At 71.8% G+C, this 57,288-nt stretch carries 47 protein-coding genes, 1 pseudogene and 1 riboswitch (1 of these 49 running past the window's edge); of the genes and pseudogenes, 24 read left to right on the top strand and 24 right to left on the bottom strand.

The features are described from left to right. Positions 1–1,239, bottom strand: the 5' portion of a protein-coding gene (locus ACGFZS_RS46675) for a SpoIIE family protein phosphatase (protein ID WP_393800294.1). It extends 1,518 nt beyond the left edge of the window; 1,239 of the gene's 2,757 nt are visible here — the first part of the coding sequence; its start codon is at positions 1,237–1,239; the stop codon falls past the left edge of the window. Between the two features lie 398 nt (positions 1,240–1,637). Between ACGFZS_RS46675 and ACGFZS_RS46670 the strand changes: the two genes are divergently transcribed. The 9 genes from ACGFZS_RS46670 to ACGFZS_RS46630 all read left to right on the top strand — a co-directional run bounded on the left by ACGFZS_RS46670 (position 1,638) and on the right by ACGFZS_RS46630 (position 16,080). After that, entirely contained in the window at positions 1,638–7,097 is a 5,460-nt protein-coding gene (locus ACGFZS_RS46670) for a HAMP domain-containing protein (protein WP_393800293.1), read from the top strand. A gap of 274 nt (positions 7,098–7,371) precedes the next feature. Continuing rightward, positions 7,372–8,055, top strand: a complete 684-nt coding sequence (locus ACGFZS_RS46665) for a response regulator (RefSeq protein WP_355721381.1) — start codon at positions 7,372–7,374, stop codon at positions 8,053–8,055. A gap of 124 nt (positions 8,056–8,179) precedes the next feature. After that, complete coding sequence (locus tag ACGFZS_RS46660; RefSeq protein WP_393800292.1) at positions 8,180–10,936, top strand: DNA translocase FtsK; 2,757 nt, start codon at positions 8,180–8,182, stop codon at positions 10,934–10,936. Between the two features lie 276 nt (positions 10,937–11,212). Beyond that, a complete protein-coding gene (locus tag ACGFZS_RS46655) occupies positions 11,213–12,055 on the top strand; it encodes a RodZ domain-containing protein (protein ID WP_393800291.1) in 843 nt (280 codons plus the stop codon). A gap of 92 nt (positions 12,056–12,147) precedes the next feature. Further along, positions 12,148–13,620, top strand: a complete 1,473-nt coding sequence (gene rimO, locus ACGFZS_RS46650; RefSeq protein WP_355721373.1) for a 30S ribosomal protein S12 methylthiotransferase RimO — start codon at positions 12,148–12,150, stop codon at positions 13,618–13,620. Beyond that, positions 13,617–14,375: a CDP-diacylglycerol--glycerol-3-phosphate 3-phosphatidyltransferase gene (pgsA, locus tag ACGFZS_RS46645; RefSeq protein ID WP_393545482.1), complete on the top strand. Its 759-nt coding sequence runs from the start codon at positions 13,617–13,619 to the stop codon at positions 14,373–14,375. Before rimO ends, pgsA begins: the two co-directional genes overlap by 4 nt. Beyond that, positions 14,372–14,917: a CinA family protein gene (locus tag ACGFZS_RS46640; protein WP_365686420.1), complete on the top strand. Its 546-nt coding sequence runs from the start codon at positions 14,372–14,374 to the stop codon at positions 14,915–14,917. Before pgsA ends, ACGFZS_RS46640 begins: the two co-directional genes overlap by 4 nt. 109 nt (positions 14,918–15,026) lie before the next feature. Further along, positions 15,027–15,401 carry a helix-turn-helix transcriptional regulator gene (locus ACGFZS_RS46635; protein WP_132894382.1) on the top strand — a complete coding sequence of 125 codons (375 nt, stop codon included), beginning with the start codon at positions 15,027–15,029 and terminating at the stop codon, positions 15,399–15,401. Positions 15,402–15,609: 208 nt separating this feature from the next. Further along, complete coding sequence (locus ACGFZS_RS46630) at positions 15,610–16,080, top strand: DNA starvation/stationary phase protection protein (RefSeq protein ID WP_365686417.1); 471 nt, start codon at positions 15,610–15,612, stop codon at positions 16,078–16,080. A gap of 330 nt (positions 16,081–16,410) precedes the next feature. Here the strand turns inward: ACGFZS_RS46630 and ACGFZS_RS46625 are convergent, their stop codons facing one another. The 3 genes from ACGFZS_RS46625 to ACGFZS_RS46615 are packed head-to-tail and all read right to left on the bottom strand — an operon-like array spanning position 16,411 to position 23,075. Beyond that, on the bottom strand, positions 16,411–17,175 hold the full coding sequence (locus tag ACGFZS_RS46625) for an SDR family NAD(P)-dependent oxidoreductase (protein ID WP_393800290.1): 765 nt from the start codon (positions 17,173–17,175) through the stop codon (positions 16,411–16,413). Positions 17,176–17,207: 32 nt separating this feature from the next. Continuing rightward, the gene (locus ACGFZS_RS46620) at positions 17,208–18,044 is read right to left on the bottom strand and encodes an Fpg/Nei family DNA glycosylase (protein ID WP_393800289.1); all 837 of its coding nucleotides are present in this window, start codon (positions 18,042–18,044) and stop codon (positions 17,208–17,210) included. A 48-nt stretch (positions 18,045–18,092) separates the two neighbouring features. Then, positions 18,093–23,075, bottom strand: a complete 4,983-nt coding sequence (locus tag ACGFZS_RS46615; protein WP_393800288.1) for an ATP-dependent helicase — start codon at positions 23,073–23,075, stop codon at positions 18,093–18,095. A gap of 278 nt (positions 23,076–23,353) precedes the next feature. Between ACGFZS_RS46615 and ACGFZS_RS46610 the strand changes: the two genes are divergently transcribed. The 3 genes from ACGFZS_RS46610 to ACGFZS_RS46600 are packed head-to-tail and all read left to right on the top strand — an operon-like array spanning position 23,354 to position 25,402. Then, the gene (locus ACGFZS_RS46610; protein ID WP_393800287.1) at positions 23,354–24,205 is read left to right on the top strand and encodes an AraC family transcriptional regulator; all 852 of its coding nucleotides are present in this window, start codon (positions 23,354–23,356) and stop codon (positions 24,203–24,205) included. 10 nt (positions 24,206–24,215) lie between these two features. After that, entirely contained in the window at positions 24,216–25,097 is an 882-nt protein-coding gene (locus tag ACGFZS_RS46605) for an AzlC family ABC transporter permease (RefSeq protein WP_393800286.1), read from the top strand. Further along, the gene (locus ACGFZS_RS46600; protein ID WP_393667253.1) at positions 25,094–25,402 is read left to right on the top strand and encodes an AzlD domain-containing protein; all 309 of its coding nucleotides are present in this window, start codon (positions 25,094–25,096) and stop codon (positions 25,400–25,402) included. The genes ACGFZS_RS46605 and ACGFZS_RS46600 overlap by 4 nt, the downstream gene beginning before the upstream one ends. A gap of 8 nt (positions 25,403–25,410) precedes the next feature. Here ACGFZS_RS46600 and ACGFZS_RS46595 read toward each other — a convergent pair whose 3' ends face one another. Then, positions 25,411–26,355 carry a hypothetical protein gene (locus ACGFZS_RS46595; RefSeq protein WP_393800285.1) on the bottom strand — a complete coding sequence of 315 codons (945 nt, stop codon included), beginning with the start codon at positions 26,353–26,355 and terminating at the stop codon, positions 25,411–25,413. 80 nt (positions 26,356–26,435) lie between these two features. On the opposite strand from ACGFZS_RS46595, the gene ACGFZS_RS46590 reads away from it, so the two are divergent. Further along, positions 26,436–26,630 carry a DUF3046 domain-containing protein gene (locus ACGFZS_RS46590; protein ID WP_393800284.1) on the top strand — a complete coding sequence of 65 codons (195 nt, stop codon included), beginning with the start codon at positions 26,436–26,438 and terminating at the stop codon, positions 26,628–26,630. Between the two features lie 60 nt (positions 26,631–26,690). Continuing rightward, positions 26,691–27,944 (top strand): AI-2E family transporter, encoded by a 1,254-nt coding sequence (locus ACGFZS_RS46585; RefSeq protein WP_393800283.1) that lies wholly within the window; start codon positions 26,691–26,693, stop codon positions 27,942–27,944. A gap of 12 nt (positions 27,945–27,956) precedes the next feature. Here ACGFZS_RS46585 and ACGFZS_RS46580 read toward each other — a convergent pair whose 3' ends face one another. The 4 genes from ACGFZS_RS46580 to ACGFZS_RS46565 all read right to left on the bottom strand — a co-directional run bounded on the left by ACGFZS_RS46580 (position 27,957) and on the right by ACGFZS_RS46565 (position 31,383). Beyond that, positions 27,957–28,748, bottom strand: coding sequence for a hypothetical protein (locus ACGFZS_RS46580; RefSeq protein WP_393800282.1), 792 nt, complete (start codon positions 28,746–28,748; stop codon positions 27,957–27,959). Between the two features lie 89 nt (positions 28,749–28,837). Continuing rightward, positions 28,838–29,998 carry an oxygenase MpaB family protein gene (locus tag ACGFZS_RS46575; protein WP_393800281.1) on the bottom strand — a complete coding sequence of 387 codons (1,161 nt, stop codon included), beginning with the start codon at positions 29,996–29,998 and terminating at the stop codon, positions 28,838–28,840. Between the two features lie 64 nt (positions 29,999–30,062). Next, positions 30,063–31,115 carry a polyprenyl synthetase family protein gene (locus ACGFZS_RS46570; RefSeq protein ID WP_393800280.1) on the bottom strand — a complete coding sequence of 351 codons (1,053 nt, stop codon included), beginning with the start codon at positions 31,113–31,115 and terminating at the stop codon, positions 30,063–30,065. Next, entirely contained in the window at positions 31,108–31,383 is a 276-nt protein-coding gene (locus ACGFZS_RS46565) for a polyprenyl synthetase (protein WP_365686392.1), read from the bottom strand. Before ACGFZS_RS46565 ends, ACGFZS_RS46570 begins: the two co-directional genes overlap by 8 nt. A gap of 449 nt (positions 31,384–31,832) precedes the next feature. Here ACGFZS_RS46565 and recA point away from each other — a divergent pair, with 449 nt between their 5' ends. The 3 genes from recA (at position 31,833) to ACGFZS_RS46550 (ending at position 36,535) form a co-directional block, all read left to right on the top strand. After that, the gene (gene recA, locus ACGFZS_RS46560; protein ID WP_393800279.1) at positions 31,833–32,963 is read left to right on the top strand and encodes a recombinase RecA; all 1,131 of its coding nucleotides are present in this window, start codon (positions 31,833–31,835) and stop codon (positions 32,961–32,963) included. A 4-nt stretch (positions 32,964–32,967) separates the two neighbouring features. Next, a complete protein-coding gene (gene recX, locus ACGFZS_RS46555) occupies positions 32,968–33,897 on the top strand; it encodes a recombination regulator RecX (RefSeq protein ID WP_393800278.1) in 930 nt (309 codons plus the stop codon). A gap of 109 nt (positions 33,898–34,006) precedes the next feature. Next, positions 34,007–36,535: an ABC transporter permease gene (locus ACGFZS_RS46550; protein ID WP_393800299.1), complete on the top strand. Its 2,529-nt coding sequence runs from the start codon at positions 34,007–34,009 to the stop codon at positions 36,533–36,535. 44 nt (positions 36,536–36,579) lie between these two features. On the opposite strand, the gene ACGFZS_RS46545 is transcribed toward ACGFZS_RS46550, so the two are convergent. Continuing rightward, entirely contained in the window at positions 36,580–36,969 is a 390-nt protein-coding gene (locus ACGFZS_RS46545; RefSeq protein ID WP_359223999.1) for a VOC family protein, read from the bottom strand. 100 nt (positions 36,970–37,069) lie between these two features. On the opposite strand from ACGFZS_RS46545, the gene ACGFZS_RS46540 reads away from it, so the two are divergent. Then, positions 37,070–37,855 carry a TetR/AcrR family transcriptional regulator gene (locus tag ACGFZS_RS46540; RefSeq protein WP_393800277.1) on the top strand — a complete coding sequence of 262 codons (786 nt, stop codon included), beginning with the start codon at positions 37,070–37,072 and terminating at the stop codon, positions 37,853–37,855. Between the two features lie 75 nt (positions 37,856–37,930). Here ACGFZS_RS46540 and ACGFZS_RS46535 read toward each other — a convergent pair whose 3' ends face one another. The 8 genes from ACGFZS_RS46535 to ACGFZS_RS46500 form a co-directional block, all read right to left on the bottom strand. After that, on the bottom strand, positions 37,931–38,341 hold the full coding sequence (locus ACGFZS_RS46535; protein WP_393667269.1) for a rhodanese-like domain-containing protein: 411 nt from the start codon (positions 38,339–38,341) through the stop codon (positions 37,931–37,933). Beyond that, positions 38,338–38,889 carry a cysteine dioxygenase gene (locus ACGFZS_RS46530; RefSeq protein WP_393800276.1) on the bottom strand — a complete coding sequence of 184 codons (552 nt, stop codon included), beginning with the start codon at positions 38,887–38,889 and terminating at the stop codon, positions 38,338–38,340. The genes ACGFZS_RS46535 and ACGFZS_RS46530 overlap by 4 nt, the downstream gene beginning before the upstream one ends. Before the next feature lie 64 nt (positions 38,890–38,953). Then, a complete protein-coding gene (locus ACGFZS_RS46525) occupies positions 38,954–39,025 on the bottom strand; it encodes a putative leader peptide (RefSeq protein WP_311737274.1) in 72 nt (23 codons plus the stop codon). Between the two features lie 104 nt (positions 39,026–39,129). Beyond that, positions 39,130–40,776 carry an FAD-dependent monooxygenase gene (locus ACGFZS_RS46520; RefSeq protein WP_393800298.1) on the bottom strand — a complete coding sequence of 549 codons (1,647 nt, stop codon included), beginning with the start codon at positions 40,774–40,776 and terminating at the stop codon, positions 39,130–39,132. Between the two features lie 439 nt (positions 40,777–41,215). After that, the gene (locus tag ACGFZS_RS46515) at positions 41,216–42,124 is read right to left on the bottom strand and encodes an amino acid ABC transporter permease (protein ID WP_393800275.1); all 909 of its coding nucleotides are present in this window, start codon (positions 42,122–42,124) and stop codon (positions 41,216–41,218) included. After that, positions 42,121–42,786 carry an amino acid ABC transporter permease gene (locus ACGFZS_RS46510; RefSeq protein ID WP_355721304.1) on the bottom strand — a complete coding sequence of 222 codons (666 nt, stop codon included), beginning with the start codon at positions 42,784–42,786 and terminating at the stop codon, positions 42,121–42,123. Before ACGFZS_RS46510 ends, ACGFZS_RS46515 begins: the two co-directional genes overlap by 4 nt. Positions 42,787–42,861: 75 nt before the next feature. Next, positions 42,862–43,698 carry a glutamate ABC transporter substrate-binding protein gene (locus tag ACGFZS_RS46505; RefSeq protein ID WP_359224011.1) on the bottom strand — a complete coding sequence of 279 codons (837 nt, stop codon included), beginning with the start codon at positions 43,696–43,698 and terminating at the stop codon, positions 42,862–42,864. 47 nt (positions 43,699–43,745) lie between these two features. Next, entirely contained in the window at positions 43,746–44,522 is a 777-nt protein-coding gene (locus ACGFZS_RS46500; RefSeq protein ID WP_393800274.1) for an amino acid ABC transporter ATP-binding protein, read from the bottom strand. Positions 44,523–44,791: 269 nt separating this feature from the next. On the opposite strand from ACGFZS_RS46500, the gene ACGFZS_RS46495 reads away from it, so the two are divergent. Together ACGFZS_RS46495 and ACGFZS_RS46490 are read left to right on the top strand one after the other, a co-directional pair. Beyond that, entirely contained in the window at positions 44,792–45,478 is a 687-nt protein-coding gene (locus ACGFZS_RS46495) for a response regulator transcription factor (RefSeq protein ID WP_365686371.1), read from the top strand. A gap of 9 nt (positions 45,479–45,487) precedes the next feature. Next, the gene (locus tag ACGFZS_RS46490; RefSeq protein ID WP_393800273.1) at positions 45,488–46,930 is read left to right on the top strand and encodes an ATP-binding protein; all 1,443 of its coding nucleotides are present in this window, start codon (positions 45,488–45,490) and stop codon (positions 46,928–46,930) included. Positions 46,931–46,955: 25 nt separating this feature from the next. Here ACGFZS_RS46490 and ACGFZS_RS46485 read toward each other — a convergent pair whose 3' ends face one another. Next, positions 46,956–47,954 (bottom strand): TAXI family TRAP transporter solute-binding subunit, encoded by a 999-nt coding sequence (locus ACGFZS_RS46485; protein ID WP_393800272.1) that lies wholly within the window; start codon positions 47,952–47,954, stop codon positions 46,956–46,958. 90 nt (positions 47,955–48,044) lie between these two features. Here ACGFZS_RS46485 and ACGFZS_RS46480 point away from each other — a divergent pair, with 90 nt between their 5' ends. Next, positions 48,045–48,455, top strand: a complete 411-nt coding sequence (locus ACGFZS_RS46480; protein WP_393667294.1) for a MazG nucleotide pyrophosphohydrolase domain-containing protein — start codon at positions 48,045–48,047, stop codon at positions 48,453–48,455. Positions 48,456–48,462: 7 nt separating this feature from the next. On the opposite strand, the gene ACGFZS_RS46475 is transcribed toward ACGFZS_RS46480, so the two are convergent. The 4 genes from ACGFZS_RS46475 to ACGFZS_RS46460 form a co-directional block, all read right to left on the bottom strand. Beyond that, positions 48,463–49,905: a hypothetical protein gene (locus tag ACGFZS_RS46475; RefSeq protein ID WP_393800271.1), complete on the bottom strand. Its 1,443-nt coding sequence runs from the start codon at positions 49,903–49,905 to the stop codon at positions 48,463–48,465. A 207-nt stretch (positions 49,906–50,112) separates the two neighbouring features. Beyond that, a complete protein-coding gene (locus tag ACGFZS_RS46470; protein ID WP_393800270.1) occupies positions 50,113–50,472 on the bottom strand; it encodes a DUF6204 family protein in 360 nt (119 codons plus the stop codon). 108 nt (positions 50,473–50,580) lie between these two features. Continuing rightward, positions 50,581–51,132, bottom strand: a complete 552-nt coding sequence (locus ACGFZS_RS46465; RefSeq protein ID WP_393800269.1) for a histidine phosphatase family protein — start codon at positions 51,130–51,132, stop codon at positions 50,581–50,583. A gap of 159 nt (positions 51,133–51,291) precedes the next feature. After that, positions 51,292–51,358, bottom strand: a riboswitch (cobalamin riboswitch). Positions 51,359–51,397: 39 nt separating this feature from the next. Further along, on the bottom strand, positions 51,398–52,180 hold the full coding sequence (locus ACGFZS_RS46460) for an IclR family transcriptional regulator (protein WP_393800297.1): 783 nt from the start codon (positions 52,178–52,180) through the stop codon (positions 51,398–51,400). Positions 52,181–52,254: 74 nt separating this feature from the next. On the opposite strand from ACGFZS_RS46460, the gene mhpD reads away from it, so the two are divergent. From mhpD to ACGFZS_RS46445, 3 genes and pseudogenes are all read left to right on the top strand, one after another. Beyond that, positions 52,255–53,055: a 2-keto-4-pentenoate hydratase gene (mhpD, locus tag ACGFZS_RS46455; protein ID WP_393800268.1), complete on the top strand. Its 801-nt coding sequence runs from the start codon at positions 52,255–52,257 to the stop codon at positions 53,053–53,055. A 101-nt stretch (positions 53,056–53,156) separates the two neighbouring features. Then, positions 53,157–53,609: pseudogene (locus tag ACGFZS_RS46450) on the top strand (4-hydroxy-2-oxovalerate aldolase); the annotation flags it as partial. A gap of 37 nt (positions 53,610–53,646) precedes the next feature. After that, the gene (locus ACGFZS_RS46445; protein WP_393800267.1) at positions 53,647–54,480 is read left to right on the top strand and encodes an isocitrate lyase/phosphoenolpyruvate mutase family protein; all 834 of its coding nucleotides are present in this window, start codon (positions 53,647–53,649) and stop codon (positions 54,478–54,480) included. Positions 54,481–54,565: 85 nt separating this feature from the next. Here ACGFZS_RS46445 and ACGFZS_RS46440 read toward each other — a convergent pair whose 3' ends face one another. Beyond that, positions 54,566–56,998: a carbohydrate binding domain-containing protein gene (locus tag ACGFZS_RS46440; protein ID WP_393800266.1), complete on the bottom strand. Its 2,433-nt coding sequence runs from the start codon at positions 56,996–56,998 to the stop codon at positions 54,566–54,568. Positions 56,999–57,288: the final 290 nt, after the last annotated feature.

Below are 57,288 nucleotides of genomic sequence, written 5' to 3'. Positions count from 1 at the left end.
GGCCGTCAGATCGTCGTGTACGGCCGGCATACGGGCCGAGCCGTAGCGGCCGGGGCCGGCTTCCACGGGGACGCGTGCGAAGCGCTGACGGGCGGACGGGAGGCCCGTGGAGGCGCGGACCTCCAACTCGGTCTCGTCGTCGGTGGCGAGGAGCAGGAAGGCGGAGTCGCCGTCGAGCATGTCGCGGGCGCGTTCCACGGTGCGCTGGAGGAGGCCGTCGAGGTCGTCCGGGGCCGGGGAGCCGATGAACACCTCGAAGGGGTCGGTGCTCTGGCCGTCCGAGGTGCCGACGCCGTCGGCGGAGGGGACGCGCAACGGGGTCTGCAGGACGGCGCGTTCGTGGTCGCGGACCAGCAGGCAGACGGTGGAGGGCTCGCCGCCGGTGTCACGGACCCTCAGGTGCGAGGCGTAGACGGAGGTGACGCGGCCGTCGGCGCCGCGGATGCCGTAACTGCCCTCCCAGCGGGAGAGCTGGAGGGCCTCGGCGATGCCGGTGCCGGTGCCGGGGGTGTGCGGCCAGGCGGCGAGGTCGGTGAGCGGCTTGCCGGTGACCTCGGCGGCGGCGTGGCCGAAGAGTTCCTCGGCGTCCTCGTTCCAGGCCGAGACCGAGCCCTTTCGGTCGATCTGGACGACCGCGACCCGGACCCTGCCGTCGGCGAGGGGCAGGAGGTCGGCAGGGAGGGACGGTCCCGCCGCGCGGGTGCCCACCGGGCGCTCGGGGAGATCGAGCTGGAACCAGACGTTCTTGTGGGTGGGCGTGTACTCGACACCCCAGCGGGCGGCGAGGGCCGCGCACAGCTGGAGTCCGCGGCCGCCCTCGCGGTCGGGGCTGCCCATGTTGATCGCGGAGCCCTGGAGCGGGACCTCGCGTTCCGGGTAGCGGTCGGCGACCTCGATGCGTACGCCGTCGTCCGTGCGCAGGCACAGGACGTCGGCGTGGGTGCCCGCGTGCACCACGGCGTTGGTCACCAGTTCGCTGGTGAGGACCACGGCGTCGTCGACGACGTCGGCGAAGCCCCAGCCCTGGAGCGTGTCGCGGACGAAGGAGCGGGCGGTCGCGACCGATCGCCCGACGGGCTCGAAGGTGGAGGCCGCGCGCGCGGTGATCACAGAACTCCTCGACCGGGTCTCGACATGCGGGCTTCCCTGGCCGGTCGGCTCGTGCCGCTGTTGCGGCATGCGCTCGCCCGTGGGCCGTGGCTCCGGGTTGTGTCCCCCGGGGATCACTCCGGTGGTCATGGTCTGCGGCCGCCCCTCCGAATGCCCGCTCGTTCTCGTGCCACCGCCCAGGCCGGACGGACCGGTACGGCTGGACAGCCGCATGCAAGGTTACTTACCTTCGCCGTCCGAGCGGATGCCGGTCGCCAGTGTTTACGCCCCCAGGGTGTGCGGACGATGTGCGAAGCTGCCGAACTGTTATGGCCTGGTTCGGACAGGGTGAAACACTGGGCAAGCTTCTGGTGAAGGTCCGGTCAGCCTGAGTGCGTTCCGTGTACGGCGGGCAGCAGCCCCTGGTGTGGCCGGATCTCATCTGGCAGAAATACCCAGCAGTAACTGGTACGCCGAAGTAAGCGGTACGCCGAGTATGGCGGTATCCGAGCACAGCAGTAACGGTCGACCCCTGCGGGAGGGACACAGTGGAGTCTGGCGCAGCGACGCGGGGCACTAAGGCGCGCGCGAAAGGCGGACCCTCCCTGAGCAGGCGGCGGGGTGGCGGCGGGACCACGGAGGTGGACTCGGCGGCCCTGGACCGGCTGCTGGTGGCCCTGGTGGCGATGCGGGACGGCAACTTCCGTAAGCGGCTCACGGTGTCGGGCGACGGCGTGATGTCGGAGATCGCGGCGGTCTTCAACGAGGTGGCCGACCGTAATCTCCACCTCACGGGTGAGTTGTCCCGGGTGCGGCGTGTCGTCGGACGTGAGGGAAAACTCACGGAACGGCTGGAAACGGGTGCCTGTGAAGGCTCTTGGGCGGCCGCCGTCGACAACTCCAATGCCCTGGTGGACGATCTCGTCCGGCCGGTCTCTGAGGTGGGCCGGGTCCTGACGGCGGTGGCGGAGGGTGATCTGTCGCCGCGGATGGAGCTGCGGACGCAGTCGGCGGACGGGGCCGGGCATCCGTTGCGCGGTGAGTTCCTGAAGGTCGGGCGGACCGTCAACAACCTGGTCGACCAGTTGTCGACGTTCACCGACGAGGTCACGCGTGTGGCCAGCGAGGTGGGCACCGAGGGCAAGCTGGGCGGTCAGGCCCGGGTGCGCGGTATGTCCGGTTCATGGCGGGATCTCACCGACTCCGTCAACACGATGGCGAACAGGCTGACGGCGCAGGTGCGGGACATCGCGCTGGTGACGACGGCGGTCGCCAAGGGTGACCTGTCGCGGAAGGTCACCGTCCAGGTCGCCGGCGAGATGCTGGAGCTGAAGGAAACCGTCAACACGATGGTGGACCAGCTGTCCGCGTTCTCCTCCGAGGTGACCCGGGTCGCCCGTGAGGTGGGTACGGACGGCATCCTGGGCGGTCAGGCGCATGTCCCGGGGGTGGCGGGTACGTGGAAGGAGCTCACGGACTCCGTCAACACGATGGCCGGCAACCTGACGGCGCAGGTGCGCGGGATCTCGGAGGTGACCACCGCGGTCGCCAACGGTGACCTGTCGCGCAAGGTGACCGTCCCGGCGCGGGGTGAGGTCGCGCAGCTCGCCGAGACGATCAACCAGATGACCGAGACGCTGCGGATCTTCGCGGACGAGGTCACCCGGGTGGCCAACGAGGTCGGTGCCGCCGGGCAGCTGGGCGGTCAGGCGAACGTGCCGGGTGTGGCGGGTACGTGGAAGGACCTGACGGACTCCGTCAACACGGTGTTCCGGAATCTGACGATTCAGGTGCGGGACATCGCCCAGGTGACGACGTCGGTGGCCAACGGTGACCTCTCGCAGAAGGTCACGGTCGACGTGGCCGGCGAGATGCTGGAGCTGAAGAACACCGTCAACGGCATGGTTGATCAACTGTCGTCGTTCGGTGCGGAGGTCACCCGGGTGGCCCGGGAGATCGGCGTCGAGGGTGAGCTGGGCGGCCAGGCGCAGGTGCCCGGAGCCGCGGGAACGTGGAAGGACTTGACGGACTCCGTCAACACCGCATTCCGCAACCTCACCGGCCAGGTGCGCAATATCGCCCAGGTGACGACGGCGGTGGCCAACGGCGACCTCTCGCAGAAGGTCACGGTCGACGTCTCCGGCGAGATGCTGAAGCTGAAGAACACCGTGAACACGATGGTGGACCAGCTCTCCAGCTTCGCCGACCAGGTGACGCGGATGGCCAGGGACGTGGGCACCGAGGGGCGGCTGGGCGGTCAGGCCCGGGTGGACGGCGTCTCGGGCACCTGGAAGGAGCTCACGGACTCCGTCAACTTCATGGCCGGCAACCTGACCTCGCAGGTGCGGCAGATCGCCCAGGTGACGACGGCGGTGGCGCGGGGCGACCTGTCCCAGAAGATCGACGTCGACGCGCGCGGCGAGATCCTGGAACTGAAGAACACGATCAACACGATGGTCGATCAACTCTCCGCCTTCGCCGACCAGGTCACCAAGGTGGCCCGTGAGGTGGGCACGGAGGGCCGCCTCGGCGGTCAGGCGCAGGTCCCCGGTGTGGCCGGTGTGTGGCGGGACCTGACGGATTCCGTGAACGGCATGGCCGGCAACCTGACGGCCCAGGTGCGCAACATCGCGCAGGTGGCGACCGCGGTGGCCCGCGGTGACCTCTCCCAGAAGATCACCGTGGACGCGCGCGGGGAGATCCAGGAGCTGAAGAACACCCTGAACACGATGGTGGATCAGCTGTCGTCGTTCGCCCAGGAGGTCACGCGCGTCGCGCGCGAGGTGGGCACCGAGGGCATCCTCGGCGGCCAGGCCGAGGTGCAGGGGGTGGCGGGCACCTGGAAGGACCTCACCCAGTCCGTGAACTTCATGGCGAACAACCTGACGATCCAGGTGCGCAACATCGCCGAGGTCACGACGGCCGTCGCCAAGGGCGATCTGTCGAAGAAGATCACTGTTGACGCGAAGGGCGAGATCCTCGAACTCGTCACGACGGTCAACACGATGGTCGACCAGCTGTCCAGCTTCGCCGAGCAGGTGACCCGGGTGGCCCGTGAGGTGGGTACCGAGGGCATCCTGGGCGGTCAGGCGCACGTTCCGGGTATCACGGGTATCTGGAAGGACCTCAGCAACAACGTGAACCTGATGGCCAACAACCTGACCACACAGGTGCGGAACATCTCCCAGGTCTCGGCGGCGGTCGCCAACGGCGACCTGACCCGGCAGGTCACCATCGAGGCGAGCGGTGAGGTGGCCCAGCTCGCCGACACGATCAACACGATGGTGAAGACGCTGAGTTCGTTCGCGGACCAGGTCACCAAGGTGGCCCGTGAGGTGGGTACGGACGGCATCCTGGGCGGTCAGGCGCATGTGCCGGGTGTGGCGGGCACGTGGAAGGACCTCACCGAGTCGGTGAACGGGATGGCGTCGAACCTGACCGGCCAGGTGCGCAACATCGCGATGGTCACCACGGCCATCGCCAAGGGCGACCTGACCAAGAAGATCGACATTGACGCCCGTGGTGAGATCCTCGAACTCAAGACGACGATCAACACCATGGTTGATCAGCTGTCCAGTTTCGCCGAGGAGGTCACGCGTGTGGCCCGCGAGGTGGGCACCGAGGGGCAGCTGGGCGGTCAGGCACGCGTGCGGGACGTCGACGGCACCTGGCGGGACTTGACCGAGTCCGTGAACGAGATGGCCGGGAACCTGACCCGGCAGGTGCGTGCCATCGCGCGCGTGGCGACCGCGGTGACCCGTGGCGACCTGAACCTGAAGATCGACGTGGACGCGTCCGGCGAGATCAAGGAACTCCAGGACTACACCAACAAGATGATCGCCAACCTGCGCGACACCACCGTCGCCAACCAGGAGCAGGACTGGCTGAAGGGCAACCTGGCGCGGATCTCCGCGCTGATGCAGGGCCGTCGCGACCTGGCGGACGTGGCCTCGCTGATCATGAGCGAGCTGACGCCCGTGGTCTCGGCGCAGCACGGCGCGTTCTTCCTGGGGATGCCGCTGGTCGACGGCAAGGACGCGAGCACCGAGAACGAGGACGCGTACGAGCTGCGCATGCTGGGGTCGTACGGCTACTCGATGGGCTCCATGCCGACGTCGTTCCGGCCCGGTGAGGCGCTGATCGGCACGGCCGCCAAGGAGAAGCGGACGATCCTCGTGGAGAAGGCGCCCTCCGGTTATCTGAAGATCTCCTCGGGGCTCGGCGAGGCCCCGCCGGCGCAGGTGATCGTGCTTCCGGTGCTGTTCGAGGGCAAGGTGCTCGGTGTGATCGAGCTGGCGTCCTTCACGCCGTTCACGCAGATCCAGAAGGACTTCCTGAACCAGATCGCCGAGATGATCGCGACCAGCGTCAACACCATCTCCGTCAACACCAAGACCGAGGTGCTGCTGAAGCAGTCGCAGGAGCTGACCGAACAGCTGCAGGAGCGGTCGGCCGAGCTGGAGAACCGGCAGAAGGCCCTCCAGGCGTCCAACGCCGAACTGGAGGAGAAGGCCGAGCTGCTGGCCCAGCAGAACCGCGACATCGAGGTGAAGAACACCGAGATCGAGGAGGCCCGGCAGGTCCTGGAGGAGCGCGCCGAGCAACTCGCCGTCTCCATGCGCTACAAGAGCGAGTTCCTCGCCAACATGTCGCACGAGCTGCGCACCCCGCTCAACTCGCTGCTGATCCTGGCCAAGCTGCTCGCGGACAACGCGGAGGGCAATCTCTCGCCCAAGCAGGTCGAGTTCGCCGAGACCATCCACGGGGCCGGTTCCGACCTGCTGCAGCTGATCAACGACATCCTGGACCTGTCGAAGGTCGAGGCGGGCAAGATGGACGTCTCCCCGACGCGTATCGCGCTGGTCCAGCTCGTGGACTACGTGGAGGCCACCTTCCGGCCGCTGACCGCGGAGAAGGGCCTGGACCTGTCCGTACGGGTCTCGCCGGAGCTGCCCGCCACCCTGCACACCGACGAACAGCGGCTTCTCCAGGTGCTGCGCAACCTGCTCTCCAACGCGGTGAAGTTCACCGACTCCGGGTCGGTGGAGCTGGTGATCCGGCCGGCGAGCGGCGATGTGCCGGTGGGGATCAGGGAGCAGCTTCTGGAGGCCGGTTCGCTCAGTGATCCGGACGCGCCGCTGATCGCGTTCTCGGTGACCGACACCGGCATCGGGATCGCGGCCAGCAAGATGCGGGTGATCTTCGAGGCGTTCAAGCAGGCCGACGGCACGACCAGCCGCAAGTACGGCGGTACGGGTCTCGGACTGTCGATCTCGCGGGAGATCGCGCAGCTGCTGGGCGGCGAGATCCACGCGCAGAGCGAACCGGGCCGCGGCTCGACGTTCACGCTGTATCTGCCGCTGCACCCCAGCGAGCTGCCGCCGCAGGGCTACCAGCAGTCCGTGCCCGCGCTGGAGGCCGGGGACCTGGTCGCCTCCCAGAACCACTCCATGGAGCTGTCCGGCGCGGAGATCGAGACGCCGGCCGAGGTGAAGTCGTACCAGGAGACCCAGAACGGTGCCGCCGCGCTCTTCCGGCGCCGGCGGCGGGGCGTCCCGCAGCTGACCGAGGCGTGGCCGGTCCTCGCCGAGCAGGAGTCGCGGGCGCCGCAGCCGCGCCGGGGCGTGCGGTTCGCCGGGGAGAAGGTGCTGATCGTCGACGACGACATCCGTAACGTCTTCGCGCTCACCAGCGTCCTGGAGCAGCACGGTCTGTCGGTGCTGTACGCCGAGAACGGCCGGGAGGGCATCGAGGTGCTTGAACAGCACGACGATGTCGCGGTCGTCCTGATGGACATCATGATGCCGGAGATGGACGGCTATGCGACGACCACGGCGATCCGCCGGATGCCGCAGTTCGCCGGACTGCCGATCATCGCGCTGACCGCCAAGGCGATGAAGGGCGACCGGGAGAAGGCGATCGAGTCGGGCGCGTCCGACTATGTCACCAAGCCGGTCGATCCCGATCACCTGCTGGCGGTGATGGAGCAGTGGATGCGCGAGGAGTGACCGGAGCGACCAGGTGTGATGTGAACGTTACGGGAACCTTCCGTGTGCACGGGGAGTTGCTGACTCAGGGTGGCCGGACCCGTGTAGAAGTACGGGATTGGGGGAACCTTCTGGTCTCCGGCTGCGTTTCTGCTACGTGCACAGTGACATCGCGGTGACAGGGTGTGGCGACAGGCGGGGTGCGGCTACCATGACCGGCACAAGGACGGGCGGCGAAAGGGAGTCGTCCCCTGGGGCGGCGCCCGGTGCACATCCGGGGCGAGGAGGGCGGGCCATGGTGCAGAAGGCCAAGATCCTCCTGGTCGATGACCGGCCGGAGAATCTGCTGGCGCTGGAGGCGATCCTCTCTGCGTTGGATCAGACACTGGTGCGGGCATCGTCCGGGGAGGAAGCGCTCAAGGCACTGCTCACGGACGACTTCGCGGTCATTCTGCTGGACGTCCAGATGCCGGGCATGGATGGATTCGAGACCGCGGCGCACATCAAGCGCCGGGAGCGGACCCGGGACATCCCGATCATCTTCCTCACCGCCATCAACCATGGCCCGCACCACACCTTCCGGGGCTATGCGGCGGGCGCGGTCGACTACATCTCCAAGCCCTTCGACCCGTGGGTGCTGCGCGCCAAGGTCTCGGTCTTCGTCGAGCTGTACATGAAGAACTGCCAGCTCCGTGAGCAGGCGGCGCTGCTGCGGCTGCAGTTGGAGGGCGGCGGCAAGGGCGGCGCGGTCGCCGGCAAGGAGTCCGCGGGGCTGCTCGCCGAGCTCTCCGCACGGCTCGCGGCCGTCGAGGAGCAGGCCGAGGCCCTGTCCAAGCAACTGGACGACGAGTCCGCGGACGCGGCGGCGGTGGCCACGGCGGCCCATCTGGAGCGCAAACTGACCGGGCTGCGCCGGGCGCTGGACGCCCTGGAGCCGGGCACGGGCGGCAGCGCCCCGGCGCTCCCTTCGCAGAACTGACCCCGAGTGCGGCCGGAGTTGCCCATGAGTCCGCGTCAGCTCCGCGCCCCGGCAAGGGCGACACGAACGGGTGAAGCAGTGGGCACACGTGTCCCCTGCCGCATCCCCCGGTAATCTCACACCCATGGCCTCACGTCCCTCGGCAGCCAAGAAGCAGCCCGCGAAGAAGGCCGCTCCCTCGAAGGCTCCGGCGAAGAAGGCCGCCGCGAAGAAAGCCCCGGCCAAGAAGGCGCCCGCCAAGAGGACCGCGGCGAAGAAGTCCGCGCCGGCGCCCAAACCGGCGCCCAGCCCCACCGGGGGCGTGTACCGCCTGGTGCGCGCCGTCTGGCTGGGCCTCGCGCATGCCGTCGGGGCCGTCTTCCGCGGCATAGGACAGGGAGCCAAGAACCTGGACCCCGCCCACCGCAAGGACGGCGTCGCCCTGCTGCTGCTCGGCATCGCCCTGATCGTCGCCGCCGGCACCTGGGCCGATCTGCGCGGTCCGGTCGGCGACCTGGTCGAGATCCTCGTCACCGGCGCCTTCGGCCGCCTCGACCTGCTGGTGCCGATACTGCTCGCGGTGATCGCCGTACGGTTCATGCGCCACCCCGAGCAGCCGGAGGCCAACGGCCGGATCGTGATCGGCCTGTCCGCGCTGATCATCGGCGTGCTCGGGCAGGTCCACATCGCCTGCGGCTCGCCCGCGCGCAGCGACGGCATGCAGGGCATAAGGGACGCCGGCGGCCTCATCGGCTGGGCGGCGGCGACCCCGCTGACCTACACCATGACCGAGGTCCTCGCCGTGCCGCTGCTGGCACTGCTCACGATCTTCGGGCTGCTCGTCGTCACCGCGACCCCGGTGAACGCCATCCCGCAACGGCTGCGCGCGCTCGGCGTGCGCCTCGGGCTGGTGCACGACCCCGATCCGGACGAGTTCGGCGAGTACGGCGAGGACGACGAGCGCTACGACGAGCAGTGGCGCGAGGCGCTGCCCGCACGCCCCCGCAAGCGCGCGAACGCCCCCGGCGACTACGACCCCGACAGCGCCGAGCAGCAGGCCCTGGCCAAGCGCCGCGGCCGCCCGAGGCGCTCCGCGGTGCCGCAGCCCGAGCTGGGCCGCCAGATGGACGCCGTGGACGTCGCCGCCGCTGCCGCCGCCGCGCTCGACGGGGCCGTCCTGCACGGCATGCCGCCCTCGCCGCTCGTCGCCGACCTCACCCAGGGCGTCAGCGTCGGCGACCGCGAGGACACCACCCCCACGCCCGTGCCGAGTCCGAGCCCCGCCGCGACCCCGAGCCCCAGGCCGGTCCCGGCCGCGCGGCCCAAGCAGGAGAAGCTCGAGGGCGTCGTCGCGGACCTGACCAAACCGGCCCCCGACGAACCCCGCGACCTGCCCCCGCGTGCCGAACAGCTCCAGCTCTCCGGCGACATCACCTACTCGCTGCCCTCGCTGGAACTCCTCACGCGCGGAGGCCCCGGCAAGGCGCGCAGCGAGGCCAACGACCGGGTCGTCGCCTCGCTCACCAACGTGTTCTCCGAGTTCAAGGTCGACGCGGCGGTCACCGGCTTCACGCGCGGGCCGACGGTCACGCGCTACGAGGTCGAGCTGGGCCCGGCCGTGAAGGTCGAGCGGATCACCGCGCTGACCAAGAACATCGCGTACGCCGTCGCCAGCCCCGACGTGCGGATCATCTCGCCGATCCCCGGCAAGTCAGCGGTCGGCATCGAGATCCCGAACACCGACCGCGAGATGGTCAACCTCGGTGACGTGCTCCGGCTGGCCGCCGCCGCCGAGGACGATCACCCCATGCTGGTGGCGCTCGGCAAGGACGTCGAGGGCGGCTATGTGATGGCCAACCTGGCGAAGATGCCGCACGTACTGGTCGCCGGAGCCACCGGTTCAGGTAAGTCGTCGTGCATCAACTGCCTGATCACGTCGATCATGGTCCGCGCGACCCCCGAGGACGTCCGCATGGTCCTCGTCGACCCCAAGCGGGTCGAACTGACCGCCTACGAGGGCATCCCGCACCTGATCACACCGATCATCACCAACCCGAAGCGGGCCGCCGAGGCACTCCAGTGGGTCGTACGCGAGATGGACCTGCGCTACGACGACCTGGCGGCGTTCGGCTACCGGCACATCGACGACTTCAACCAGGCCATCCGCGACGGCAAGCTCAAGACGCCGGAGGGCAGCGAGCGCGAGCTCAAGACGTATCCCTACCTGCTGGTGATCGTCGACGAGCTCGCCGACCTGATGATGGTCGCGCCCCGGGACGTCGAGGACTCGATCGTGCGTATCACGCAGCTCGCGCGCGCGGCCGGCATCCACCTGGTGCTCGCCACCCAGCGGCCGTCCGTCGACGTCGTCACCGGCCTCATCAAGGCGAACGTGCCCTCGCGGCTCGCCTTCGCCACCTCCTCGCTGGCCGACAGCCGCGTCATCCTGGACCAGCCGGGCGCCGAGAAGCTGATCGGCAAGGGCGACGGGCTGTACCTGCCGATGGGGCAGAACAAGCCGACCCGTATGCAGGGCGCGTTCGTCACCGAGGACGAGGTCGCGGCCGTCGTCCAGCACTGCAAGGACCAGATGACGCCGGTCTTCCGGGACGACGTCGTCGTGGGCACCAAGCAGAAGAAGGAGATCGACGAGGACATCGGCGACGACCTCGACCTGCTCTGCCAGGCGGCCGAACTGGTCGTCTCCACCCAGTTCGGCTCCACGTCGATGCTCCAGCGCAAGCTGCGCGTGGGCTTCGCCAAGGCCGGCCGGCTCATGGACCTGATGGAGTCCCGCGGGGTGGTCGGGCCGAGCGAGGGTTCGAAGGCTCGCGACGTTCTGGTGAAACCCGATGAGCTGGATGGAGTGCTTGCCGTGATCCGTGGGGAGTCTGAGGGGTAGGTCTGTCTCAGGGCACGGGCGCCTGTAGACCGGGTGGAGTCACGGTCGTGATCCACTCGTTAGAGATCCTCGGGCAACCGTTTCCCTTTGACGCACGTCAAGTTGAGCGAAAGGAAAGGTGTGCACCCCATTCTGGGGCGCACACCTGACCCGCCATCGGGATGTCCGGCCATACCGATGGCGTACAAAGTCGTACCGCCCGGTTGCCTCACCCTTTTGCACCCCCCATAGACTGAACCTCCAGCACAGGTGGCTACACGCTCGAAAGGCGCCCCCGTGTCCATCGGCAGCAACTCCCCTGAAGACGAGCGTCCGTTCCAAGACGAGTCCGAGGAAAACCGCCCCTCCGTAGGCCGAGCCCTCAAACAGGCCCGCATCGCCGCCGGGCTGACCGTCGACGAAATCAGCGGGAGCACCCGGGTCCGGATCGGCATCGTGCACGCCATCGAGGCGGACGATTTCGCCCCGTGCGGCGGCGATGTCTATGCCCGTGGGCACATCCGGACCCTGGCCAAGGCCGTCGGCCTCGACCCCGAGCCGCTGCTCGCGCAGTTCGCGGCCGAGCACGGTGGTGGGCGGCCCGCGCCGACGCCCGCCGCACCACTGTTCGAGGCGGAACGCATCCGTCCCGAGCGGCGCGGACCCAACTGGACGGCGGCCATGGTCGCCGCGATCGTCGTCGTGATCGGTTTCGTCGGCTTCACCGCCTTCAAGGGCGGCGACGGCGACGACGCCAAGCAGTCCGTCGCCGAGGGCCCGGCCCCGACGACCAGCAAGCCGGTCTCGCCGACCCCGAAGGAGAGCAAGCCGGACAAGACCCCCGAGCCCTCCGACAGCGCGATCGCCGCCGCGCCCCAGGACAAGGTCACCGTCCAGGTCAGCGCGGTCAACGGACGCAGCTGGATCTCGGCCAAGGACCACAACGGCCGGATGCTCTTCGACGGGCTCCTGAAGAAGGGCGACTCCAAGACCTTCCAGGACAGCTCCAAGATCAACCTGATCCTCGGTGACGCCGGAGCGATCCAGCTCTACGTCAACGGGAAGAAGATCGAGGACCAGTTCCAGCCGGGTGCCGTGGAGCGTCTGACGTACACCAAGGGCGACCCCGAAGTCGGATAACTGTTCGGTTCACGCGCGTACACAAGGGGTTGGCCATGATCGGCCAGCCCCTTCGACGTGGGCTGTCAGTGAGACAAAGTAGTCTTGAGCCCATGCCTGAACGCCGTACCGTCGCACTCGTCACTCTCGGCTGCGCCCGTAACGAGGTGGACTCGGAGGAGCTCGCAGGCCGTTTGGAGGCGGACGGCTGGCAGCTTGTCGAGGACGCATCGGACGCGGATGTCGCCGTCGTCAACACCTGTGGTTTCGTCGAGGCCGCCAAGAAGGACTCCGTCGACGCCCTCCTGGAGGCCAATGACCTCAAGGGGCACGGCAGAACCCAGGCCGTCGTGGCGGTGGGCTGCATGGCCGAGCGGTACGGCAAGGAGCTCGCCGAGGCGCTGCCCGAGGCGGACGGCGTGCTCGGCTTCGACGACTACTCCGACATCTCCGACCGGCTGCAGACCATCCTCAACGGCGGCATCCACGCCTCGCACACCCCGCGCGACCGCCGCAAGCTGCTGCCCATCAGCCCGGCCGAGCGGCAGGACTCGGCCGCGACGGTGGCGCTGCCGGGGCACGGGCCGACCGACCTCCCCGAGGGCGTCGCGCCCGCCTCCGGCCCGCGTGCGCCCCTGCGCCGCCGTCTGGACGGCTCCCCGGTCGCCTCGGTGAAGCTCGCCTCCGGCTGCGACCGCCGCTGCTCCTTCTGTGCCATCCCGTCCTTCCGCGGCTCCTTCATCTCCCGCCGCCCGAGCGACGTGCTGAACGAGACCCGCTGGCTGGCCGAGCAGGGGGTGAAGGAGGTGATGCTGGTCTCCGAGAACAACACCTCCTACGGCAAGGACCTGGGTGACATCCGTCTCCTGGAGTCCCTGCTGCCCGATCTCGCCGAGGTCGACGGCATCGAGCGGGTGCGGGTGAGCTACCTCCAGCCCGCCGAGATGCGCCCCGGCCTGATCGACGTACTGACCTCCACGCCGAAGGTCGTCCCGTACTTCGACCTGTCCTTCCAGCACTCGGCGCCGGGTGTGCTGCGCTCCATGCGCCGCTTCGGCGACACCGACCGCTTCCTGGAGCTGCTCGACACCATCCGGAGCAAGGCCCCGCAGGCCGGCGTCCGCTCCAACTTCATCGTCGGCTTCCCGGGTGAGTCCGAGTCCGACCTCGGCGAGCTGGAGCGCTTCCTGAACGGCGCCCGCCTCGACGCCATCGGTGTCTTCGGCTACTCCGACGAGGAGGGCACCGAGGCCGCGACATACGAGAACAAGCTCGACGAGGACGTCGTCGCCGAGCGGCTCGCGCACATCTCCCAGCTCGCCGAGGAACTCGTCTCGCAGCGCGCCGAGGAGCGCGTCGGCGAGACCGTGCACGTCCTGGTGGAGTCGGTGGACGACGAGGAGGGCGTCTACGGCCGCGGCGCCCACCAGGCGCCCGAGACGGACGGACAGGTGCTGCTCACGAGCGGCGAAGGGCTGTCCGTCGGTCGTATGGTCGAGGCGAAGGTGGTCGGTACGGAAGGTGTCGACCTGGTGGCCGAGCCGCTGCAGGGCTCGGCCGCATGGAGCGAGGAGGACGGCAGATGACCGGAGTCCCGGCGTCCGCCGCGGGCGGACCCTCCGGCGCGCAGGGCGCCCCGGGCTCCGCCGCCACCTCCGGTCCTCAGCGAGGTCCGCAGAGCGAGTCCCAGGCCGGCCCGCAGCACGACGAGCGGCCGCCGCGCGGCGGGAAGATCGCGGCCGCCGCCGTCAACCAGGCCAGCGTGTGGAACGTCGCCAATCTGCTGACCATGCTCCGGCTGGTCCTGGTGCCCGGCTTCGTCGCGCTGATGCTGGCCGGCGGCGGGTACGACCCGGCGTGGCGCTCGCTCGCCTGGGCCGCCTTCGCCATCGCGATGATCACCGACCTGTTCGACGGGCATCTGGCCCGCACCTACGACCTCGTCACCGACTTCGGGAAGATCGCCGACCCCATCGCCGACAAGGCGATCATGGGGGCGGCGCTGATCTGTCTGTCCGCGCTGGGCGATCTGCCCTGGTGGGTGACGATCGTGATCCTCGCCCGGGAACTCGGCATCACGCTCATGCGTTTCGTGGTCATCCGCTACGGCGTGATCCCGGCCAGCCGCGGCGGCAAGCTCAAGACCCTCACCCAGGGCGTGGCCGTCGGGATGTACGTGCTGGCACTGACGGGATGGCTGGCGACTCTGAGGTTCTGGGTGATGGCCGCGGCCGTCGTCCTGACCGTGGTCACCGGCCTCGACTATGTGAGACAGGCCATTGTGCTGCGGCAGCAGGGAATCGCCGAGCGCGCGGCGGCGTCGGAGGAGACGGAAGCGTGAATTCCACGGCCGCCGAACTGGTGCGACTACTGACAGTGAGGGGCCAGACCCTCGCTGTCGCCGAGTCGCTGACCGGCGGTCTGGTGGCGGCCGAGATCACCACGGTTCCGGGGGCGTCCAAGGCGTTTCGGGGCTCGGTCACCGCGTACGCCACCGAACTCAAGCACGACCTGCTGGACGTCGACGCCACCCTGCTGGCCCAGCGGGGAGCGGTGGATCCGCAGGTCGCGGCCCAGATGGCGGCCGGAGTGCGGAAGGCGCTGGGCGCCGACTGGGGCCTCGCGACCACCGGGGTCGCCGGTCCGGAACCGCAGGACGGCCGGCCGGTCGGGACCGTTTTCGTGGCCGTGGACGGGCCGTTCGGCCCTGGTTCCGGTTCTGCCGCTGGCGGAAAAGTGGAGGCCCTGCGGTTGAACGGCGACCGCGAGGAAATTCGTAGAGAGAGTGTACGGAGCGTACTCGCACTGCTCCTGAGGGAGCTTGCGAGCGAACAGACCGGGAATGAGCGGACACAGGATACGGAACAGAACGGGGGGTTTTGATGTTTGCAGCCCTGAGTGAACACGACATCGCTCCCCGCACGGCCGCGGCGCAAGGCGGTACGGTGGGGCGTGAAGGATGCGGCTACGCGGTCCGAGGAGGGAGCCACCGATGATTCTGCTCCGTCGCCTGCTGGGTGACGTGCTGCGTCGGCAGCGCCAGCGCCAGGGCCGTACTCTGCGCGAAGTCTCCTCGTCCGCCCGAGTCTCACTCGGCTATCTCTCCGAGGTGGAGCGGGGGCAGAAGGAGGCATCCTCCGAGCTGCTCTCCGCCATCTGCGACGCGCTGGACGTACGGATGTCCGAGCTCATGCGGGAAGTGAGCGACGAGCTCGCCCTCGCCGAGCTGGCCCAGTCCGCCCAGGCCACCGAGTCCGTTCCCACGCCGGTTCGGCCGATGCTGGGTACCGTCTCGGTGACCGGTGTGCCACCGGAACGGGTGACCATCAAGGCACCCGCCGAGGCAGTGGACGTGGTCGCCGCGTGACGCCTGCGCGAGCGTAGACCGATGCGGCGCCGACCCGGCGTCGAAGAAGTGTACGAGGCCCCGGCCGGGGCCTCTCCGGGGAGACCCGGGGAGGTGCGGCCGGGGTCTTCGTGCGTCCGCGGGCGCTGTGCGTCCATTTGCCGGTGTCCGGCGGTGCGGTCATGGTGGGAGGGGCGTGACAGGGGGCCGACCGACCACCGGAGAGAGCATGTACGTCGTGAAGAGCCCGCTGTCCGACGCGGATCTGAAGGCCGTGGCCGAGGCGCTGCAGGGCGCCCTCGTCGATCTGGTGGACCTGGCGCTGGTCGCCAAGCAGATCCACTGGAACGTGGTCGGGCCCCGCTTCCGCTCCGTCCACCTTCAGCTCGACGAGGTCGTGGACACGGCGCGGGCCCACTCCGACACGGTCGCGGAGCGCGCCTCGGCGCTCGGCGTCTCACCGGACGGCCGGGCGGCCACGGTGGCCTCCGGCAGCGGTATCGGCACGGCTCCCGGGGGCTGGGTCAAGGACTCGGACGCGGTGGGCACCCTGGTGGACGCGCTGGGCGCGGTGATCACCCGGATGCGCGACCGGGTGATGTCGACCGCGGAGGCCGATCCGGTGTCCCAGGACATCTTCATCGGGATCACGGCGGATCTGGAGAAACATCACTGGATGTTCCAGGCGGAGAACGTCTAGCGGTGGCCGGGGCGGGGCGACGGCCGTTGCATCGGTGAGCCCTCGGTGCGCCTTTCCGGCGGACCGGGCGGCGTTCTAGCGTCCGGCTGGAGGTGGCGGCCATGGTGGTGGGGCGGATAGTGCGCTGGGGGGTTGCCCTCGGGCTGGCGGCGGTGTGGTGGTGGGCCGTGCTGCGGCTCGTGTTCGCCGACGGCGCCGGGGCGCTGGAGGGGACCGTGGCCGCCGGGGGATGGGGACTGAGCCTGCTGCCGGTGAACTGTGTGCCGAGGGTCCGGGCGGCGGGCGCCCTGGGACCGAGGCGGTGGCGGACGGCCTGGCGGGCCGAGGGGGCTACCAGGGCATCGCCACCCCTCCGTTCGGACGCAGGATCTGGCCCGTCGTGAACGAGGAGGCGTCGGAGGCCAGATAGAGCACGGCGTGCGCGATGTCCTCCGCCTCACCGACCCGGCCCAGCGGTGACATCCGGGTCATCCACGCCTCGGTCTGCCGCTGTTCCTCGCCGTCGTCCCGGGTGGTCATGGGGGTGCGGGTCCAGCCGGGGGCGACCGCGTTGACGCGGATGCCCTGCCGGCCGACCTCGTTGGCGAGCGTCTTGGTCAGCTGGACCACGGCCGCCTTGGCCGCGCCGTAGCAGAGCAGGCCGGGACCGCCGGTGTCGATCGCGCCGGACGCCATCGTGATGATGCTGCCCCCGGTCCGCCCGGCCAGCATCAGGCGGGCCGCCTCCTGGCAGGCGTGCAGGACGCCCTTGAAGTTGACGTCCAGGACCCGGTCGAGGTCCTCGTCCCTGGTCTCCAGGACCGGGCTTCGGTGCATGATCCCGGCGATCGCCGCCATGACGTCGAGCCGTCCGCAGGACTGGACGGCCTGCCCGAGCCGCGCGCGGTCGGTCACGTCGAGGGTGTGGGTGTGGGCGGTGCCGCCCCGGTCCTTGATCAGCGTGGCGGTCTCGTGCAGTCCGTCCGCGTCCCGGTCGGCGCAGTGCACGGTCGCGCCCGCCTCTGCGAGCAGTACGGCGGAGGCCCGGCCGATGCCGCCGGCGGCGCCGGTGACGAATGCCGTGCGTCCGGTGAGGTCGTACGCCTTGAGGGGCATGAGGGGACGGTACGAGCGTTTCTGACGGGTCGTCAATTAGTTGTGCGGGTTCTCCGGGTACGGGGCGGGCCCGGCGCCGGGCCGGGGCCGGTCTGGCAGGCGGGGCACCAGTAGGTGGGGCGCTCGCGGGAGCCGTCGCCCTGGTCGGCGACGCGGATGGGGGTGTGGCAGCGCAGACAGGGGCGGGGTGCGCGGCCGTAGACGAAGAGGTCCTGGTCGCGCAGGCCGGTGGTCCGGCGCACCGGGCGGTCGCGGTTGGCCTCCAGGAGCCGCTGGGCGAGGGCGGGGAGCTTCGCGGCGCGGTCGGCGGGGAGCGCACCGACCGGGAGCCAGGGGGTCGCGCCGATCAGGAAACAGAGCTCGCTCTTGTAGATGTTGCCGATGCCGGCCAGGTTGCGCTGGTCGAGCAGGGTCTCGCCGAGCGGGCGGGCGGGGTCCGCGAGCAGGTTGGCGAGGGCGCGGTCGGGGTTCCAGTCGGGGCCCAGCAGGTCGGGGCCGAGGTGGCCCACGGCGCGTTCCTCCTCGCCGGTGCGCAGGAACTCCAGGACCTGGAGGCGGTATCCGACGGCCGTGCGGTCGGCGGTGCCGAGGATCGCCCGGATCTGGTGCGCCGGGCCGCCCTTCCAGCGCTCGGCGCCGCCGTAGACCTTCCACGCGCCCTCCATCCGCAGATGCGTGTGCAGGGTCAGACCGCCCTCGAAGCGGGTGAGCAGGTGCTTGCCGCGCGGGGTGGTGCCGAGGACGGTTCGGCCGGTGAGGTCGACGGTGGCGTACTGGGGCACCCGGAAGTCGCTGCGGGTCAGCACCTGGCCGGCGAGCGCTTCGTGCAGGCGCCGCGCGGCCTGCCAGACCGTGTCACCTTCGGGCATGGGTCAAGGGTGGCATGCGGGGGTGAGCGGTGCGGTTCCCGCCGTGGTTCACGCCCGCAGGCGCAGGCCGCGCGGGGTCGCGATGAAGCCCGCTCCTTCCAGGAGGACGCCCAGGGGGGAGGTCAGGGCGGAGGCGCCGTTGACCCGCTCCACCGTCACGGTGCCGAGGGTGCCCGCGCGGGCGGCGGCCGCGAGGGCCTCGGCGGCCGTGCGGAGCCGGGGGTCGTCGGTGGCGGCCGTGTCCGGGGCGGAGGGCCAGGCCAGCAGGGTCTTGCCGCCGCGTTCCATGTAGAGGGTCAGCTCGCCGTCCACCAGGACGACCAGCGAGCCCGCCTTGCGGCCCGGCTTGTGCCCGGCGTCGGTCGGGGGCTCGGGCCAGGACAGGGCGGCGCCGTAGGCGTTCGCGGGGTCGGCGGCGGCGAGGACCACGGCTCTGGGGTCGGGGGCGGCGGGGGTGCGGGTGCGGTGGTCGCCGTAGGCGTACGGGTTGGCGGGACCGCCGCCTCTCGGGCCGCCGCCTCGGGGACCGCCGTAGCCAGGGGGCGTGAAGGGGTCGGCGGGGGCGAGGTCCTTGGGGGAGACGTAGTCGCCGGGGGCGGTGCGGGGCTCGGGGGGCCAGGTGAAGTCGCCGTCGAGGTCGGAGAGTTCGGTGAGTTCGGGGAAGTCGGCGCCGTCGAAGGGACCGAGGGGTGTGAAGGGCGCCTCGGTGTCGAAGGGGGTGGGAGTCGTGGATGCCGTGGAAGCCGTAGGACGGTTGTTTCCGAAGCCGGTGCCGGGCAGGGCCTCGCCGCGGTCGCGGGCGTTGGACACCGCGCGCAGCCGGTCGACCGCGCCGTCCATCGCGAACTGGGCCGCGCCGAGGCCCTCGACGACATAACCCCGGCGGGCCTGGCCGCTCTCCTCGAACGCCGACAGGATGCGGTACACCGCCGAGAAGCCGCCCTCGACGCCCTCCGCGGCGACCGCCCCCCGGGTGACCACGCCGTGCCGGTCGAGGAGGGTGCGGGCCAGGGCGTGGGCGCGCACGGTGGTGTCCGGCTCGCGCTGCGGCAGCAGCGACCAGCGTCCGGCGACGGTCGGCGGGCCGGTCCGGGAGGCGGTGCGGGCGGCGGCCGTCAGGGAGCCGTAGCGGCCGCGCGGGACGGTCCGCTTGGCGCGGTGGGCCGTGGAGCCCGCGGTGCGGCCCGAGCCCAGCAGGGAGCGCATCGGGGCCAGGGTGTCGTTGGTGAGGCGGCCGGACCAGGCCAGGTCCCAGAGGGCGTCGGCCAGTTGGGGGTCGGTGGCGTCGGGGTGGGTGGTGGCACGGACCTGGTCGGCGATCTGGCGGAAGAACAGGCCGTAGCCGCCGGAGAGGGCGTCCAGGACCGACTGGTGCAGTGCGGTCGGTTCCAGGGGGTGCGGGGGCGGCAGGAGCACGGGCGCCGCGTCCGCCAAGTACAGGGAGACCCAGCCGTCCTTGCCCGGCAGGGCACCCGCGCCCGCCCACACGACCTCTCCGGCGGCGGTCAGTTCGTCGAGCATCGAGGGCGTGTAGCCCGCCACGCGGGACGGCAGGACCAGCTTCTCCAGGGCCGAGGCCGGGACCGACGCGCCCTGCAACTGCTCCACGGCGCGCACCAGTCCGTCGACACCGCGCAGCCCGTGCCCCTTGCCGATGTGCTGCCACTGCGGCAGGAACTGGGCGAGCGCCGCCGGTGCCACCGGCTCCAGCTCGTGCCGGAGCGCGGCCAGGGAGCGGCGGCGCAGCCTGCGCAGGACCGCCGCGTCGCACCACTCCTGGCCGATGCCCGCCGGATGGAACTCGCCCTGTACGACCCGGCCGCCCGCGGCGAGCCGTTGCAGGGCGCCCTCGGTCACCGCCGCCCCGAGGCCGAAGCGGGCGGCCGCGGTGGCCGACGTGAACGGGCCGTGGGTGCGCGCGTACCGGGCGAGGAGGTCGCCGAGCGGATCCTTCACGGGCTCGGTGAAGGCCTCGGGGACGCCTACCGGCAGGGCGGTGCCGAGGGCGTCGCGCAGCCGGCCCGCGTCCTCGATCGCCGCCCAGTGGTCGGTGCCGGCGATCCGGACCTTGATGGCCCGGCGGGCGCTCGCCAGCTCCTGGGCCCACTGGGGCTCGGCGCCCCGCTCCACCAGCTCGGCGTCCGTGAGCGGGCCGAGCAGCCGCAGCACGTCGGCGACACCCTCGGGGTCCTTGATCCGCCGGTCCTCGCTGAGCCACTGGAGTTCGCGCTCCAGCTCGGTCAGGACGTCCGCGTCGAGCAGTTCGCGCAGCTCCGCCTGGCCCAGCAGCTCGGCCAGCAGCCGGGAGTCCAGGGAGAGCGCGGCCGCGCGGCGCTCGGCGAGCGGGGAGTCGCCCTCGTAAAGGAACTGGGCGACGTAACCGAAGAGGAGGGAGCGGGCGAAGGGCGACGGCTCCGGGGTGGTGACCTCGACCAGGCGGACCTTGCGGGACTCCAGGTCGCCCATCAGCTCGACCAGGCCCGGGACGTCGAAGACGTCCTGGAGGCACTCGCGGACGGCCTCCAGGACGATCGGGAAGGACCCGAACTCGCTCGCCACCTGGAGCAGTTGCGCGGCGCGCTGGCGCTGCTGCCACAGCGGGGTGCGCTTGCCGGGGTTGCGGCGCGGCAGCAGCAGCGCGCGAGCGGCGCACTCCCGGAAGCGGGAGGCGAACAGGGCCGAGCCGCCGACCTGGTCGGTGACGATCCGGTCGACCTCGCCCTTGTCGAAGGCGACGTCGGCCGCGCCCACGGGGGCCTGCTCGGCGTCGTACTCCGTGCCGGCCTTCAGCGGGGCCTGGTCGAGCAGGTCGAGGCCCATCAGGTCGGCGTCCGGCAGCCGCAGCACGATGCCGTCGTCGGCGTGCATGACCTGGGCGTCCATGCCGTACCGCTCGGACAGCCGGGCACCGAGGGCGAGCGCCCAGGGGGCGTGGACCTGGGCGCCGAAGGGGGAGTGGACGACGACCCGCCAGTCGCCCAGCTCGTCCCGGAAGCGCTCCACGACGATCGTCCGGTCGTCGGGAATGTGGCCGCAGGCCTCGCGCTGTTCGTCGAGGTACGACAGCACGTTGTCCGCCGCCCACGCGTCCAGGCCCGCCGCCAGCAGGCGCAGGCGGGCGTCGTCCTTGGGGAGCGCGCCGACCTCGCGCAGGAACGCACCGACCGCGCGGCCCAGTTCGAGCGGACGGCCCAGCTGGTCGCCCTTCCAGAAGGGCAGGCGGCCGGGCACGCCGGGGGCGGGGGAGACCAGGACGCGGTCCCGGGTGATGTCCTCGATGCGCCAGGAACTGGTGCCCAGGGTGAAGACGTCGCCCACCCGGGACTCGTACACCATCTCCTCGTCCAGCTCGCCGACCCGGCCGCCGCCCTTCTTGGGGTCGGCGCCGGCGAGGAAGACGCCGAAGAGGCCGCGGTCCGGGATGGTGCCGCCGGAGGTGACGGCGAGGCGCTGGGCGCCCGGGCGGCCGGTGACGGTCCCGGCGACCCGGTCCCAGACCACGCGCGGGCGCAGCTCCGCGAACGCGTCCGACGGATAGCGGCCCGCGAGCATGTCGAGGACCGCCGTGAACGCCGACTCCGGGAGCGCGGCGAAGGGGGCCGCGCGGCGGACCATGGCGAGCAGGTCGTCGACCTGCCAGGTGTCCAGCGAGACCATCGCGACCAGCTGCTGGGCGAGGACGTCGAGAGGGTTGGCCGGGACCCTCAGGGACTCGATGGAGCCGGTGCGCATCCGCTCGGTGACCACGGCCGCCTGCACCAGGTCGCCGCGGTACTTGGGGAAGACCACGCCGGTGGAGACCGCGCCGACCTGGTGTCCCGCGCGGCCGACGCGCTGCAGGCCGGAGGCGACCGAGGGCGGGGACTCGACCTGGACGACCAGGTCCACCGCGCCCATGTCGATGCCCAGTTCGAGGCTGGAGGTGGCCACCACGGCGGGCAGCCGGCCGGCCTTCAGGTCCTCCTCGACCAGGGCACGCTGCTCCTTGGAGACCGAGCCGTGGTGCGCGCGGGCGATGACCGGCGGGGCGCCCTGGGCCGCGCCCGAACCGCCCATCATTTCGGCGGGCGAGTGGTGTTCGTCCAGGGGCTCGCCGGTCAGGCGCTCGTAGGCGATCTCGTTGAGCCGGTTGCACAGCCGCTCCGCCAGCCGGCGCGAGTTGGCGAACACGATCGTGGAGCGGTGCGCCTGGACCAGGTCGGCGATCCGCTCCTCCACATGCGGCCAGATCGACGGCTTCTCCGCGCCCTCGCCGCCGTCGGTGGCAGGGGACCCGCCCAGCTCTCCCATGTCCTGCACCGGGACGACCACGGAGAGGTCGAACTCCTTGCCGGACCTGGGCTGGACGATCTCCACCTTGCGGTGCGGCGAGAGATAACGGGCCACCTCGTCGACCGGGCGGACCGTCGCCGAGAGGCCGATACGGCGGGCCGGTTTCGGCAGCAGTTCGTCCAGCCGCTCCAGGGAGAGCGCGAGATGCGCGCCGCGCTTGGTGCCGGCGACCGCGTGCACCTCGTCCAGGATCACCGTCTCGATGCCGGTCAGCGCGTCGCGTGTGGCCGACGTCAGCATCAGGAACAGGGACTCGGGGGTGGTGATCAGGATGTCCGGCGGCCGGGTGGACAGGGCGCGGCGCTCGGCGGGCGGGGTGTCGCCGGAGCGGATACCCACCCTGACCTCCGGCTCGGGCAGGCCGAGCCGGACGGACTCCTGGCGGATGCCGGTCAGCGGGCTCCGCAGGTTCCGCTCGACGTCGACCGCGAGGGCTTTCAGCGGCGACACGTACAGCACCCGGCAGCGCTTCCTCGGGTCGGCCGGGGGCGGGGTGGCGGTCAGCTGGTCCAGGGCGGCGAGGAAGGCGGCCAGCGTCTTGCCGGAGCCGGTCGGGGCGACCACCAGCACGTCCGAGCCCGCGCCGATGGCCTGCCACGCGCCCGCCTGGGCCGCGGTGGGCGCGGAAAACGCCCCCGTGAACCAGCCGCGGGTCGCGGGGGAGAAGCCGTCGAGGGCTCGGTGAGCGGATTTCGCCATGGGTCCATCCTGCACCCGGCCACTGACAAGTGGGGCTGACCTGCGGAGATGTCCTCGGCTTCGCCTTCGGGGCTGTGTGTTCCCACCGGCACCACCCGTGACGGTCTCGTCGTCGGGCGCGGGTGGCCCCCGTGGGGCGGACACGCCGTCGGCGGCTGCGCGAAGAAGGGGGTGGGGGAGAAGCGGCTGGGCGGGGGCGGGGGGGCTCAGGGAGGCCGGGTAGGAGCGGGGGATGTGGTTGGGGGCGGTCGCGGGGGTGTGCGGTCGACAATGGGTGTATGGCGGGAGCGGACGAGCAGGCGCGGCACTGGCGGTATGAGGCGTTGCCCGGTGTTGATCTGTTGCGTGCCCGGTATGTGCGTAAGACGTTCGTTCGGCACACCCATGAGCACTTCGTGATCGCCGCCATCGCGGACGGTGTCGAGGTCTTCCACCACCGGGGCTCCGACGTGTCCGCGGGAGCGGGGGCGCTCGCGCTGGTCAACCCGGACACCCCGCACACCGGGCGGGCCGGGGTGCCCGAGGGCTGGCGGTACGGGGCGGTCTACCCGGCGCCGGACCTCGTCGCGGGGATCGCCGCCGAGACCACCGCGATCCGGGGCACCCCCGGCTTCGTCAGCCCCGTGCTCGACGACCCGTACAGCGTCGCCCTCGTGCACCGGGTGCTGCGCGCCGCCGACGAGGGCAACGCGCTCGCCGCCGACACCCTGCTGCGGGTCGCGGTGACCCGGCTGCTCCGGCTGAACGGCGGCCCGCTGCCGCAGCGGCAGGTCCGCACCGCCGGCGCCAGGCTCGCCGCACGCGCGCGTGCCGTGCTGGAGGAGCGGATGGCCGAGCCGCCGACCCTGGAACGGCTCGCCCGCGACCTCGGCACCAGCCCGTTCGCGCTGCTGCGGGCGTTCCGGGACGCCTACGGCATGCCGCCGCACACCTGGCTGACCGACGCGCGGGTGCGCCGCGCCCGGCTGCTGCTGGACGCCGGCACGGCACCCGCCGAGGCGGCCGTCGCCGTCGGCTTCACCGACCAGCCGCACCTCAACCGGCACTTCGCGCGGATCGTCGGCGTCCCGCCGGGGGCCTACCAGCGTGAGCGCAAGAACGTACAAGACGCGCGGGACGCCCGTCCGTAGCGTGCTGGGCGTGGCACAGCAGACAGCAGCACTCGCAGACATACGTGGCGAAGGGGAGCCGAAGCCGGACTCCGCCGTCGTCAGGGACGCCCTCGGAGTCGGGGTCGCCGTGGGACTCTCCGGGTTCGCCTTCGGGGTGACCTCGGCCGGCAGCGGGCTCGGCCTGCTCCAGACCTGCGCGCTCAGCCTCCTGGTGTTCACCGGAGCCTCCCAGTTCGCCCTGGTGGGCGCGCTCGCGGCCGGGGGCAGCCCGCTCACCGCGGCGGCCGGTGCCTTCTTCCTCGGGGTGCGCAACGCGTTCTACGGGCTGCGGCTGTCGCAGGTCCTCGCCCTCCCGCGCGCGGTGCGGCCGTTCGCCGCCCAGTGGGTGATCGACGAGACCACCGCGGTGACCCTGGCCCAGCCGACGCGGCGCGCTGCGCGGATCGGCTTCACGGTCACCGGGCTCAGCCTGTACGTGCTGTGGAACCTCACCACCCTGCTGGGCGCGCTCGGCGCCAAGGCCGTCGGGGACACCGACGCCTGGGGCCTGGACGCGGCCGGCCCCGCCGTCTTCCTGGCGCTGCTCGCCCCCATGCTGCGAGGCACGACGGAGCGCGCGGTCGCCGCCCTCGCGGTGCTCCTGGGCCTCGGGCTGCTGCCCGTGCTGCCCGCGGGCGTACCGGTCCTGGTGGCCGCGCTGGCGGCGCCGGCCGCACTCTTCGTCTCCGGCCGCCGGTCGGACCCCAGCCACGACTGCGCGCTCGACGACGCGCCCGGCGACGCATCCAGCGAGGCATCCGGTCAGGCACCCCACGACGTATCCGGTCGCGTATCCGGTCAGGCACCCCACCCCGCATCCGGTCAAGCGTCCGGCCAGGTTCCCGACGGCGCACCCGAGGAGACCCGATGAACGTCTGGATCGCGGTCGGCGCGACCGCCCTCGGCTGCTACGTGGTCAAGCTCGTCGGGCTGCTGGTGCCCGCGGGCGTCCTGGAGCGGCCGGTGGTGCGGCGGCTGGCCGCCCTGCTGCCGGTGGCCCTGCTCGCCGCCCTCACGGCTCAGCAGACGTTCGCCGACGGGCACGCGCTCGTGCTGGACGCCAGGGCCGCGGGGCTCGGGGCGGCCGCCGTGGCGCTGGTGCTGCGCGCGCCCTTCCTGGTCGTCGTCGGTGTCGCCGTGGTGGTCACGGCGGGACTGCGCGCCCTCACCGGCTGAGAGATCCGTCACCCCACGAAGCGGCCGTACGCCTTGAGGGTGCGCAGGGCGTCGATGGTCACCATGGGGCGGGCCTCCAGGACGGCGGCCGGCGCCCACTGCCGCCAGCGGACGGGCCAGCCGCCGTCCGCCGCCTGCTCCGCGGCGAGGAACTCCAGCGAGCGGTCCATCTCCTCGTCGGTGAACCACGCGCGCGCGAGCGAGTTCGGGGTCCTCGCGAAGTCGTGCGGGAAGTGGTGTTCACCGGGCGCGTAGCCGGGCGCGACCGGGTACGCGCCCAGCCGCGCCGGGTCCAGCGCGGCCAGCCGGTGCTCGCGCACCAGGCGGCCCAGCCGGTCGGCGGCCGCCTCCGCGCGCGGCCGGTCGGGTGCGGTGTCCAGGAAGGCGACCGCGGCCTCGACCTCGTAGGGGTGCGACTTCTCCAGCGCATCCACCGCCTCCCAGCAGAAGTCGGTGGCCCGGAACAGCCAGGCGTGCCACACCTCGTTGCGGTGCAGCAGACCCACCACAGGACCGGTGGCCAGGAGTTCGCTGGGCGGGTCGTCGACGATCGGGATGAACGGGGCGGCCGGATAGCCGCGCTGACTCGGATGGATCGCCGGCAGGGCCCCGTCCGCCGTGGAGACGGCCGTGAGGTAGCGGCACACGCGCTCCGCCCGCTGGCCGCCGCAGCGCCCGATGGCGTCCAGGACGCGCAGCGCGTGCCCGGTGGACAGCGGCTGGCTCACCGGACCGCGCAGATCGGGCTCCAGCGCGTGACCGTATCCGCCGTCCTCGTTGCGGTAGGCGTCCAGTGCCGTCTCCACCGGATCGGGGCCGCCGTTCAGGAAGTGGTACGAGAAGAGCCGCTGCTCCAGCACGCGTGCGGTGAGCCACATGAACTGCTCGGCGCGGAACAGCGGGGAGTGCGCCGGGGGCGCAGGGGGGAGTGGGGAAGCTCCGGTTTCGGCCATGCGAAAGACCGTAGGGCGGAAAGCGGTCTCGGCAAGCGCTCCCGGGCAGGGCCCACTCTCAGGGGCGGGATACTGGTGTCATGCGGTTGACGGTCTTCTGGCAGCGGATGGCGGAACACTTCGGTTCCGGGTACGCCGACACCTTCGCGCGCGATCATGTGATGACGGAGCTCGGCGGGCTGACGGTGCACGAGGCGCTGGACTCGGGCTGGGAGGCCAAGGACGTGTGGCGCGTGGTCTGCGCGGTCATGAACGTTCCGGGAGAGAGGCGCTGACCGTGCACGGAGATCGGATACGGGCCACGCGTTGTCAGTGGCGTGGGCGAGACTTGCACCGTGGCACCCACTGACGACGACGGGCGCACCGCCCAGGACACCTCCCCGATCGACACGACGCCGCCCGCCGCACCCCCGGCCGCCGGCGCCGCGCCGGGGAGTGCCCGCATGCCGCGCTGGCTGCCGCGCGCCATGGTGCTGGCGCTCGCCCTCGTCGCCGCGTTCCAGCTGGGCAACTGGGCCTTCCACCAGCTCACCGGCCTGCTGATCAACATCCTCATCGCGTTCTTCCTGGCGCTGGCCATCGAGCCCGCGGTGAGCTGGATGGCCTCCCGCGGCATGCGCCGCGGGTTCGCGACCTTCCTGGTCTTCCTCGGCCTGGCGATCGCCGTCGCGGGCTTCGTCACCCTGCTCGGCTCGATGCTGGCCGGACAGATCAACAAGATCGTCGAGGACTTCCCGGACTACCTTGACTCGGTCATCAACTGGGTCAACGAGACCTTCCACAGCCAAGTGAGGCGGGTCGACGTCCAGGAGGGACTGCTGCACTCCGACTGGCTGCGCAAGTACGCGCAGAACAGCGCGGCCGGGGTGCTCGACGTCTCCGGGCAGGTGCTCGGCGGCCTGTTCCAGCTGCTGACGATCACGCTGTTCGCCTTCTACTTCGCCGCCGACGGCCCCCGGCTGCGCCGCACCCTGTGCTCCGTGCTGCCGCCCGCCCGTCAGGCCGAGGTGCTGCGCGCCTGGGAGATCGCCGTCGACAAGACCGGCGGCTATCTGTACTCGCGCGGTGTGATGGCGCTGATCTCCGGCATCGCCCACTACATCCTGCTGGAGGCCCTGGGCGTGCCGTACGCGCCCGTGCTGGGCGTCTGGGTGGGCCTGGTCTCGCAGTTCATCCCCACCATCGGCACCTATCTCGCGGGCGCCCTGCCGATGCTGATCGCGTTCACCGTCAACCCGCTGTACGCGGTGTGGGTGCTGGTGTTCGTCGTGATCTACCAGCAGTTCGAGAACTACATGCTCCAGCCCAAGCTGACCTCCAAGTCCGTCGACATCCACCCGGCGGTCGCCTTCGGCTCGGTGATCGCGGGCACCGCGCTCCTCGGCGCCGTCGGCGCGCTGATCGCCATCCCGGCGGTCGCCACGCTCCAGGCGTTCCTGGGTGCCTATGTGAAGCGGTACGACGTCACGGACGACCCCCGGGTGCACGGGCACCGTCGTCGTGGCGCGGGCGGCCCCGGGCTGCGTACGCGCGTGCGGCGGCTGATATGGCAGCGGCCGGTCGAGGAACCCGAGGAGAGCTCGGTCTGACGGCCGCCGCGATCAGTAGGTGAGCACCGCCCATACCCCGGCCGCGCCGACGGCGGCCGTGTAGCAGCCCACCGCCGTGGCCACGATCCGCCACCGGACCTGTTCGCTCCATGGGGTGCGGGACAACAGCCGGGCGAGCGCCGGCAGGACCAGCACCGCGTGCAGGCTGACCCCGTGCAGCGGCTTGAGCGGGGCCGTCGAGCCGTAGGCCGCCTCCTGGTGCCCGGTCCGGACGAGCACGACCCCGCGCGCGATCATCGCGGCCCCCGAGACCAGCGCCACCAGCAGGATCGCGAACCCGGACCGCACCGCGAGCGCCATGCCGACGGGACCGGCCGGCCGCCGCCGGAAGGACGCGACGGCGAAGACGGTGAGCAGCACCACCAGTACCCCGCCGCCCACCGCGAGCGTCATCGACACCGCCGTGTCGAACGGTGTCTCCATGTCGAGATGCGAGGGCACCCGCCGCCATGCCTGCAGGGTGATCCCGCCGACCTCCACCACGCAGTCGGCGGCGAACACGAGGAGCAGCACGGTGCGCAGCCGCTCCCCGATCCTCAGATACGAGGTGACCCAGGTGACCGCGATCAGGGTCAGCCCGAAAGAGAGCCCGAACGTGACCGGCTTGCGCCAGGAGACCGGCCCGTACCAGGGGCCGCCGTCCACCGCGAACACCACCAGGTGCGCCAGGCCGGAGAGGACGAGGAGCGCACCGGTCGCGTGACAGAGACGCTCGGCGGGGCGGACCCCGGGCAGGGCGTTCGACGGTGGTTTGCGGGTCGGTGTCCGCACGGGCGAGGGCATGCGCCCAGCCTCCCGGGAGCCGGCCGCGCGGTCGTCGTCCGGCCGAAGACAGCCGCCGTACGCCTTGAGGAGTACGGGAGCGGGGGCGATCAGGAGACCGTGGCGGCCGGCGGGGTCCAGCGCCGGGTGCGCGGCACCGTGTCCGGGACGCCGTAGTCCTTCTTGAGGTGTTCGGGGATGGCGTAGTGCATGACACGGCCGCGGGTGAGGGAGGACAGTTCGAGGACGGTGGTGAGGTGGCCGAGGCGGTCCAGGGCCCAGGCACCCAGCGGGGAGCGGTCCTCGATGGTCTCCAGGACGCCGAGGAGGTGCGGTACGGCCTTGACGACGGTGTCCCACGGGGTGCGCGGCACCTCCAGCCAGTCCGCGCAGGTGCCGCCGACCAGGTGGCGGATGAGCGCTGAGACGATCGGGTCGAAGAAGGTGCCGGGGACGACCTCCTCGTAGAGGTCGATGAGCTGCCGGGTCAGGACCGCGCCCTCCTCGGAGGGGCCCATGTACCGGACCATGTACAGATCGAGGAAGGCGCGCGCCTCGTCGAGGGTCTTCGGGACGGCCTCCTGGTCGACGCCGAGCATGGCGCCCACCACCCGCCACGCGTAGTAGTACGCCTCCGCGCCCTCCGTGGACAGGTGGATGCCCAGCCGGTGCAGGCTGTCGAGGACCAGCATGGAGAAGAACATCTGCCCGCCGATCATGTCCTCCTGGCAGATCGGCGTGCCGAGCGCCTCGGTGTCCCAGCGGTTCTCACGCCTGAGGTGATGCCGGATCGAGGCGTGCAGTAGCCGCACCTTCTGGGCGGCCGGGACGAAGCGGCTCCCGGCCTCGAAGGCGTCGGGCCGCATCAGGTAGACGGTGAACTGGCCGGTCTCCGCCATCCGCTTGGAGGGGTACTTCAGCCCGTGGGTGGCCGACAGCAGCTTCGCCACGCGCGGGACGACGTAACAGGCCGGCATGGAGGCGAAGGAGAGCGCGGTCGAGATGTGCACGTTGTTGTCGATGAAGAACAGCCGGGCCTTCTCCATCTCGCCCCAGTCGACCCAGGACGGCGGGACCCGGGTGGCCTCCAGGTACTCCCGCGCGACGTCGGGCAGCCCGTCCGGCAGCGGCGCGCCGGCGGTGGAGACGTACCGCATCAGGGTGTTGAACGTGCCCACCTCCCCGCGCTCGAAGAGGGTGGCGACCGTGGCGTCGGCGAGTTCGTCACCGGCGTCCCGCAGGGCGTCCATCGAGGCCTCGGTGTGGATCACGGCAGGGCTCCTTGTCTTCGTCTTCGTGGGCGGGAGAACGCGGGCGGGAGAAGGGGCAGCGGCGTCAGGACCGGCGGACCGTGGCCGAGTGGGCCAGTGCGGTCAGGGCGCCGGCGGCCGGGGGCGGCACGTCCAGGTCGTGCAGGGCGTCGAGCGCCGTCGCCACCCGTGCGCCGATCATGGCCTCGATCCGGTCGGGCGCCCCGAGCCGGCACATCACCTCGCGGACCACGTCCAGGCCGTCCGCGTCCAGGTCACGGCTGCCGAGCAGCGCGCCCAGCCGCTCCCGGTCGTCGTCACGGGCGAGCCGCCAGGTCTCCGCGAGCAGGGCGGTGGGCCGGTGGCCGCGCACGTCGTCGGCGTTGGCCTTGCCGGTGTGCTCCGGGGCCCCGAACAGGCCCAGCAGGTCGTCGCGGAGCTGGAACGCCTCGCCCAGCGGCAGCCCGTACGCGGAGTACCCCTCCCGCAGCCGGTCGCCGGCCCCGGCCAGGGCGCCGCCGATCAACAGGGGCTGCTCGACGGTGTACTTGGCGGTCTTGTAGCGGATCACCTTCAGCGAGGCCGTGGTGTCCGGACCGGCCCCGGTGCGCAGGATCTCCAGGCACTCGCCCGCGATCAGCTCCCGGGCCAGCACCGACCACAGGGGGCGGGCCCGGGCGAGGTAGGCGGCGGGCAGCCCGCAGGCCGCGAACAGCTGCCCGGCCAGCGACATCAGCAGATCGCCCACGAGCATCGCCAGCGCCCGCGCGGTGTCGTCGGCGCCCGCGCGGCCGCGTACGGCGGTGCGCAGGGCGATGTGTGTGGTGGGGCGGCCGTGCCGCAGTGGGCTGTCGTCGATGAGGTCGTCGTGTACGACGGCGGCGGCGTGCACGAGTTCCATGGAGGCCGCCGCCCGTACCAGCGCGTCGCTGTCCGGCTGGCCCACGGCACGCCAGCCCCAGTAGCAGAACGCCGCCCGCAGCCGTTTGCCGTCCGCGACCGCCGCCTCCAGCTGCTCGGCCACCGGGCCCAGCAGCGGGTCGACCGCCGCGAACCGGTCGGCCTCCTCGGCGACGAACCGGCGCAGTACCTCGTCGACACGGTTCTTGAAGCCGGCCGGATCCCACCGGTCAGTCATCGGCTGAGGTCCGCCGGGCGAGGGCGTGCCGGGCGAGGATCTCCAGATGGGCCGGGGGGACGCTCGCGTACCGGTCCAGGACCAGGCGCCCCCGCGCGGTGAGGTCGTGCTCGGCCTCCGCCGCCAGCGCGGCGGTGTCCGAGCGGCGCAGCAACCCGCGCAACGTTCCGAAGGCGGTGCCCACCGTGCTCACCGCCAGGTCGGCGAGCCCCGCCGCCAGCAGCAGGGCCTGCTCGTCCAGGCCGCGTCGTCCCGTCCCACGTGTCATGCGTTCTCCCCACCCACGGCACCCGGCGGCGGCGCCGCTCACCGGCCGCCTCTTCGAGCATCACGGCACGGAGGCCGCGGGCACGCGGAAACTCACGATCGGGTGAACGCCGTTTCGGACACCGCGGGGCACGTGGCGAGCACGCTGCCGTGCCGTGCGCCGTGAACGCCCGCTCCCGACCCGTGCGCCGGGGAGTGCGCGGCGGGTGTGCGCGGTGCGGGGAAGTACGGGAGTACCGCGTGGTGCGCTTGACACGAAAATCGAACATCCATTCTTATGGAGGCTCCGGCGGTACTCACGACGGGGATTCCAGCGGTAGTTGGGAACGGTTTCGTCCGTTACATCCCCGAGTTATCCACAGGCCGGACCGGCGTCGGGGCGCATTGTCAGTGGCAGGCGTTAGCGTCTTTGACGTGAAGCGATCGACTCAAGCAAACCGGGTGGAACCCATGGCAGGAACCGACCGCGAGAAGGCGCTCGACGCCGCGCTCGCACAGATTGAACGGCAATTCGGCAAGGGCGCGGTCATGCGCATGGGCGACCGGACGAAGGAGCCCATCGAGGTCATCTCGACCGGGTCGACCGCGCTCGACGTCGCCCTCGGTGTCGGTGGCCTGCCGCGCGGCCGCGTCGTGGAGATCTACGGACCGGAGTCCTCCGGTAAGACGACCCTGACCCTGCACGCCGTGGCCAACGCGCAGAAGGCGGGCGGCCAGGTCGCGTTCGTGGACGCGGAGCACGCCCTCGACCCCGAGTACGCGCAGAAGCTCGGCGTCGACATCGACAACCTGATCCTCTCCCAGCCGGACAACGGCGAGCAGGCCCTGGAGATCGTGGACATGCTGGTCCGCTCCGGCGCCCTCGACCTCATCGTCATCGACTCCGTCGCCGCGCTCGTCCCGCGCGCGGAGATCGAGGGCGAGATGGGCGACAGCCACGTCGGTCTCCAGGCCCGTCTGATGAGCCAGGCGCTGCGGAAGATCACCAGCGCGCTCAACCAGTCCAAGACCACCGCGATCTTCATCAACCAGCTCCGCGAGAAGATCGGCGTGATGTTCGGCTCCCCGGAGACCACGACCGGTGGCCGCGCGCTGAAGTTCTACGCCTCGGTGCGACTCGACATCCGCCGCATCGAGACCCTGAAGGACGGCACGGAGGCGGTCGGCAACCGCACCCGGGTCAAGGTCGTCAAGAACAAGGTCGCACCGCCCTTCAAGCAGGCCGAGTTCGACATCCTCTACGGCCAGGGCATCAGCCGCGAGGGCGGCCTGATCGACATGGGCGTGGAGAACGGCTTCGTCCGCAAGGCCGGCGCCTGGTACACGTACGAGGGCGACCAGCTCGGCCAGGGCAAGGAGAACGCGCGCAACTTCCTCAAGGACAACCCCGACCTGGCCAACGAGATCGAGAAGAAGATCAAGGAGAAGCTGGGCGTCGGTGTCCGCCCGGAGAAGCCCGCCGCCGAGCCGGGCGCGGACGCGGCCACCGCCGCCGCGGCCACGGACGACGCGGCGAAGACGGTGCCGGCCCCGGCCGTCGCCAAGGTCACCAAGCCCAAGGCCGCCACCGCCAAGAGCTGACGCCGTGACACGACGAACCGACTGGGCCGACCACGAGTACACGACCCCCGGTGCCCCACGGGGGAGGGGCGCCGGGGGCGACCCGGGCTCCGCCGGGGACGGCGGCGAGGCCCACGGCACGGGCGGCGACGGGTACGGACGGGACGGCGAGGCCTACCCGGGGGCGCGCAGGCGCCGCCGCGGTGGTGCCGCACGGGGGAGCGAGAGCTCATACGGGCGTGACGGCTCGTACGAGGACGACGGTCTGCCCGCTTCGTACGGCGGTGTGTACGAAGACGGCACGCACGACGGCCCGGACGGGCCCCGCGGACACGGATCACCCGGCCGTGGCCCGCGGAAGTCCGGGACGCGCCGTCGGCGTGGCTTCGGGGAGCCGTCCGGTGAGGACGGGGGTTCCTCCTCCTTGTCGAGGGCCGAGCAGGGGGAGCCTCCGGCGGACCCGGCTGAGCGGGCGCGGGCGATCTGTCTGCGCCTGCTCACCGGGACGCCACGCACCCGGAAGCAGCTCGCGGACGCCCTGCGCAAGCGGGAGATCCCGGACGAGGTCGCCGAGGAGGTGCTGTCGCGGTTCGAGGACGTCGGGCTGATCAACGACAGCGCGTTCGCGGACGCCTGGGTGGAGTCCCGGCACCACGGCCGGGGGCTGGCCCGGCGTGCCCTCGCCCGGGAACTGCGGACCAAGGGCGTCGACCCCTCGCTGATCGACGAGGCCGTCGGGCGGCTCGACTCCGAGCAGGAGGAGGAGACCGCGCGCGAACTCGTCGCCCGCAAGCTCCGCTCCACCCGGGGCCTCGACCGGGACCGGCGCATCCGCCGCCTCGCCGGCATGCTCGCCCGCAAGGGATACGCCGAGGGCATGGCGCTCAGGATCGTCCGGCGGGCCCTGGAGGAAGAGGGCGAGGACACGGAATTCCTGGACGGCGGCGACTTCTGACGGGCGGTCGGCCGGGCGGTCGGTCACGGCGAGGGTGGGGATAACCCCCTTCCAAGACGCCGGACCACCACAGTGCCCGCACATCGGCGGGTGGACGACCGTGTACGCCATGATGCTGCGCTACGCCCTCAAGACCGTCCGTGCCCGCAAGGCCGGGTTCCTCGGTGCCTTTGTCGCCCTGCTGTGCGCGGCCGCGCTGATCTCCGCCTGCGGCACCCTCCTCGACACCGGCCTGCGCGGCACGATCCGCACCGAGCGCTACGCGGCGGCCCCCGTCGTGGTCTCCGCCGACCAGTACGTCCACCGGACCACCGTCAAGCACAAGCACGGCAAGACCAAGGTCAAGCACAAGGCGAAACCCATCGCCGAGCGCGCCTGGCTGCCGGCCGGGCTGGAGAGCAGACTCGCCCGCACCCCCGGAGTCGCCCGGGTCGTGCCCGAACTGACCTTCCTCGCCCAGCCGTCGACCCCGGCCGGCACCGGCGGCCGTACCGCCTACGGGCACGCCTGGGAGTCCGCCCCGCTCACCCCGTACCGGCTGGTCTCCGGCGCCGCCCCGAGGGCCGCCACCGACCTGGTCGTCGACCGCGACCTCGCCGCCCGCGCCCACCTGACGCCCGGTGACACGCTCACCGTGCAGTCGACGCGGGCCCCGCGCGCCTACCGGATCACCGGGATCGCCGCCCCGGCCACCGGCGTCAGCCACCAGACGTCCCTCTTCTTCTCCGCCGCCGAGGCCCGCAGGCTGGCCGCGCACCCCGGGCAGGTCACCGCGTTCGGTGTGCTGCCCGAGCACGGCACCGACCCGGACCGGCTGAAGCAGGCCGTGGCGCGGACGCTGCGCGGCACCACCGCCCAGGTCTCCACCGGCGACGCCCGCGGCCCCGTCGAGTTCCTGGACGCCGCTGCCGCCCGGGTCCGGCTGGTCAGCATGGGCGCCGCCATGGGCGGGACCTCGCTGCTCGTGGCGATCCTGGTGGTCGTCGGCACCTTCGCGCTCACCGTCCAGCAGCGGCACCGCGAACTCGCCCTGCTGCGTGCCCTCGCCGCCACCCCCGGCCAGATCCGCCGGCTGCTCGGCCGAGAGGCGCTGATCGTCGGCGCGGTCGCCGGCACGATGGGCGCGCTCCTCGGGCTGCCGCTCGGTGCCTGGCTGCAGAGCAGGTTCGTCGCCCTGGGCGCGGTGCCCGCCACGCTTCAGCACACCACCGGCGTCTTCCCGCCGTTCGCCGCGCTCGCCGCGACCCTGGCCGGTGCCTGGGCCGCCGCCCGGATCGCCTCCCGGCGCATCACCCGGATCCGGCCGACCGAGGCGCTGGCCGAATCGCGGGTCGAGCCCGCCCGGGTCGCCTGGGGACGGATCGCCGCCGGTCTGCTGCTGCTCGCCGGCGGGGTCGTGCTCGTCGTGCTGCTCACCTCCCTGCGTACCGAGCCCGCGTCGACCCCCGTCACCTTCCTCGCCGTCGTGGTCCTCTCCACCTCCGTCGCCCTGCTCGGCCCGCTACTGGTCAGGGCGGCCGTGCTGCTGCTCGCCGGACCGCTGCGGCTCACCGGCCACGGCGGCCGGCTCGCCACCGCCAACCTGCGCGGCAACGCCGCCCGGATGGCCTCCGTCGTCACCCCCCTCACCCTGCTCATCGGCATGACCTGCACCGTGCTGTTCGTCCAGTCGACCCTCGGCGACGCCGCCCGCGCCCAGGCCCGCGCCGGAGTCACCGCCAACTGGGTCGTCGCCGCCCAGGGGCCGGGCGTACCGGCCGCGGCGGCACAGCGGTTGCGCACGGACCACGACGCCGTCACCGAAGTCGTCCGCACGACCGTCCGCCTCGGACTCGACAAGTACCCCGCCCAGGGCGTCACCCCCGAGGGCCTCGCCCGCACCTGGGACCCCGAGGTCACCGCCGGCTCCCTGGACCGCCTCACCGACCGCACCGTCGCCGTCAGTGAAATCGCCGCCGATCAGCACCACTTGAGGCCGGGCAGCACCCTGAGGCTCACCCTCGGCGACGGCACGCCCGCCACGCTCACCGTCGCCGCCGTCTACGCCCGGGGTCTGGGCTTCGGCGACCTCACCTTCGCCCACGACCTCGTCGTACACCACGTGGACAATCCGCTCGCCTCCTCCGTCCTCGTCAGCACCGCCCGTACACAGACACAACTCGCGACTACGCTCCGTGAGTTCCCGGGGCTGCGGATTCTTTCGCCGGCCGCCGCCGACTCCCTCCAGGCCGACCGGCAGCAGGACAACGCCGAGGTCAACTACCTGGCCATGGGGCTGGTCCTGGCGTTCACCGCGATCGCGGTCGTCAACACGCTCGCGATGTCGGTCGCCGAGCGGGTCCGTGAGTTCGCCCTGCTCAGGCTGGCCGGGGCCACCCGCCGCCAGGTGCTGCGGATGCTGCGCACCGAGGTGCTCTCGGTGCTGACGCTGGCCACGGCCCTCGGCAGCGGCATCGCGCTCGCCGTCCTGACCGCGTTCAGCGTCGGCATGACGGGCCGGGCCGCGCCGACGGTCACGCCCTTGCTGTACGTGACCGTCGTCGCGACCGCCGCGCTGCTCGCGCTGGTGGCCGCGGCGCTTCCCGGGCGGGTGGCGCTGCGGGTGCCGGCCGTCACGGTGGCGATGGCGAAGGACTGAAGGGCTGAAGGACCGAAGGGCTGAAGGGCCGGGGGCGGGTCGGCTCAGTGGCCGTCGGACGCGTTCCAGTCGACGAGTTGGACGATGACGCCGTTGGGGTCGGTGACCTGGAAGGCGCGTTCGCCCCAGGGCTCCTCGCGCAGCGGCATCGTGATCGTGACGCCCTCGGCGGTCAGGCGGGCCAGTTCGGCTTCGAGGTTGTCGACGACGAAGGCGAGGATCACCCCGTCGGCGTGGTCCTCGCGCTGGTCCTCGGGGAGCGAGGCGAGTCCGCGCCGCAGGTAGACGACGTTCATCCCGGCGTCGTCGCGGGCCAGTGACGCGAACCCGTCGGCGGCCGTCTCCTCGCGGAAACCGAAGTGTTCGGTGAGGAAGGCGCTGGAGGCCACGACGTCGTCGACGTTCAGGGAGACGGCGGAAGCGGTGATCGGCACAGGCACTCCTTGGTCGGGGAAATTACTCTGTACGAAGTACAGTGTACCGCGTACAGAGTAAATGGCGAGGGTGCGGCGATCCGTGGGGGAGGATGACGGAATGCCTCTCGACCGAAGCGGTGCCGGTGATCCGGCCCGCTCCCTGGAACTGCTCTGGCGGGTCCCCGCCGCTCCGCGACGCGGACCGCGGCAGCGGCTGGACATCGACACGGTCGTCGACGTGGCCGTCGGGCTGGCGGACGCCGAGGGCCTGGACGCGGTCACCATGCGCCGTGTCGCGCAGCAGCTGGGCGTGGTCCCGATGACGCTCTACACCTATGTGCCGGGCAAGGCCGAGCTGCTGGACCTCATGCTGGACAGCGCCTACCTGCGGATGTCCCGGGCCGACACCGCCGGCCGGCCGTGGCGGGTCCGGCTGGCCGCGGTGGCCGAGGAGAACCAGGCGCTGTTCGACGCGCACCCCTGGGCCGCGACGGTCTCCACCGGCCGTCCGCCGTTGGGGCCGGGAATGATGGCCAAGTACGAGCACGAACTGTCGGCGCTGGACGGACTCGGGCTCGACGACGTCGAGATGGACGCCGCCCTGACCTTTCTGCTCACCTTCGTCCAGGCCAACGCCCGCTCGGCGGCGGAGGCGCGCGCCGCCTGGCAGGACAGCGCGATGGACGACGAGCAGTGGTGGGCGGCCAACGCCCCGCTGCTGGAAAGGGTGCTGGACCCGCGTGCCTATCCCACCGCCGCCCGGGTCGGCACGGCGGCGGGCACCGCGCAGGGTGCCGCGTACAGCCCCGGGCACGCCTGGGAGTTCGGGCTCGGCCGGGTGCTCGACGGGCTCGCCGCCCTCATCGACGACCGCGCGGCCCCGACCGGCCCCGGAGCGCCGTAGGCCGGACGTAGTCGCCGTAAACCCATGGGCGGCCGGAGGACCTGACGGCTGGAGGGCGGCCGGAGGACCCGACGGCTAGAGAGTGACCGGTAGTCCTGCTGCCTTCCATGCCTGGAAGCCGCCTATCAGGTCCGTCGCCCGGTGCAGGCCCAGCTGGTGCAGGGAGGCGGCGGCGAGGCTGGAGGCGTAGCCCTCGTTGCAGATCACGACGACCTGGAGGTCGTGGCCGGTGGCCTCGGGGGTCCGGTGGCTGCCCTGGGGGTCGAGCCGCCACTCCAGCTCGTTGCGCTCTATGACGAGGGCGCCCGGGATCACCCCGTCTCGTTCGCGCAGTGCCGCGTACCGGATGTCGACCAGCAGGGCGTCCCCGGTCCGCGCCGCTTCGTGCGCCTCGTGCGCCTCGACGCGCCGGTAGCCCGCGCGCACCCGGTCCAGCAACTCGTCGATGCCCACCGGCTGTTGCTCCGCCTGCTCCGTGCCGCTCACTGCCAGTCCTCCGGGCGCTCGACCTGCTCCAGGCGGAGCACCGGGCCGCTGCGGCTGTAGCGGCGGATCCGGGGCAGCGGCGGGTAGTAGGCGTGGACGGAGATCGCGTGGTGCTCGGTGGACTCGTTGAACACCTCGTGGACATGGTCGCGGCCGAAGGAGCGGCCCTTTCCGGCGGGCAGTCGGCGCTCACGGTCGACGCCCTCGGAGAGCTCCAGGGTCTTCCAGCCGTCGGTGGGCAGCCGGGTGGCGAGCGAGTTCTCGTGCAGCTCGCCCGCGGCGGTGAGGAAGGCGCCGACCGACTCCGCGTGGTCGTGCCAGCCGGTGCCGCTGCCGGGTGGCCAGCCGATCAGCCAGGCCTCGCTGCCGGCGGGGCCGTCGAGCCGTACCCAGGTGCGGCCCTCGGGGTCGAGCGGGAGCGAGGAGATCAGCTCGGCGTCGGCGGCCGTACGCCGCACGAAGTCGAGGAGGTCCGCCTGGGTGGGCGCGGCGCCGGGCGCGGAGGCGGAGGGAGAAACGGACGAGGAGAGAGAGGCAGACACGTGCACCGTTCCTGATGAGGGTTCGCAGAAAGGAGCGCAGAGGGCGCCCGCAGAGAGGTGAGATGCGAAATCAGCAGGACGGAAGACACACGCAGCCCGCATAGCGGACGAGGTCCACATGGACCTTCCGCCACAGGCGCACAGTGGTGTCGTTCACGTTGCGGAGTACACCACGCCGGTGCACACCGGTCAACTCACCGTCAGCATGTGGACCGCGCGGCCATCACGAGGGGGCACCGCGCGGGATCACCGCGCGGTGGAACCGGCCTCCGCCTCCGCCTCCGCTTCCGCCTCTGCCTCCGCTTCCGTCTCCGTCTTCTCCGTGTCCTTCCCGCCCAGCGTCGCCTCGGCCGCCGCGTACAGATCGGCCGGGCGGACCCCGTTGAGCGCGGTGACCAGGTGGCCGTCGGGGCGCACGAGCAGCACGGTGTGCGCCGGTGCGCCCGGGTACGCCTCGGCGACCAGCAGTTCGGCGCGGTGCGGCAGCGCGGTCACGGCCGCCGCGAGCCGGGGCATGAGCCCGGCGGAGACCCAGTGCTTGCGGTCCCACACCCCGGTGCCGGGCGCGATGAGGACGACGAGCAGCGCGCCCCGGCCGAGCCGTGAGCGGAGCTGCACGAAGGTGCCGTCCTCCGCGGTGACCCGGACGTCGGTGACCGGTGACCCGGGCGGGGTGTCGACCGGGAGCTCGTGCTCCAGGTGCCGGGGCGCCAGGGGCGAGTCGGCGTACGCCCCCGGCGCACCGAGCGGGCCGTGCCCCAGGTGACCGTCGATGAGGAGCGCGTCGTGCCCCCGGGACGCGCCGGGGACGAAGCCGCGCAGCCCGCCGCCGCCGCGCAGCACCGGCAGCACCTGGTCGGCGGCGCGCAGCCGGGCGGCGACCACGGCCCGCCGCTCGGTCTGGTAGCTGTCGAGGAGCGCCTCGTGCGGGCCGTGGTGCCAGGCCGGGGCCAGCTTCCAGGCGAGGTTGTCGACGTCCCGCAGCCCCTCGTCCAGCCCGTGCGTCCCGAGCACCCCGAGCAGGTGCGCCGCGTCCCCGGCGACGAAGACCCGGCCCACCCGCCAGCGGCGGGCCAGGCGGTGGTGCACGGTGTGGACTCCGGTGTCGAGCAGGTCGTACGGCGGTGTGGGGCCGCCCGTCCAGCCCGCGAGGGTCTCGCGGATCCGGGCCACCAGGAGCTCGGGCGTGACCAGGTCCTTGCCGGGCGGCAGCAGCCAGTCCAGGCGCCACACGCCGTCCGGGAGGGGGCGGGCGGTCACCTCCCCGGCCGGGGGCCCGGACATCCGCCACGGCGGGGTCCGATGGAGCAACGCCTGACCGGGCCACGGAAGTTCCGCGCGCAGCGCGGCGACCGCGTGCCGCTCCACCGCCGTACGGCCCGGGAAGCGGATGTCCAGCAGCTTGCGCACGGTCGAGCGCGGGCCGTCGCAGCCCACCAGGTAGCTGCCCCGCCACCAGGTGGCCCGGGGGCCGCGGGTGTGCGCGGTGACGCCGGAGCGCTCCTGCTCGATCGTGTCCAGGCGGCTGTCCGTGGCCACCTTGACCAGCGGTTCGTCGGCGATCGCGGCACGCAGCGCGTTGGTCAGCACATGCTGCGCGAGGTGCAGCGGAGACGGTTCGGCGGCGTCGTCGAAGACGACCTCGCGCATCACCTGCCGGCGCCGCATCGACCGCCAGCCGGTCCAGCGGGCGCCCAGGTCGTCCAGCGGGGCGCCGCTCAGCCGGGCCACCAGGGCGGCGGTGTCCTCGCGCAGCACCACCGTGCGCGCGGGGCGCGGCTCGTCCTTGCCCGGTCCCTCGTCCAGGACGACGGACGGCACCTCCTGGCGGGCCAGCGCCAGGGCGAGCGTGAGCCCGACGGGCCCCGCTCCGACGATGATCACCGGGTCCACGGCGCGGCGCCCCCTGCCCGTACGCAAGTCCCGACGGACCCAGGGCCTGGCTTCCGGATCGTCTCGCAGACGCGGGGCTTGGCACGCCCTCCCCCAGAGGGGGTACCCCCAGCGGCGTTGTCGTCGGTCACCGACGCTCCGCGTCGACTCCCTCCTCCGCCTTGCAGCTGCACGCACCAAGCCCCGCTCACCGGCACTGTCCGGCACCGTTGCTTCCCTGCGAGCAGACCCGGAAGCCAGGCCCTGGATGAACAAGTGGTTGGAGCAGGGTGCACGATCACAGAACGTATGCAACAGACTGGGCGCCACCCGGTCAAGCGGCGCACCCGGGGACACGTCAGCATGGCGGGCGCGCGGGTGCCGTGGCGCAAGGGAAAACGGCGGAGGCAGCGGTCGTACGGCCGCTGCCTCCGTGCGTGTCGCGTGGGTTGACCGAGGGTCAGGCGGAGGCTCCGGTGCCGAAGGAGCCGCCGACCTCGGCCGCGTTGAGTTCCTCGACGTCGCCCGCGCCCAGCACCGCGCCGGTGCCGCGCTTGCTGCGCCGCAGCCGGCCCTCCAGCCAGCTCGCGAAGGTGGTGAGGGTGAAGTTGAGCGCCACGAAGATCACCGCCACGATCGTGAAGCTGGCGATGGTGTTCGCACCGTAGTACGAGCTCATCGGGGAGACCGAGGCCAGCAGCTCGGGGAAGGTGAGGACGGCGCCGCCGAGCGCCGTGTCCTTCACGATCACGACGAGCTGGCTGACGATCGCCGGGAGCATCGCGGTGACCGCCTGCGGGAGCAGGATCGACGTCATGATCTGGGTCTTGCGCAGGCCGATCGCCTGCGCCGCCTCCGTCTGGCCCTTCGGCAGGGCGAGGATGCCCGCCCGGACGATCTCCGCGAGCACCGAGGCGTTGTACAGCACCAGGCCGGTGACCACCGCGTACAGCGGGCGGTCGTCGGAGCTGACGTCGGTGTACTCGGCGAACAGGGCGACCCCGAAGATCATCAGGATCAGCACCGGGATCGCGCGGAAGAACTCCACGACCACGCCGGCCGGTATCCGCACCCAGGCGTGGTCGGACAGGCGTGCGATGCCGAAGACGGCGCCGAGCGGCAGCGCGATGAGCATGGAGAGGGCGGCCGCGATCAGGGTGTTCTTCAGACCGGGCAGGATGTACGTGGTCCAGGCCTCGGAACCGGCGAAGAAGGGCTTCCACTTCTCCCAGTCCAGCTGCCCCTTGTCGTCCAGGCTCCGGTAGACCCACCAGACCACGGCCACGGCGGCGACCAGGAACACGGCGGAGTAGACGATGTTGCGCCGCTTGGCCCGCGGGCCCTGGGCGTCGTACAGCACGGAGGTCATCGCTTCACCGCCACCTTCTTGCCCACCCAGCCGAGGATCAGACCGGTCGGCAGCGTCAGGCACACGAAGCCGAACGCGAAGACCGCGGAGATCAGCAGGAGTTGTGCCTCGTTCTCGATCATCTTCTTCATCAGCAGAGCCGCCTCGGCCACCCCGATCGCGGCGGCCACCGTGGTGTTCTTGGTGAGCGCGATCAGTACGTTGGCGAGCGGGCCGATCACGGAGCGGAACGCCTGCGGCAGCACCACCACGGTCAGCACCTGGGTGAAGCTCAGCCCGAGGGCGCGGGCCGCCTCCGCCTGCCCGACCGGCACCGTGTTGATGCCGGACCGGATCGCCTCGCACACGAACGCCGAGGTGTAGGCGATCAGACCGAGCACGGCGAGCCGGAAGTTGATGGTGTCGAAGTTGTCGGCGCCCAGGCTGATGTTGAGGGTCTGGTTCAGGCCCAGTGAGGTGAACAGGATGATCACCGTCAGCGGGATGTTCCGCACCACGTTGACGTAGGCGGTGCCGAAGCCGCGCATCAGCGGCACCGGCCCGACGCGCATGCCGGCCAGCAGGGTGCCCCAGACCAGCGAACCGGCGGCCGAGAGCAGGGTGAGCTGAACCGTCACCCAGAAGGCCCCCAGCAGGTCGTAACCTTCAAGAAAGTCGAACACGATGTCCCGCGCTCCCGCTCGTGGTCGGCCCCGGCGCGCCGCCGTCCGGCGACGGCGCACCCGTCAGGCGCTGCTTCAGCTCTTGACGTCGCCGATCTTCGGCGCGGGCTCGTTCTTGTAGCCGGCCGGACCGAAGTTCTTGTCCACGGCCTTCTGCCAGGAACCGTCCGAGACCATCGACTCCAGGGCGGTGTTGATCTTCGCCTTGAGGTCGCTGCCCTTCTTGACGCCGATGCCGTAGTTCTCGTTGGTCATCTTGAGACCGCCGAGCTTGAACTTGCCCTTGAACTGCGACTGCGAGGCGTAACCGGCGAGGATCGAGTCGTCGGTGGTCAGCGCGTCGATGGCCTTGTTCTGCAGACCGGTCAGACAGGCCGAGTACGTCGGGTACTGCTGCAGGTCCGCCTTGGGCGCCAGCTTGTCCTTGACGTTCTGCGCCGAGGTCGAGCCGGTGACCGAGCACAGCTTCTTGCTGTTGAGGTCCGACGCCGACGTGATGGACGTGTCGTCGGAGCGGATCAGCACGTCCTGGTGGGCCAGCAGGTACGGACCCGCGAAGTCGACCTTCTGCTGGCGCTCCGGGGTGATCGAGTACGACGCGGCGATGAAGTCCACGTCACCGCGCTGCAGCATGGTCTCGCGGTCGGCGCTCTTGGACTCCTTCCACTCGATCTGGTCCGCGCTGTAGCCGAGCTTCTTCGCGACATACGTGGCGACGTCCACGTCGAAGCCGGAGTAGCCCTGCGGGGTCTTCTGGCCGATGCCGGGCTGGTCGAACTTGATGCCGACGGTGATCTTCTTGCCGCCGCCCGACGAACCGCTGTCGTCCTTGTCGTTGCCGCCGCACGCCGTGGCGGACAGGGCGAGCGCGAGCACGGCGGCCGAGGCGGCGGTGACCTTGCGGAGCTGCATGATGAACATCCTTTGAGTGGTGAAAGGTTGCTGGATCGCCGTGCGGGTCAGTGGTGCAGGATCTTCGACAGGAAGTCCTTGGCCCGGTCGCTGCGCGGGTTGCTGAAGAACTGGTCGGGCGCGGCCTGTTCGACGATCCGGCCGTCGGCCATGAAGACCACCCGGTTCGCGGCCGACCGGGCGAAGCCCATCTCGTGCGTGACGACGATCATCGTCATGCCGTCCCGGGCCAGCTGCTGCATGACCTCAAGGACCTCGTTGATCATCTCGGGGTCGAGGGCCGAGGTCGGCTCGTCGAAGAGCATGACCTTCGGGCCCATCGCCAGCGCCCGCGCGATCGCGACGCGCTGCTGCTGGCCACCGGAGAGCTGCGCGGGGTACTTGTCGGCCTGGGTGCCCACGCCGACCCGGTCCAGCAGCGCGCGGGCCTTCTCCTCGACCTGCTTCCGCTCGGTCCTGCGGACCTTGAGCTGACCGAGCATCACGTTCTCGAGGACCGTCTTGTGCGCGAAGAGATTGAACGACTGGAAGACCATGCCGACGTCGGCACGGAGCCGGGCCAGCTCCTTGCCCTCCTGGGGCAGCGGCTTGCCGTCGATCGTGATCGTCCCGGAGTCGACGGTCTCCAGCCGGTTGATGGTGCGGCACAGAGTGGACTTGCCGGACCCGGAGGGCCCGATCACCACGACGACCTCGCCGCGGGCGATCGTCAGGTCGATGTCCTGGAGCACGTGCAACGCGCCGAAGTGCTTGTTGACGCTCTTCAGGACGACCAGTTCGCCGGTCGCGGCCATGTCTTCCTCGGCCACCGATACTTCGGTCATCGCTATCGGGCTCCGTCCTCCTCGGTTTCGGAGGAATGTAATGAGAGCCGATGACCTGCGTCATTACATCTGAGGGAGATCTGAGCATCACGATCCGATAGCATTCGGACACGTGTCGTAGCAGTGGTGACCAGCCCGCATATCGGCCGGGTAACGGAAGCCGGCCCGCTGCCGGAACCCACTTGACGCCATCGGCGTCCATCAGCGTGACTGCCCTGATGCATGCACGCACGCGCGGGCGTACGACCGCTGAACCGGAGGGGGCCGGGATGAGACTGCTGCTCGTCGAGGACGACAACCACGTCGCCGCCGCGCTCTCCGCGGTCCTGGCCCGGCACGGGTTCTCCGTCACCCACGCGCGCAGCGGCGAGGAGGCCCTCCAGGCCCTCGTCCCCGACAGCGACGCCTACGACGTCGTCCTCCTCGACCTCGGCCTGCCCGACCAGGACGGCTACGAGGTCTGCGGCAAGATCCGCAAGCGCACCAGCACCCCCGTCATCATGGTCACCGCCCGCTCCGACGTCCGCTCCCGCATCCACGGCCTCAACCTCGGCGCCGACGACTACGTGGTGAAGCCGTACGACACCGGGGAACTGCTCGCCCGGATCCACGCCGTCAGCCGGCGCTCCCTCCACGAGGACGGCCCGGCCGGCGGCGACGGCGCGCTCCGGCTCGGCCCCGTCCACATCGAACTGCCCACCCGGCAGGTCAGCGTGGACGGCACGGTCGTCCAGCTCACCCGCAAGGAGTTCGACCTGCTGGCGCTGCTCGCCCAGCGGCCCGGCGTGGTCTTCCGCCGCGAACAGATCATCAGCGAGGTCTGGCAGACCAGCTGGGAGGGCACCGGCCGCACCCTGGAGGTGCATGTCGCCTCCCTGCGCGCCAAGCTGCGCATGCCCGCGCTCATCGAGACCGTACGCGGCGTCGGCTACCGGCTCGTCGCCCCGGCCGCGTAGCGGGGACGGGTGCGCACACGTCTCCTCCCGCTGCTCATCGTCCTGATGGCGGCCGTGCTGCTCGCGCTCGGCGTCCCGCTCGCCGTCAGCACGGCCGCCGCCCAGCAGCAGAAGGTCGTCGTCGACCGGATCGACGACACCGCGCGGTTCGCCGCCCTCGCCCAGTTCGTCACCGACACACCCACCACCGCGCGGCCCATGCGCACGGACGACCGGCTGGAGACCCTCCGCCGCGAACTCGCCAGCTACTACGGCGTCTACGGCATCCGCGCGGGCGTCTTCTACCGCAACGCGTCCTCCATGGCCAACGCCCCCGACGACTGGGTGCTGCCGCGCACGGGCGAGGTCTGGGAGGCCTACAACGAGGCGCTGCTCAGCCGCCGCAGCCACGACCCCGCGCAGGTGTGGCCCTGGCAGCGCACCCGGCTCGTCGTGGCCTCCCCGGTGATCCGGGACGGTGACGTCGTCGCCGTCGTCGTCACCGACTCGCCCACCGGGCAGCTGCGTTCCCGGACCCTGCGCGGCTGGCTGCTGATCGGCGCCGGTGAGATCGCCGCGATGCTGCTCGCCGTCGGCGCGGCACTGCGGCTCACCGGGTGGGTGCTGCGGCCGGTCCGGGTCCTGGACGCCACCACCCACGCGATCGCGAGCGGCCGCCTCAAGTCCCGGGTCGCGGCGGCCGGCGGGCCGCCGGAACTCAGACGGCTGGCCCGGTCGTTCAACGAGATGGCGGACAACGTCGAGGACGTGCTGGAGCAGCAGCGTGCCTTCGTCGCCGACGCCTCGCACCAGTTGCGGAACCCGCTCGCCGCGCTGCTGCTGCGCATCGAACTGCTCGCCCTCGAACTCCCCGAGGGCAACGAGGAGATCGCCTCCGTCCGGACCGAGGGCAAGCGGCTCGCGCAGGTCCTCGACGACCTGCTCGACCTCGCGCTGGCCGAGCACGCCGAGGCGGACCTGATGCTGACCGACATCGGGCGGCTGGCGACGGAGCGGGTCGCCGCGTGGGCGCCGGCGGCCACGGCGAAGGGGGTCCGGCTGACCGGGGACTGCCCGCCGGTCACCGGGTGGGCCGATCCGATCACGCTGTCCAGCGCGTTGGACGCGGTGATCGACAACGCGGTGAAGTTCACGCCGGAGGGGGGCACGGTGGAGGTGTCCGTGGCGGCCGACGGGGATCTGTCGACGGTCGTGGTGACCGACACGGGGCCGGGGCTGACCGACGAGGAGCTGGCGCGGGTGGGGGACCGGTTCTGGCGGAGCGGGCGGCACCAGAACGTGAAGGGGTCGGGGCTGGGGTTGTCGATCAGCCGGGCGTTGCTGGCGGCGGGTGGGGGTGCGATCGCTTATGAGCACCGTGAGCACGATGGCCACGATGGGCAGAGGGGGCTGCGGGTGAGTGTTTCGGTGCCCCGGAGTGGGGACTTCTCGCGCGGTTCCCCGCGCCCCTGACGGGGCGCTGCAGTGCGCGTGTGTCTCAAGGTTTGACCGAGCGGTAGTAGCGGCGGGCGCCCTCCTGCAGTGGCAGGGGGTCCGTGTAGATGGCCGTGCGCAGGTCCACGAGTTGGGCGGAGTGGACGTGGGCGCCGATGTCGTCGCGGCTCTTGATGACCGTGCGGGTGAGCCACTCGGTGAGGCGCGGGTCCATGTCCTTGCGGGTCATGAGGAGGTTGGAGACGGCGATGGTCGCGACGGTCGTGCCCTGCTGCACGGACGGGTACGCGGACTCGGGCATGTTGGTGGCCCGGTAGTAGAGCGCGGCCTCGCTCTCGGTGTGCAGCTTGGTGACGAGGGTCCCATCGATCGGCACGAACGCGAAACGGAACTTCTGCGCCAGGTCCAGCAGCCCCTTGGTGGGCAGTCCGCCCGACCAGAAGAACGCGTCGATCTTGCCCTGCCGCAGCCGGTCCGGTCCGGTGTCTATGCCGTCGGCCATCGGCGTGATGTCCTGCGTGGGGTCTATCCCGGCCGCCCTGAGCACGCGGTTGGCGATGAGCCGCACACCCGAGTTGGGCAGTCCTATCGCCACCCGCTTGTGCCGCAACTGCGCGACGCTGGTGATGCCGGAGCCCTGGGGTACGACGAGCTGCACGTAGTCGTCGTAGAGCCGGGCCACCCCGCGCATCCGGTCCGCGCCCCGGCCGTGGTTCAGCTTGTACGTCTCCACCGCGTCGGCCGCCGCGATGGTGAAGTCCACCTTGCCGGTCGCGACCTTCCGCACGTTCTCGTACGACCCCGCGCTCTGGACCAGCTTCACCTTCAGCCCCGGCATGTCCTTGCCCAGCTCGGTGCGGAGCCGCTCGCCGTACTCCTGGTAGACCCCGCGCAGCGTCCCGGTGCTGAAGGTGATCGTCCCGGTCGGCGGCTTCTCGCCCAGCGGCAGCAGCCACCACAGCAGCAGGCCGAACGCGACGAAGCAGGCGGCCGCGCCCTGGAGCGCGCGGCGCCTGCCGATACCGGGGAACACCTTGGACATGCGCGCGATCCTGCCAGCCGGTCACCGTCCTGACCAGGGCAGGGCGGCGGAGGGACGGGATTGTCGGTGGCGGCCGATAGAGTCGTCTGCATGACCAGCCCCTCGCCTGCCGACCTCGTCCGGGAGTTCCACCACGCCTTCGGCCTGGACGCCCGCACCACGCCGACCGAGGTCTCCGGCGAACTGGCCGCGCACCGGGGGGAGCTGCTCGCCGAGGAGGCCGCGGAGGTCGCCGAGGTGGCGGTCGAGGGGCCCCTCGACCGGCTCGCGCACGAACTGGCCGACGTGGTCTATGTGGCGTACGGCACCGCGCTGGTGCACGGGATCGACCTCGACGCGGTCATCGCCGAGGTCCACCGCTCCAACATGAGCAAGCTGGGGCCCGACGGGCAGGTCGCCCGGCGGGCCGACGGCAAGGTCCTCAAGGGCGAGCACTACCGGGCGCCGGACGTCTCGGCGGAGCTGCGCCGCCAGGGCTGGATACCCGGCGGCGCGGCCTGAGCAGGGGTCAGAGCGAGCCGCCCGCCAGCTTCCACTCGCGGTGCAGGGCGCCCAGCGGCACGGTCCGCTCCAGCACCGGTGTCCCGAAGATGGACAGCTGGAGGCGCAGGGCACCGGAGAGGTCGACTCCGCCGTAGAGGTTCCAGGCGCCCTGGGCGTCCGCGCCCGGGGTGGCCGAGGTGGCGGTGACCGTGCCGGTGGCCTCGCCGCGCAGATAGGGGGCCAGGTCGGCGGTGACGCCCACGCTGCCGTAGAGGCCGACGGAGGCCTCGGCGCCCAGCGCGGTCCTGACGTTCCCGCTGGTGGTCACCGAGGTGCGCACCGGGGTGCTCGTCATGTCGGAGCTGCTCACCGGCGTCCAGCCCTGGGCCGTTCCGAAGGTGCCGCCCGCCTTGAAGTCGCCCTTGAGGCTCTGCTCCACGTCGACGGTGATCTTCCCGTCGCCGCTGACCTGGAGGTAGCAGGTGAGGTCGAGGTTGACGACGACGGGGACCGGGCCGACCTGGAGGACCGGATCGGCGTGCAGCTTGGCGAACGGGATGCGCAGCGGGGTGGCCGTGGCCGCCGCGACCCGGCCCTTGACCGCCCAGCCGGAGTCCCAGTCGCCGGACACGCCCAGGTAGGCGGAGCCGGGTGCGGTGCCGGTGCCCGCGCCGCCGTAGGCGAAGTCGACCTGCGGGGCGACCTGGACGAAGCCCGACACCGAGGCCGAGGCGGAGGCCGGAGCGGCCTCGGCGGTCGGCACCTCGGCGCTGACGTCCAGGCGCAGGCTGCCGAGCGGCACGGTGGCGCCCTCGGGGCCGACCTGCACGTCACCCGACTTGGACCAGGACACCTTGACGTCGGGCAGCAGCTTGTCGACGTCGAAGGCGGCCGGGTCGACCGGCACGGTGCCCTTCGCGGTGTCGTCGCCGAGCAGGGCGTCCAGGGTGGCCGGTTCGGTCTGCACCTCGGTGCCCGCGCCGGTCTCGCCGATCACCTTGGTGACCTTGGCGAGCAACCCGTCCGGGGCGCCGGGCGCGGGGGCGCTGGCGATGACGTCGCCGACGGCGGCCTGATGGGAGGAGGCCGAGGGGTTGGGGGTGGGGCTGGGGGAGACGGTCGGGGAGGAGGAGGCCGGTGAAGTGCCCTTGCCCGCCTTGGATATGACGGCACGGCGGGTCTTGCTGTCGTACCTGCTGACGGTGAGGGTGGTGCGGTGGGCGGGCCGGCCCGAGCCCGCCGAACCGGCGGCGGCGGTCGTGGTGGCGGCCGGCGCGGCGGCGACGGCGAGCGGCTGGCCGTCCGTGCGGGCGGCGGCGGTGGCGTCGTCGGAGACCCGGGCGGTCTCCTGGGCGCGGTCCCCGGCGGAGGTCTGGTGTTGCGGGGCGGAGCAGCCGGCGGAGAGGAGGAGGGCGGTCACGGCGAAGGCGGGCAGCAGGGCATGCCCGGGCCTCGTGCGTCTGCGCAAGGTCAGTCCTGGGAGTGGTGGGGGGTGACGAAGAGACACCGAACATGGCTACCGGCGGGTAGTACCGGCCGGTAACTCGGTGTGGCCCCGAGCATGCCACGCCCGTGGACACCTGCCCTCCACAATTCGGCCACCTCCCGACGTGACCTGAACCACGGCGACTTCAGGCCGCCGTGGCCGTTTCCGCCGTGGCCGTTTCCGTGAAGGTCAGCCCTGCTGCTGCGCGGCCGCCCTGCGCTGCCGCTTGCTCAGGGGCGCCTGGGAGAGGTCCTCCGCGCTGGACCGGAGGTTCTTGTAGCCGTACCCGCGCTCGTCGAGCCACGCCCGGGCCGCCTCCTCGGCGCGCTCGGTCGCCGCCAGGATGTCCTCCTCTTCCTCCCCGCCGTCCTGGAAACGGAAGGTGAAGGCCGGGCGGGCGACGATGTCGTAGCTGAGGTGGCCCTCGGATGTGAAGGCCGCGTGCAGCACATCGTGGTCGGCGGCCCGGGACAGCAGTTCGGCGCGCTGTTCGGCGCCGAGTCCGTCGAAGACGCCGCGGACGGTGACGCGGAAGGTGCGGGTGGTCATGGCGCGACCCTAGGCAGGGCCGAGCCCGCCACTCCACCGCTTTTCCGGCTCCCGCACCGGAGACCGGTCGCCGGAGGCCACTTGCCGGAGGCCGATCGCCTGAGGGGGTCAGCCGCCGGCCTGGCCGAGCCGCAGGTTCCAGCGCCCGGGCCCGCCGGTGACCTCCGTCGCCGCCAGCGGCGGGACGTCCACGCGCCAGAACGCGGCCTCGGGTGCCCCGAGCACGTGCAGCACCACCGCCCGCACCACCTCCGGCTCCACCACGGCGACCGTCCGACCGGCCGTCCGGCCCGCCGACTCCAGCCACTTGGCGACCCGCGCGCAGAACTCCCGTACCGATTCGCCCCCGTGCGGAGCGGCCCCCGGGTCGGACATCCACCGGACCAGTGCCTCGGGCTCGGCGGCACCGACCTCCTCCAGCGTCCGCCCCCGCCAGCGGCCCGCGTCCAGGCCCGCCAGATCCGGCTCCGCCGAGGCGTCGATGCCCAGCGCCACCGCCGTCTCCCGGCACCGCACGCTGGGCGAGCTGACCGCGCGGCCGGCGACGGGCAGGTCCAGCGCCACCGCTCCGGCGTTCTCGATGGAGTCGCCGTCGTCGAAGCGGGCCCGCCGCAGCGAGGGGGTCATCGCCGGGGCTATCAGGATGACTCGGCAGGTCACGGGGAGTTCCTCCTTGGACGTCCGTCTGCGGCGGGTGCCGGACGCGCCCGACAGTACGCGCTCCGGCACCCGCGGCGGGATCCGGCTACAGCTCCACGCGCACCGACCGTGCCGTCGCGAGTAGATTCTCCAAGGTGGCCCGCGCCTCGGGCCGGCCGCGGGTCTTCGGCGTTCGTTCCCCCGTACCGCTGCGGGGCAGTCCCGGATTCCCGCCGGGTTCCCTCTTGCGACGTCCCGCCATGGGGGTCCCTCCATGCCGTTTGGGCTATGAGGGAGAACGGGACGAACCAGCTGCGGTGCCGGCCTGGCGCGACCGGTCAGGGGTGCGGGGAACCGTCCGCAGCGACCGCGACAGCCCCAGCGCCGCCGTCCGCACCGCAGGGGCCAGCTGTGCCGGGCGGAACCGGCCGCACGGCACGGCGACCGAGAGCGCCGCGACCGCCGTGGGACCGTCGAAGACCGGCGCCGCGATGCAGCTGACGCCCGGCGCGGCCTCTTCCTCCTCGTAGGCCAGGCCCGCGACCTGGGCCTGCTCGACGGCGGTGCGCAGCCGCCCCGGGTCGGTGATCGAGTGCGGGGTGAGCCGGGGGAGCGGCGCGGCCAGCACCTCCTCCACCAGCTCGGAGCCCGAGAACGCCAGCAGCGCCTTGCCGACCCCCGTGCAGCTCAGGGGCAGCCGGCCGCCGATCCGGGACGGCAGCCGCAGCACGTCGTGGCCGTGGATCCGCTCGACGTAGACCACCTCGTGGCCCTCGCGCACCCCCAGGTGCACGGTCTCGCGCGTGGCCTCGAAGAGGTCCTGGAGGAAGGGCAGCGCGGCCTCCCGCAGATCCTGCCGGCGCGACACCAGCGAGCCCAGCTCGAAGAGGGCCCCGCCCAGCCGGTAGGTCTCCGCGTCCCGTTCCAGCAGACCCAGCCGGACCAGGTCGGCGCAGAGCCGGAACACCGTCGTCTTGGGCAGCCCGGACCGCTCGACCAGTTCCGTCAGACGGAACGCGCCGCCGTCCGGCCGGTAGCAGTCCAGGACGGCCACGGCCTTGTCGAGCATGCTTCCCTGCACGCTGTTCCGTGTCACGGAACATATTTTGCCCGGCCTCGCGGAGCCCGCCTATACCTGTCGGCATGAGCCCCGACCTCGTCACCAAGGTGGCCGACGTCCTCGACGAAGCCACCCGCACCGGTACCCCCTGCGCCCCCGTTCGCACCCTGCTCCCCGAGGGCGACATCGAGACCGCCTACGCGGTGCAGCGGCTGCACGTGGAACGGGGGGTGGCGGCCGGCCGCCGGCTGGTGGGCCGCAAGATCGGGCTGACCTCGCCCGCCGTGCAGCGCCAGCTCGGGGTCGGGCAGCCCGACTTCGGGGCGCTCTTCGCGGACATGGCGGTCGGCGAGGGCGAGGCCGTCGCCCCCGGACGGCTGCTGCAGCCCAAGGTCGAGGCCGAGGTCGCCCTGGTGCTGGGCGCGGACCTGCCGCACCGCGACCCGACCGTCGCCGACCTGCTCCGGGCCACCGCCTTCGCGCTGCCCGCGCTGGAGGTCGTCGACAGCCGGATCGCCGACTGGGACATCACCGTCGTCGACACCGTCGCCGACAACGCCTCCTGCGGCCTGTTCGTCCTCGGCGGCACGCCCGTCCCGCTGGACCGCGTCGACCTGCGGACCGTCCGGATGACGCTGACCAGGAACGGCGAGACCGTCTCGCGGGGCACCGGCGCCGACTGCCTGGGCAGCCCGCTCACCGCCGCCCGCTGGCTCGCCGCCACCCTCGCCGCGCTCGGCGACCCGCTGCGGGCCGGCGACCTCGTCCTGACCGGCGCGCTCGGCCCGATGGCGGCGGCCGCCGCGGGCGACGAGTTCACCGCCCGCATCGAGGGCCTCGGCACGGTCGGGGCCGTCTTCGCCACGGAAGGAAACCCCGCATGACCACGAAGGTCGCCGTGATCGGGTCCGGGAACATCGGCACCGATCTGATGATCAAGGTCCTCCGGCTCTCGGAGAGCCTGGAGATCGCCGCCATGGCCGACATCGACCCGGCCACCGGGCTGGGCATCCACGCCCATCACAACCTCGGCCTGGGCGTGGCCAATTCCGTCGCCGCCGTCGAGTACGGCGTCACCCGTGTCGATGCCTCCCTCGCAGGCCAGGGCGCCGGGGCCGGCAACTGCCCGCTGGAGGCGTTCATCGCGGTCGCCGACCTGATGGGCTGGGAGCACGGCTGCGAGCTGTTCCCGCTGATGGACGCGGCCGACGACGTCGTACGACCGCTGCAGGACCGCGAGGTGCGGGTGGACCGCGAGACCCTCACCCTCGGCTACGCGGGCGTGTACTCCAGCTTCCTGCGGCACGCCGAGGCCGCCGCCCGCAGGCACGGCCTGGACACCCGGGCGATCCTGGTCGAGGCGGGGCGCCGCAAACTGGTCGGCGGACAGGAGGACATGATCACGGACATCGCCCTGGACCTGGCCGGGAGCCGCTGAGGCCTGGTTGTCAGTGGCGGCTGCCAGACTGGTCGGCGTGGACACAGAACGCCGTGAACTGGCCGCACGCTTCGTCGAACTGCACCGGGAAGGCTGCTTCCTGCTGCCCAACGCCTGGGACGCGGGAAGCGCCCGGATCCTGGAGTCGGCCGGGTTCCCGGCCGTGGCCACCACCAGCGCGGGCGTCGCCTTCTCGCTGGGCCGCCCGGACCACGACTACGGCGGTGACCGGGTCGACCGGGACACCATGGTGGGCCGCGTCGGCGAGATCGTCGCCGGGGTGGGGATTCCGGTGAGCGCGGACCTGGAGGACGGCTTCGGCGAGACGCCCGAGACCGTCGCCGAGACGATCGCGCTGACCCTCGGGGCCGGGGCCGCGGGCGGCAACATCGAGGACTTCACCGGCGAGCGCTCCCGGCCGCTGTACGACCCGGAACTCTCGGCCGACCGGATCCGTGCCGCCCGCCAGGTGGTCGACGCGGCCGGCGAGCCGTTCGTCCTGGTCGGCCGCACCGACGTGCTGCTCACCGGCGGCCCGCTGACGGAGGCCGTGCGCCGGGCCAACGCCTATCTCGCGGCGGGCGCGGACTGCGCGTTCGTCCCGGGCGCGGCCGACGCGGAGACGATCGGCACGCTGGTGAAGGAGATCGACGGGCCGCTGAACGTGGTGATGGGACTGACGGGCGCTGCCCTGTCCCTGGCCGACCTGCGTGAACTCGGGGTGCGCCGGGTCACGGTCGGCGGCAGCATCGCGCGGGCGATGTACGCGCAGCTGCTGGGCGCGGCACGGGAGCTGGCGGAAAGGGGCACCTTCTCCTACGCCGAGAAGCAGATCTCGCAGACGGACCTGAACGAGCTCTTCGGGAGATGACGAGCTCTTCGGGAGATGACGAGCTCTTCGGGAGATGACGGAACGGGCGGGCCGGTGACCCGGCCCGCCCGCCCGGCATCCGCTGTTACGACAGCTTGATCAGCGAGTAGTCGTCGCAGTAACCGGCCGCCGAACCGGAGTTCTTGTAGCAGTAGACACCGGCGGAGGTGGTGGAGACGCCCGTGGTGAAGAAGAGGGGCTGCTGGGCGTAGGACGTGGTCGAGGCCCTGAGGTACGTCTCCGTACCGCCGAAGCTCTTCACGCCCACCGCGACCTCCTCACCGGCGGTGGCCACCTTGGCCCAGCCGACCAGCAGATAGGTGCCGCTGGAGGTGAGACCGCTGACGGTCTGGATGGCACCGCTGGCACTGACCCCGGTCTGGAGCGCGTAGGTGCCGGAGCGGGCGTTGGAGGCGACCACACCGGACGCCGTACCGGTGGACTGGACCCACGGAGCCAGCGCGCCGGTCTCGTAGCCGGGGTTGGTGACGGCGTTGGTGGCGGAGGACAGGGGCTCCACGGCGAGGTCGTCGCAGTAACCGGCGCCGCTGCCACCGGCGTTCTTCCAGCAGTAGACGGTCGCCGTGGTGCTCGTCGACCCGGTGGTGAACAGGACGGCCGCCTGGCTGTACGCCGTGGTCGCGATGTTGGTGTAGGTCTCGGTGCCGCCGAAGTTCTTCACGCCGATCGCGAGGGTCTCGCCCGCGGTGGCGACCTTGGCCCAGCCGGTCAGCAGGTAGGTGGTGCCGGGGCTGAGGCCGGTGAGGGCCTGGTTGGCGCCGCTGCTGCTCGCGGTGGTGGTGAGCGCGTAGCTTCCGGTGCGGGCGTTGGCGGCGGTCACGGAGGAGGAGTTGCCGCTGGCCTGCGTCCAGGGGCTCAGCGAGCCCGTCTCGAAACCGGCGTTGGAGAGCAGGTTGCCGCCGGTGCCGTTGTAGGCGCCGATGTTGGGGGCGGCCGTCGCGGAGACGGCGTTGCCGAAGGCGTCCTGGCCGCCGTTGGAGCTGATCACCGTGCCGGCCCGGACCACCGGGGAGGAGGCGTGCACCTGGTAGGCGTTCCTGCCGGTGTACGAGGACGAGGTGCTCGCGTTGCCCGGGTTGCGGAACTCGGGGTCGGCGGTCACCTTCGCGGCATCGGCGGGCTCGCGGGACGGGTGGTTGCCGTAGAAGAGGTTGTTGGAGTAGGTCGAGGTGCCGGTGGTGGTGAAGTAGTTGCCGGAGCCGTAGTTGAAGACGGCGTTGTTCTGGAAGGACAGGGCGCCGCTGATGGAGGTGCCGGAGCGGGAGTACAGGATCGGGGTGGACAGGCCGTCCCGGACGGAGAAGGTGTTGTTGTAGAACAGCGGGACCGCGCTGGAGCTGCCGCTCTGGTTCGGGACGCCGCCCACGAAGTGCAGGACTCCGCCGCCGTGGGTCTGGGTGCCGGAGGTGGGGCAGCCGGAGTTGCTGCCGTCGTTCTCGCTGATGTTGTAGCGGACCACCGTGCCGTCGCTGGGGACGGTGGAGGTGGGCTCGTTGGCGATGGTGAACGGGGGCATCACCAGCAGGAAGCCGCCGAGGTTCTGGTGGCTGTAGTTGTACTGGAACGTGGTGTTGTGGTTGCCCCAGTCCACGTCGAAGCCGGTGCCGTCGGCGCCGTTGATGTGGCAGTAGACCTCGTTGTTCTGGACGACGGTGTTGCTGCTGCCGGACATCCAGATGCCGGCGGAGGCGCCGTTGCAGTACTGGCCGGACGGCGGGCAGGTGGACTTGGCGCCGCCGTAGCCCGCCTTGTTGCCGTCGATCAGGGCGCCGTCGTTCTTCACGACGAGGATGTCGTCGGCGCCGTCGTAGGTCATCGTGTTGTTGCGGATGACCGTGTTCGTGGTCAGGCCGGTGCCCTGGCCGTCGCCGTCCGGGGTGACGGCGACCGCGATCCGGTCGACGTGGTCGAAGGTGTTGTTCTCGACGACGACGTCGTCCCAGGTGGAGACCGGGGTGGTGTGGTCGGTCTGGACGCCGACGCCTGCGTTGGTGGAGTACCAGCCGCCGCCGTAGCCCGCGATGTTGTGGATGTACATGTCGTGCACGCGGATGTGGTGCAGGACGCCGCCGGAGCTGTTCTCGGCGAGGACGCCGGAGCGGTAGGCGGGCGAGGAGGCGTTGTCGATCAGCTCCAGGCCGCCGATGTCCCAGTACTGCTGGTTGAGCAGTTTGATGACCGCGCCGGTGGCGCCGGCCGCGTCGATGACCGGCTTGGCACCGGAGCCGTAGGCGCCGATCGAGATGTTGCTGCCCGAGGCTCCCGAGCCGCCCGGGGTGAGCTGGCCGGTGCAGGTGGTGCCGGCGGCGAAGAGGATGCTGTCGCCGGCGGTGAAGGTGGTGGCGTTTACGCTGCTGACCGCGTTCCAGGGGCTGGACTGGGTGCCGGTGCCGTTGCTGGAGGCCGAGCAGTTCACGTAGTAGGCGGTGCCGGCCGCGTGGGCGGCGGTCGCCGGGACGAGCAGGGCGCCCGCGAGGGTGGCCAGAAGAGTCAGCACGCGGGCTGTTCGACTGGCCGGACTCGCCGGTGATCTGCGACGCTTCATTGCGACGCTCCTTGGTGAGAGTGAGTGTCCTGCGAAAACCGGGCGGGTCCGTTGCCGCGGGCCCGTCCGGAATCTGTGGGGTGGGGGCAGAGAAGCAGGGGGTGCGGGACCGTTTGCGGGTGCGGGTGCGTCGTGGGGGGGGGGGGGGGGGGGGGGGGGGGGGGCCGCCCGCCCCGCCCGCGCCCCCCCCCCCCCCCCCCCCCCCCCCCCCCCCCCCCCCCCCCCCCCCCCCCCCCCCCCGG

The organism is Streptomyces sp. NPDC048288 (genome assembly GCF_043201555.1).
In the GTDB taxonomy this organism is placed as follows: domain Bacteria; phylum Actinomycetota; class Actinomycetes; order Streptomycetales; family Streptomycetaceae; genus Streptomyces.
The sequence above is the reverse complement of the archived record's forward strand: the minus strand, read 5'-3'. Positions and strand labels throughout refer to the sequence as shown.

Coding starts and splice junctions, on each gene's coding strand:
- ACGFZS_RS46665 (WP_355721381.1), top strand. CDS start 7,372: ATGGTGCAGAAGGCCAAGATCCTCCTGGTCGATGACCGGCCGGAGAAT.
- ACGFZS_RS46660 (WP_393800292.1), top strand. CDS start 8,180: ATGGCCTCACGTCCCTCGGCAGCCAAGAAGCAGCCCGCGAAGAAGGCC.
- rimO (WP_355721373.1), top strand. CDS start 12,148: ATGCCTGAACGCCGTACCGTCGCACTCGTCACTCTCGGCTGCGCCCGT.
- pgsA (WP_393545482.1), top strand. CDS start 13,617: ATGACCGGAGTCCCGGCGTCCGCCGCGGGCGGACCCTCCGGCGCGCAG.
- ACGFZS_RS46635 (WP_132894382.1), top strand. CDS start 15,027: ATGATTCTGCTCCGTCGCCTGCTGGGTGACGTGCTGCGTCGGCAGCGC.
- ACGFZS_RS46630 (WP_365686417.1), top strand. CDS start 15,610: ATGTACGTCGTGAAGAGCCCGCTGTCCGACGCGGATCTGAAGGCCGTG.
- ACGFZS_RS46625 (WP_393800290.1), bottom strand. CDS start 17,175: ATGCCCCTCAAGGCGTACGACCTCACCGGACGCACGGCATTCGTCACC.
- ACGFZS_RS46620 (WP_393800289.1), bottom strand. CDS start 18,044: ATGCCCGAAGGTGACACGGTCTGGCAGGCCGCGCGGCGCCTGCACGAA.
- ACGFZS_RS46615 (WP_393800288.1), bottom strand. CDS start 23,075: ATGGCGAAATCCGCTCACCGAGCCCTCGACGGCTTCTCCCCCGCGACC.
- ACGFZS_RS46610 (WP_393800287.1), top strand. CDS start 23,354: ATGGCGGGAGCGGACGAGCAGGCGCGGCACTGGCGGTATGAGGCGTTG.
- ACGFZS_RS46600 (WP_393667253.1), top strand. CDS start 25,094: ATGAACGTCTGGATCGCGGTCGGCGCGACCGCCCTCGGCTGCTACGTG.
- ACGFZS_RS46595 (WP_393800285.1), bottom strand. CDS start 26,355: ATGGCCGAAACCGGAGCTTCCCCACTCCCCCCTGCGCCCCCGGCGCAC.
- ACGFZS_RS46590 (WP_393800284.1), top strand. CDS start 26,436: ATGCGGTTGACGGTCTTCTGGCAGCGGATGGCGGAACACTTCGGTTCC.
- ACGFZS_RS46580 (WP_393800282.1), bottom strand. CDS start 28,748: ATGCCCTCGCCCGTGCGGACACCGACCCGCAAACCACCGTCGAACGCC.
- ACGFZS_RS46570 (WP_393800280.1), bottom strand. CDS start 31,115: ATGACTGACCGGTGGGATCCGGCCGGCTTCAAGAACCGTGTCGACGAG.
- ACGFZS_RS46565 (WP_365686392.1), bottom strand. CDS start 31,383: ATGACACGTGGGACGGGACGACGCGGCCTGGACGAGCAGGCCCTGCTG.
- recA (WP_393800279.1), top strand. CDS start 31,833: ATGGCAGGAACCGACCGCGAGAAGGCGCTCGACGCCGCGCTCGCACAG.
- ACGFZS_RS46550 (WP_393800299.1), top strand. CDS start 34,007: ATGATGCTGCGCTACGCCCTCAAGACCGTCCGTGCCCGCAAGGCCGGG.
- ACGFZS_RS46540 (WP_393800277.1), top strand. CDS start 37,070: ATGCCTCTCGACCGAAGCGGTGCCGGTGATCCGGCCCGCTCCCTGGAA.
- ACGFZS_RS46515 (WP_393800275.1), bottom strand. CDS start 42,124: ATGACCTCCGTGCTGTACGACGCCCAGGGCCCGCGGGCCAAGCGGCGC.
- ACGFZS_RS46505 (WP_359224011.1), bottom strand. CDS start 43,698: ATGCAGCTCCGCAAGGTCACCGCCGCCTCGGCCGCCGTGCTCGCGCTC.
- ACGFZS_RS46500 (WP_393800274.1), bottom strand. CDS start 44,522: ATGACCGAAGTATCGGTGGCCGAGGAAGACATGGCCGCGACCGGCGAA.
- ACGFZS_RS46495 (WP_365686371.1), top strand. CDS start 44,792: ATGAGACTGCTGCTCGTCGAGGACGACAACCACGTCGCCGCCGCGCTC.
- ACGFZS_RS46485 (WP_393800272.1), bottom strand. CDS start 47,954: ATGTCCAAGGTGTTCCCCGGTATCGGCAGGCGCCGCGCGCTCCAGGGC.
- ACGFZS_RS46480 (WP_393667294.1), top strand. CDS start 48,045: ATGACCAGCCCCTCGCCTGCCGACCTCGTCCGGGAGTTCCACCACGCC.
- ACGFZS_RS46470 (WP_393800270.1), bottom strand. CDS start 50,472: ATGACCACCCGCACCTTCCGCGTCACCGTCCGCGGCGTCTTCGACGGA.
- ACGFZS_RS46460 (WP_393800297.1), bottom strand. CDS start 52,180: ATGCTCGACAAGGCCGTGGCCGTCCTGGACTGCTACCGGCCGGACGGC.
- mhpD (WP_393800268.1), top strand. CDS start 52,255: ATGAGCCCCGACCTCGTCACCAAGGTGGCCGACGTCCTCGACGAAGCC.